Here is a 51,853-nt window from a genome sequence, read left to right as displayed (position 1 = left end):
GGAGGGGGTGTCCCTCTACACCGCTGTGGTTTGGTCAGTCAGCCTCAAGCACCCCATCCGCTTGGCCTATCTGCTCAAGGAGCAAGGCGGGCGACGGAGCTATGTCGTCTTGTTCTCCACGGATATCGACGGTGACCCCCTGGTGATCTATCAAGGCTACGCGGCGCGGTTTCAAATCGAATTTATCTTCCGCGATTGAAGAGTATCTTAGGACTCGCGATAAAGAAATAGGCAGCCAAGCCCCCAAAAAATATTCTTTCACGAAGGAGTACACGATGTCAGATCCGGTTAAAACGAATTTGAATTTAGGCAATCTCAAGTCCGATTTGTTAGATCTTGCATCAAAGTTAAATATAGATGATGGAACAAAAGAAGTTTTTGTTCAGGCAATTATCTTAAAAGTTGCAGGAAATTTAAGTGCAACAAGAGAAAGATTGGCAATTCTTTATGAATATGAAAAGAACTATTTAGAATTAATTCAGGAATACAAAGAAGAAATAAAATTTGCAAATAACTTGCAGGAAGAATTGAGGAAAGAAAGAACCAAGTTTTTTGCTGAATCACTCAAAGAAGTCTCTGAGACGCTATCCTCGACTCAAGTAGATCCTAATGTTGCTTCCATGTGGATCAAGGAGCTTGTAGAAAGCTACACAAAAAGTATTGATATGTCAACGAGTTTGATTGAGGAAAATGTTTTAAGTATGCTGGGCGAAATCAAAAAAGAGGCTAGAAGTGGAATTCAATCCGTAGCGAATTCCTCACAGGAGAGTGATGGATGATTCAAGAAGAAACGCTACTAACTCTCAAATGCCTGAAACAGTGCCGAGAAGCACTTGTTTCATCTTTTTTGCATGAAGACGAAGCCATTTTTGGCCCTATGTTCGAGTTTGAAAATGAAAGCTTTTTGATGGAGTTATCCATTGAGGAATTTTTCATTGATTGGATAAATCAACATTTCCCCTTGTTTCAATCTTTGCATGAGGATTCTTCTGATATCCCAGAAGCTTCTAGAGAGACATTCATAAGTCTAATTCTTACTCTTGTGCAAGATCACATTAAATTCAGCAGCCCGATGCTGACGAGCGAGAGTCGAGATTTTATCCTCAGTATTCTTGAAGACAAAAAAATAGCTTTAACAAGCCTTTTAGATTTGAGTAAAAACTCAGAGAAAAATTATCAAAAATTACTTTACTGGCAGAAAAAAGACAGAGCATTATTTCAACGAAAGATCGCTTCTCTTAAGGCAGGTAGCTAAATGAATATGTTTAAGATGTTTGACAAGCTAGATGATATTGTTTACGCACCAATTAAGCTGGTGACTGACTGGGCTGGCGAACCATTGAAAAAGTCAGCACATCGCAGAGAAATGGAAGCGAGGAAAAAAGAAAATGAGCTTGAGATCAAGAAAGAGACAGAAGTAACAAGAATTTTAATGGAGATTGAACAATATAAAAAAGAAAAAGAAAATGAGCTTGAGATCAAGAAAGAGACAGAAGTAACAAGAATTTTAATGGAGATTGAACAATGCAAAAAAGATAGAGAATTCGCAAGAATGACAGCTGTTTCTGACGCTATTATAAAGTATCAGAAAGAGCTGGCTAACCTGAATGTTCAGGTAATTAACTCTATTAACGATATGCAAATCGATTTTCGACATAGGGCACAAACCCTTGTTTATGAGAGAACTATTAAATATAAGGAGCTTCAAGATAGTGCTCTTAATGATGCTGCTGAAGATCTAAAAAGAATTGAGCGAGATTTCCCTGAAAACTCAAGAGCGAGAGATATTTTAACCAAGGCCGTAGATCAAAGACTTGCGAATATAATCACTACGGCTCATAATTTTCTTCTTGAGTTGAATGCTGATCTTAAGTTACTGAATGAGAATATGACTCTTCTGGCAAATAAAGGACAGTTTTTTATAGAACAGCATCTTGACAAATTTCATGTCATTGATTCCACTATCCAGGAGGCTAGAAGAATTGAAGGCAAGTAATTTCTGGACGTTTTTGAGTTAGCTTCAGAGCTTCCTATGGTTCAACTTCAGCCCAAGCTCCTGACCGTCCGTGACTTCATTGATCACTATGGCGACAACCCCCAATACGAACTCATCGGTGGAGAGCTAACCAACGTAGAACCCACAGGCATCCATGAGCAGGTTGCAGGCTTTGTGGGGCGAAAGCTCAATGTCGCCATTGATCAGCAAAACGCGCCCTACGTGATTCCCTACCGCTGCCTGATTAAACTGCTGGGCACCGAAACTGCCTTTCGGCCCGATGTGGTGGTACTGGATCAGGCCCAGCTCGCCCAGGAACCGCTGTGGCAGCAGGAACCCGTCATTTGTCGGGGGGCATCGATCAAGCTGGTGGTGGAAGTGGTGAGCACCAACTGGCAAAACGACTATGCCCGCAAAACCGAAGACTATGCCCTGCTGGGGGTGCCCGAATACTGGATTGTGGGCTACCTGGGGCTAGGAGGGCGCGACTACATTGGCACCCCCAAACAGCCCACGGTAACGCTGTGTGTGTTGGAGGGTGATCGCTATCAAAAACAGGTGCTCCACGGGGACGATTTGCTGCGATCTCCCACTTTTCCTAGTCTCAGTTTGACGGTTAGACAGATCTGCATGGCTAGCCAATAAAAGCCTATTGATATTGCGTTAATAGAAGAGTTTTGAGCGTACTTAAAGGTAACTTCCCTCGGGAACCTTCGTTTACAAAGGCAAAAACTGTACTCGGTTCAAAAATTCTTCGGTCACGCCCAGTTTTGCGATCAGCTCAAGATCTCTAATACAGGTGCCAATCGAGACTTTTGATTGTCGGGCAAACACAACGCCAGGGAAAGGAATAGCTAACATTTGCCGATGTTTTGCCTCAACCAGCAGGTCATCATCTTGGGAAAACAGCACTCGATGCAACTCAGTTGCTCGATCTAAAACTTCAGGATCAGCAATTCCGCTGCGGTGATCTTCTTGAACCGTTAAAACATCAACTTGCCGCTGGCGCAACCCGTTTGTAATTGCCCCATGAACGTTTTCATCCATGTAGAAAGCCAGACTCATGGCAACAATCCCTGGGCCTTAAGACGAGCAACAAAGGGTGACTCTTCAGCCTGCTGCTCTAGCTGGGCCACATAGGCTTCTCGTCGCTGAATATCGGCATCCAGGGCTTCACGGTGATCCCAATAGTAGGCCAGGGCTGCATAAATTTGCCCCATGTTCAAGTGGCGATGGTTGATTTGAATTTCTTCTGGAGTCCAACCATAGGTTTGTTGAGCTATCACCAGCTCGACCACCTTCATCGTCGTCCCCGCAATCAAAGGGACGTTATCTTGACCGAGGACAATGTGGGGATACTCAGTCGGTATCAGACTTTGAGCATCAATCATGGTAGGAGAGGCGATCACAACTACCTGCTATCGTAACAAGCCTATTTACAAATCTGGGCTTTCATCTCCTTACATAACAAAGAAGCCGGATTTCTCGAAGAAACCCGGCTTCTGGTTTAGCCGCTAGCTTAGACCTTCGCTTCCTCCTTCACCAGCTTCTCCCAGCCCAGATCCTTGAGGCTGTCGTTGCGGCGGAGGGGGCGGGTCACCAGTTCTAGGATGTCGCGGGCGTTGGTGAAGCCGTGGATTTGGGCGAAGGTGAACTCCACCGACCACTTGGTGCTAATGCCGCGAGCTTCTAGGGGGTTGGCATGGGCCATTCCGGTGATGACCAAGTCGGGGCGCAGTTCTTGGATGCGCTGGATTTGGTTGTAGTTATCGGGTTTTTCGGTGATTTTGGGCAGGGGTTGGCCCATGTCGTTGCAGGTTTTTTCGAGCAGGGCGAGTTCGGCGGCTTGGTAGCGTTTATCCATGTAGGGGATGCCGATTTCTTGCACCGTCATGCCGCAGCGGGTGAGGAAGCGGGCCAGGGAGATTTCCAGCAGGTTATCGCCCATGAAGTAGACGGATTTGCCGCGAATGATTTGCAGATAATCTTCGAGGGATTCCCAGATTTTGGCTTCCCGTTCATCGAGGCCTTGGGGTTCGATATTGAAGACGGAGCAGATTTTTTCGACCCAGGCGCGGGTGCCGTCGGGGCCGATGGGGAAGGGGGCACCGATCAGCTTGCACTTGCGGCGGCGCATCAGGGTCGTTGCCGTGCGCGACAGGAAGGGGTTGATGCCTGCCACGTAGTAGCCTTCATCGATGACGGGGAGTTCGGTGTAGCGTTTGGCGGGCAGCCAGCCGGAGACCTTGATGCCTTGGCGCTTCAGTTCCAGGGTCATTTGGGTGACGATGGGGTCGGGCACGGAGCCGAACAGAACTAGGGGCGGGTGGTCGTGGTAGGCGGTGTCGGTCGAGAGGTCTTTGGAATGCTCGTCTTTTTTGGGGTCGTCTTTTTTGCGGCCAAAGCTCAGCAGTTTTTGGATGCTGCTGCGTTCTTCTTTTTCGGCGGGGGTGACTTCCTCGCTGGTGGGGCAGCGTTGGGCCATGGCGGCGAGGACGGTGTCTTCCCCTTGGGTGAAGGCGTAGTCTAGGCCGTTGGCGCGGGCGACCACGATGGGAATGCCGATTTCCGCCTCTAGGCGGGGGGCCAGCCCTTCGAGATCCATTTTGATGATCTCGGTGGTGCAGGTGCCAATCCAGACGATGACGGAGGGGTTGCGGTCGCGCTTGATGCCCTCACAGAGGCGCTTCAGTTCTTCGTAGTCGTTGAGCTGGGCGGAGATGTCGCCTTCTTCCAGTTCGGCCATGGCGTAGCGGGGTTCGGCAAAGATCATCACCCCCATGGCGTTTTGCAGAAAGTAGCCGCAGGTCTTGGTGCCGATTACCAAAAAGAAGCTGTCTTCAATTTTTTGGTACAGCCACGCCACGCAGCTAATGGGGCAAAAGGTGTGGTAATTTCCGGTGTCGCAGTCAAATTCCAGGGCAGACGTATTGGGTTGAGATTGGGCGAGGGTCATGGCTAGGGATCGAGTAGGGGATCGGGGGACGGGCCTACCTGGGTCTGTCGTTTTCCCTCCCACCGGATCCGGTGCAAACCTCGTCATCGTGGGTGGGGGGCGGTGGAGGGGCGGCGTCGATGGTGATGGGGGTGGGTTCTGGGAGAGAAACCTCCTCCACTGGCACCAGGGAAACCTCAGGTTGGGCGCTGGTCGGCAACATGTGCTGTGCCTTCGCCAACGCCTCTAGCTCCTTCACCGGGTTGGTGTTTAGGCCCAGGGCGGCAATAATGCGGTCGGGGCTGCTGCTCAGGCTGACGACCAGGGGCAGCAGATTGTTGAGGTCGGGTTCGAGGGTAGACAACACCCCCAAAATGAAGCCCGATGAGGGTCGCCGTTGGCCGTCGAGAGTCACCCAAATGCCTAATTTGTCGATCCACTCGCGGTTGTCGCGGTAGTAGGAAAGCCACTTGATTTTTAGCGAGCGCCGCAGTTGTTTACTGTTCACAGATCCTCGTGGGCGGGGTTCGCCAATCTCTAGTCCAGAGATGGATTAAACCAGAAAACCGTACCGGGGGTCAGTGATGTAGCCGTGATTGATCCGGGATTAACCAGGGATTGATCAGGAAGACTCGCTATAAATCAGTGCCATCGGACAATAGGGGATGATCCTCGTTGGCGTCGATGGTGGTGGGCTCTTCGCCGTTGTCCAAAATCATCTCTGGGTCAAAGTTCAGACCCAACACCTGCACCAGGGCGTCTTCGTCAGAGTTGAGCTGATAGAAGGGCACCATCAGGTTCGAGAGCTTTGGCTCTAGGGCATTGACCACCCCTAAAATGAGGAAAGAGGACGGTCGTCGGCCCCCATCGGGCGTACGGACAGAGGTTTGCTGCATTTGGATGGTCAACCAGCCGCGATTGGCTTGCACATAGTCCAACCATTTCTGGCGGATGACCTGGGTAAAGTTCTCAAAAAAGGCCATAATCCTGCCTCGTTTGCTAATTTGAATGGCTGCGTACCGATGATAATGCAGCCCTCCCGAATCAGAACTTTATCCGGTGAGATCTTTGCAGCGGGGAGAAGCCCTCGGCCCCGGAAGCCCTCACCCCCAGCCCCTCTCCCATGGGGAGAGGGGAGCCGGAAGGAGGAAAACCGTAGGGTGCATTCGCGAAGCAATGCACCGCCCCAGATATCGCGCGGATGGTGCATTGCTGGCGCGAATGCACCCTACGAGGGGCTGGGGGGTCAAACCATCATCAGATCCATCTCCTCCACGTCCTGTTTGGGGGCATCGGCGGGCGGGTTGAGGTAGAAGTCCGATAGCAGGCTGAATAGGTCGCGGTCGGGAGTTTCGGTGGGTACCACGCCTTCGGGACGGGCCAAAATCTGGTCGGCGATGTTGAGGTAGTACTGGCAGACGGGTTCCAATGAGGGATCGGTTTCCGCCATTTCAAACACCGTCTTGCCCTTGACGCGGGAAATGCGGATGTCCTCAATCAGCGGCAGAATTTCCAGCACGGGCATGGGGACGTGCTCGACGTACTTGTCGATCAAATCGCGCTTGGAGGTACGGTTGCCGATTAGCCCCGCTAGCCGCAGGGGATGGGTACGGGCCTTTTCGCGCACCGAAGCGGCGATGCGATTGGCGGCAAACAGGGCATCAAAGCCGTTGTCGGTGACGATCATGCAGTAGTCGGAGTAATTCAGGGGGGCGGCAAACCCGCCGCAGACCACGTCGCCCAACACGTCAAACAAAATCACGTCAAACTCGTCGAAGGCGTTCAGTTCCTTCAACAGCTTCACGGTTTCGCCCACCACATAGCCGCCGCAGCCCGCCCCCGCCGGAGGGCCACCCGCTTCGACGCAATGCACGCCGCCATAGCCCTTGTAGATCACGTCGTCCGCCCACACGTCTTCGTAGTGGAAAGACTTTTCTTGCAGCGTGTCGATGATGGTGGGAATCAGAAACCCGGTGAGGGTAAAGGTGCTGTCGTGCTTGGGGTCGCAGCCGATTTGCAACACCTTGCGCCCCCGCTTAGCCAGGGCTACCGAAATGTTGCAACTGGTGGTGGACTTGCCAATGCCCCCTTTTCCATAAACAGCGAGCTTGAGTGTCTGGTTGTCCATAGGGATGACGCGATGTAGGTAGGGCAAACGAGAAGTGGGATCCCCCCTGCCCCCCCTTGGGAAGGGGGGAACTGGAGTCAAAGTCCCCCTTCCCAAGGGGGATTTAGGGGGATCAAATCTAGGCAACAGTTCACCCAGGGGCGCTTTGCGGTGTGGGGATAGGCGACCCGCCACGGCAAGGCACCCCCAGGGGATCTGTTTTCAAACTTGGTCTGAGTCAATGGGGTCTGACGCAGCCCAGGGTGTTTCGGCTGTTTGGATTATGTGCACAGCCCCAGAGCCTTGAGAAGGGGTGCTGAGAACAACTAGGGGCGGAAATCAGACCTTAACGGCTTAAATAGCCTTCTATCAGCTTCCAATGATTCAAAATCCTATTCAAAGCTTGATAAACTCTATCAGTTAAATTTGTGTTGTTATTAAAATTAAATTAGAACAATAACAAAATAACGATCCTTAAATCTTTTAGCGCAGAATATTCCCACCTAGACCATGGCCGTCGGGAATTCCTCAGTTCTACGTGGCGGCCTGACAAACCTGGCCAAGATCCAGATCCGTCAAAGAGGCAGGAGGGGCAGAAGGAGGAGGGGCAGAAGACCTGACCCCTACGGTATTTGGGTGCGCGGTGGTCTTACCCAATGCAAAATCTTTGGCCCATCGCGTAGGGTGCATCCGCGAAGCCATGCACTACCTAGAGGTTTCGACCGAGCCATCAGCCTGACAGGCTCGTTGATTAGGTTCTGGGTCTGTGGCGATCCCTGGCCGCGATTCAACGAAATCGAAAATTCTCTATAGATTTGTAAAATTTTTATCTATGCAACGAACTGTTGCCGATTGTGTAGAGATAGTTGCAATGGGCGAGGCTTGTTCACGTCATGAGTTTCGCGCAATGGGTACGTTACGCCTGATATCAGCTCGCCATGCCCCCTAGGTTGACGATAATGCCGAAGGTTGATCAACTCATCGCCGTTTTTGAGGACGCTAGGGCGCTAGTGGCCCATCCCGATAATGACTTTTCGTGGTCGTCGTGGATTGACCAGGACGATGCGCTGGCGGAACTGAATGCCATCATCGCGGCGTTGCGGTCGGGGGGATACCCAAATCTGTCGATGGGTATCCTCTTTGCCCCTACTGGGCCGATGCAGGAGGTGAGCCTCAGCAGTGGGTGGGGGCAGGAGTTTCTGGCGTTGGCCGAGCGGTTTGATGGGGCGATTACCCAAGACGATCCCCTTGGGACTGATTCCTAGGAACAGCCTAGGACTGGATTCCAAGATCGCTTCAGCCAAAGGTCTGCTGGGCCAAAACCTCGGCTAGGATAGGCGCAAGGGTAGGAGGAAGCATGTATATCGTGATCGCTGGCATGGGACGGATGGGCACGGAACTGGCTAAAACGCTGTTGACGATGGGCCATACGATTGCCGTGGTAGATAGTAACCCCTTGGTGTGTCAGCAGGCCCGCGAAAAGATTGGTGTGATGGCCTTTGAGGGCAGCGCTGTGAACACCACCGTGCTCCTAGAAGCTGGGATTCGCAAAGCTGGGGTCGTCATCGGCACCCTCCAGGAAGATGCCCTCAACTTGGCCCTGGTGACCCTGTGCAAGCACTATGGGGTACCGCAGATTATTGTGCGAATGAGTGATCGTGACTTTGCGGAACCCTACCGCCTTGCTGGGGCTACCCACATCATGAGCACCGTTGAGCTGGCCATCAACCGCATGATCAATGCCATCGAATATCCCCAGGTGGATGCCATGATGCACTTCGAGCAGGGCCAAATTGAGGTGCTGAAGCTCTCCATTCCCAACGCCTGCTCCATTGTGGGGCGTAGCGTCGCCGAAATTGCCCAGGATTCCCGTTTCCCGATGGGCACCCTCATCATCGGCTACCAGGCCCACCCCCACGAAGCCCTGAGCATTCCCAACGGCAGTTCCGTCATCGAAAGCGGCTCTACCATCCTAGCGGTGACTAAACCGGAACTGGTGCGGCAGTTGATTGACTTCATGGGCCTAGGTGTCCCCGCTGAGATGCCGTTACCGTTATAGTCCTCTAGCGGGGCGCAGTCTCCTTTGAGGTAAATTGGGGCAACCACTGCTAACCCGATGTGCAACTAATTTCAAAGAGAAGGTTTTGTCTCCCAAGGCTAGAGCTATCAAGGAGTCTAGCGGTTTCATGAAGACAAAACCATGTTCAACATCGACGAGTTTATCATCGCGTCATTAGCCATCAACCACTAGAAAATGGCTATAAGCCCTTCGCTCACCTAGGGATTGATCCATGAGGGGGCAATGGCCAAGTGGGCGGTGGGGTTAAACTCTTCCTCTAGGGCTATCCCCTGGTCGTTTCCCTGGTCGTCATCGTCGTTGACGACCTCGCTGGGGAAGAGGCGTCGTTTCTCTAGATCGTGGAAATTAAACAGGTTGGGGTCGGCCAGTTGGGAGGGGGCGACGTTCTGTAAGCTGCGAAAGAGGCTGTCGGTACGTCCCGGCCATTGTTTCTCCCAGTCTTGGATCATCTGTTTAATCTGTGCTCGTTGCAGGTTGGCCTGGGATCCACAGAGGGTGCAGGGAATGATGGGGAACTGGCGATAGCGGGCATAGCGGGCGATATCTCGTTCTGGGCAGTAGGCGAGGGGTCGAATCACCACATGGCGGCGATCATCGGTGAGCAACTTGGGCGGCATGGCCTTTAGGGTGCCACCGTGGAACATATTGAGGAACAGGGTTTCGATCAGGTCGTCCCGGTGATGGCCGAGGGCAATTTTGGTGGCTCCTTCCTCAGCGGCAACTCGGTAGAGAATGCCCCGTCGCAGTCGAGAGCAGAGCCCACACATGGTTTTGCCCTCAGGGATGACCCGCTTCACGGTGCTGTAGGTGTCTTGCTCCACAATGCGGTAGGGAACGCCAACGGCCTCAAAATACTCTGGCAAGACGTGGGCCGGAAAACCGGGTTGTTTTTGGTCGAGGTTGACGGCGAAAAGCTCAAACTGAATGGGCGCACTGCGCTGGAGGTGGCGCAAAATATCCAGCAACGTGTGGGAATCCTTACCGCCGGAGAGGCACACCATCACCCGGTCGCCCTCCTCAATCATGCGGTAGTCTCGGATGGCCTGCCCCACCCTAGCCCGCAAAAAGCCCTGGAGTTTCTTAAAGCTGTTGGAGGTGGGGTGCTGTACGCCAACCATAGACGATGCCTTATGCCATGCCGCGCCAACCGTGGCCCTGGCCCCATGAGAATGTGCCCATCTATCCTACCAAGATGAACCGCACCATCGGCACTGCGCCATTTTCTTGGTAGCCCACTATCCTAAAGGCAATAGGGTTGTTCCTCACGGGTGGATGCTGTGTTTACCGGGTTGGACTTGGTGGTGATTTTTATGGTGGTGGGGGTGATCATTTATGCGACCCGCGCCGATGGGGGTGGGGGCGAGGTCAAAATTGACGCCCTGACCTGGCTGGTGTTGGTGATTGTGGTAGGGATGATTGTCATTTCGTTGACCTAGGGAATGGGCGGCTGGCGTGGCCCCCTTGAGCCCCTAGTCGGCGATGACAAACGATTGAGAAAGCCAATCAGTGATTAACCAATCCAAGGCTTTCCAGTACAATAGCCACCCAACAGCCACGCGATGAACCCCATGCCGACTCCGGTAAGGGTGCTAGAGCCTCACTCTCCCTGTCGTATCCAGTTAGGACCTGTTCCCCATGACCTCCGTTGTCCCTCGCTCCACGGATGACCCTCGTCTGAGCCAACTGCCCGCATCGGTGCGGGCACACCTGCAAGATCGCTTCAACCTGGTCATTCCTGACTCCTCCGCCCAAGACCTGCCCGCGCCATCCCAGTCGCCTACCCCTGTGACCTCACGCCCTACTACGCCTAAATCCAACGCCCCCTCCCAGTCTGCCACCGCCCAGGGTGACACCAAGGCTCCCGCTGCGGCCATCGTCACCCTCAACCAGGTGGGGAAATTTTACCCCAACGGCAGCACCGCCCTCACCGACGTGAGTCTGACCGTGAACCAGGGCGACTTTTTGTTTGTGACCGGGCCGTCGGGTTCGGGCAAATCCACCCTACTCAAGCTGCTCTACGGCTATGAGCGGCCCACGAGCGGAGACATCCTCGTCGCCAACGAACCCATCGCCAAACTGCGGGGCAACAAACTGGCGATGATGCGCCGTCGTATTGGGGTGGTGTTTCAAGATTACAAACTGATTCCTCGCCGCACCGTGGCTGAAAATGTCGCTTTTGTCCTGTGGGCGCAGGGGTTTACCCGCAAGGAAGTGCATCGCCGCCTGTGGCCTGCCCTAAAAATGGTGGGGCTTCAAAATAAGGCCCAGTGTTTCCCAGACGAACTCTCAGGGGGCGAACAGCAGCGGGTCAGCATTGCCCGTGCCGTGGTCAACACGCCGCCCCTGTTGCTGGCTGATGAACCCACCGGAAATCTGGATGCCGACAACTCCCTCCAGGTAATCAAAATTCTCAAAAAGCTCAACTCCATCGGCATCACCGTCATCGTCACCACCCACGATGAGCAGTTGGTGCGGATCTCCAACCATCCCGTGGTGCAAATCCGAAACGGTCGCCTTCACCACCTAGTGCGTTAACCCAGGAACAGAGAGGATGGCCTATCAGGTTTTCTGTTGCCATGAATCCCGATGCCCCGTCTGAGTTTGAGATGGGTTGCCTACGGATTCCCAGAGCGGATCGGAAAAGGAGCCCGGAGACGGTACAAAAATTCTTCCTTACTATAGAGGTAGCCTAAGCGACCGATCCGGTAATGTCTAAAGGCCAGGTTGGATCCGCACGACAACGCACTCTAGGTAAAACAGCCCACTTGGCAGTATCGGTGACTGGTCTCCGGTCTCCCCCCGATCTACGATGCCCACTCTGGTGCTGACTGGACTTGAGGTGTTGCCTAGGATGGTCGTTGGGCATCACCCTGTTTTGGGCATCAAGCCTGTTTTGGGTATCAAGCCTGTTTTGTTCATCAAGGAAGATGTGCTATGGCACAGTCCCTTTCCCCGTCCCAGCCCCCTTCCCCTCGGCCCAGTGCAGAGGAGTTGGCGTGGCACCATGTGTCAGCCCAGGTCGTAACCCAGCAGTTGGGGGTCCATCCCGATCAGGGTCTTGCAAAGAAGGAAAGCCATGCTCGGTTAGATCGCTACGGCCCCAACGAAATTAAGGGCAAACAGGGCAAGCATCCGATCCTTTTGTTCCTACTCCAGTTCAATCAGCCCTTGCTCTACATTTTGCTGATGGCGGGGTTGATCAAGGCGCTGCTGGGGTCTTGGACGAATGCCGGGGTGATCTGGGGCGTGACGGTGATCAATGCCATCATTGGCTTTGTCCAGGAATCCAAAGCAGAAAGCGCCATTGCGGCCCTGGCGGCGGCGGTGGAAACCGAGGCCATGGTGCGCCGAGATGGCCAGACCCAGCAGGTGTCCTCCCGCGATTTGGTGCCGGGGGATGTGGTGCTGCTGAACTCTGGTGACAAGGTGCCCGCCGATTTGCGGCTGCTGCGGGGGCGCACCCTGCAAATTAACGAATCTGCCCTAACCGGGGAATCCGTTGCCGTGGAAAAGCAGCCGGATCTGGACAGCCTGCCTGCGGATACCAGCCTTGCCGACCGTCACAACATGGCCTATGCGGGGAGCTTTGTCACCTTTGGCCAGGGAGAAGGCATCGTCGTCGCCACCGGGCTGAGTACCGAAACCGGGCGCATCTCCAAGCTGATGCAGGAGAGCACCAACCTGGTCACGCCCCTGACCCGCAAGTTTGACCGCTTCAGCAAAACCCTGCTGTACGTCATTCTCACCGTGGCGGCAGTCACCTTTGCGGTGGGGCTGGGCTGGGGCAATTCGCCGCTAGAGATGTTTGAGGCCGCCGTGGCCCTGGCGGTGAGCGCCATTCCCGAAGGCTTGCCCGCCGTGGTGACGATTACCCTGGCCATTGGGGTGTCGCGCATGGCCAAGCGCAATGCCATTGTGCGCAAGTTGCCCGCCGTGGAAACCCTGGGCAGCGCCACGGTGATCTGTTCCGACAAAACCGGAACCCTGACCGAAAACCAGATGACCGTCCAAACCCTCTACGCGGGTGGTCATCACTACGACATAACAGGCGTGGGCTATGCCCCCCACGGCGAACTGCGCGATGGCGAAGACAACCCCGTGCCGCCGGATGCCTTGTCCCTGCCTCTGCGCCAGTGTTTGCAGGCGGGAATGCTCTGCAATGATTCAGAACTGGAACACAAAGACCACGACTGGAGTGTGGTGGGCGATCCCACCGAGGGAGCCTTGCTGGTGGCGGCACGAAAGGCCGGGTTTGACCGCAAGGAACTCAACGCCAGCTATCCTCGCATTGACAGCATCCCCTTCGAGTCAGAATTTCAGTACATGGCCACCCTGCACCAGCAGGACGGCGAGGGGCAGTGGCTATTGATCAAGGGGTCTGTGGAAGCGGTGGTGGATCGCTGCGATGCGGTGCGGATGGGGGACGGCACCGCCCAGCCGATCAACCGGGATCATGTGTTCCTCCAGGCGGAACGCATGGCCTCACGGGGGCTACGGGTGCTGGCCTTTGGGGGGAAAGCGTTCCACGGTCACCACTTCGACCACGACGACCTCAAAACCGAGATGGTCTTCCTAGGCTTGCAGGGCATGATCGACCCGCCCCGTTCCGAGGCCATCCGCGCCGTGGAAGCCTGTCAAACCGCCGGAATCGAGGTGAAGATGATCACCGGGGATCACAAAGTCACCGCCGCCGCCATTGCCGACCGCATGGGCTTGAGTACCACCGAGGAGGTGATCGCCTACACCGGGAAGGAACTGGCCACGTTTGACGCCACCGAACTGACCAACGCCGTCCAGAATGGCTCCGTGTTTGCGCGAGTAGCCCCAGAGCAGAAATTGCGCCTGGTGGAAGCCCTGCAAGCCAAGGGCCACATCGTCGCGATGACCGGAGATGGGGTGAACGATGCCCCCGCCCTGAAGCAGGCGGACATCGGCATTGCCATGGGCAAGGCGGGCACCGAGGTGGCCAAGGAAGCCGCCGATATGATTCTGACCGACGACAACTTTGCCTCCATCAAAGCAGCGGTGGAGGAAGGACGCAACGTCTTTCGCAACCTGATGAAAGCCATCGCCTTCATCCTGCCCGTCAACGGCGGCGAATCCATGACCATTCTGCTCAGCGTGCTGATTGGCCGGGGCGACGTGCTGCCCATCCTTTCATTGCAAGTGCTGTGGCTAAATATGGTCAACTCCATCGCCATGACCGTGCCCCTTGCCTTCGAGCCTAAGTCCTTTAATTTGATGAACCGTCCCCCCCGCAACCCCAACCAGCCGCTATTGTCTAAACCGTTGCTGCACCGGATCGCCCTGATTTCCGTCTTCAACTGGATTTTGATCTTCGGCATGTTTGAGTGGGTGCGCCGCAACGGGGTTGATCTGGGCTGGATTTCCACCGATCTCAATGGCAATGACGCGGATCAACACCTCTTGGCCCTGGCCCGCACCATGGCCATCCAAGCCCTCGTCGCCGGACGGATTATCTACCTGCTCAGCATGACCCAGTTTTGGGCTTCCCTATCGGCACGACTGCAAGGGATGACAGTGCCCCTAGGAGATGCCACGGCCATCGGCTACGGTATCCTAGTGGCGGTGGTGTTTCAGGTTATCTTTAGCCAAGTTGAATTTATGAATATCCTGTTTAAAACCGCCCCCCTCAACCTCACGCAGGGGCTGATTTGCCTGGGCGTGGCACTGCCGATGCTGGTGGTAGCGCTCATCGCCAACCGCCTCAATCCCCAGAACTGAGGCCCAGTCCTGGCCCATGTCCCTATTGGAGTAGGCGAACAAAAGGACGGGAGGTATAGCCATCGACGGATGGGTGAGTTGGACGACTGGGCCATTACAGGCGACCCGCGAGGTGGGCCAGTTGTTTGGGGGAGGTAAGGGTAAGGACGGCCCGATTGGGATCAGAGATCACCCAACCTTTTTCCGTTAACTTGGCCATAATTTTGTTGGCTTCTTCGGCGGTGATGTCTGACAAATCCGCCAGATCCTGGGGCGTCATGTTCAGGATCTCAACCCCAGCCTCTACGGGTTGGCCATAGGCTTCCTGGAGGGAAACCAGGGTGTTGGCCAATTTCACCGCAGGGGGCTGTTGGCGCAGTTGCAGGCGCAGATTGGTTTGGCGCAGTCGTTGCACCATCAGTTGCAGCAGACGGTGATGCAGTTGGGAGTCTTTAAACAGAGTTTGGATAAAGCGCTGGGCCGAGATGCTCATCAGTGTTACAGCGGTCATGGCGACCACGTCCGTAGAACGGGGGGATTCGTCTAAAATCGCCATTTCCCCAAAGAAATCCCCTTTGCCCAACACCGCCAGGGTAATAAACCGATCATCCACATGGCGACGCACCTTCACCCAGCCCGCCTCGATGAAATAGACGGCATTGCCCCAGGCGTCCTCCATCACCACGGCCCGATTGGCGGGATATTCGTGGTGGGTAGCCACGGAGAGCAGCCATTCCACGGTTTCGGGGCTGGCGGCACTAAAGAGGGGATAAAGCTCGGTGAAAGTATCGGGCTGCATAGCAGACAAGCGTAAAGGAAAGATCATGGGCTGGAATGGGGCAATCCCCATGGGCTATAGCCGAGGCATGGCCCAAGATGCTATCCCTATTGTGCCCTGACAGGTTGCTAATCCGATCCTGCGGTTATCCATTGTTGGGTGGGCAGATCCCGGTGGACAGAACCATCCTAGAGGGTCGCCAATTAGCAGGCGCTAGCATCTCCCAGGGGATCTAGGCGAGCGAAGCAACGGTGGCGGTCACCACCCGCTGAATGGCGGGCCGAAACTGGTCAACATACTGGGGCCAACCCACCACAATGGGCTGACGATGTATCACGGTGTCTGGGTCTACCTGGGGTTCGGTGAAGCCCAGGGGCTTGCCTTCTAGGTCGCAACAAACCAGCCCAGCGGCTTGGGCCAAGGCCAGAGGGCCAACGGTATCCCACAGTTTCACTCGACCATTCAGATAGATATACAGCCCCGCCTGCCCGGTAATCACCTGCAACACCTTAAGGCCGAAACTGCCGAGCCGGACAAAATTCACCCCCGGTAACTGGGCCATCAACGCTGCCCCAAACCGCCGCTCATCCTTATCGCCAATCACCAAATTCCAGCCCTGACCAGGCACAAGGGGCGGATTGACGGGGGGCAAGGACTGTGGCGAACCTTCCCCTTCCTGCCAAAACAACCCCTGCGCTGGATTTCCCCAATAGAGGCGACCATGGGCCGGGGCATAGATCCATCCCGCCTGGGGCTGACCATCCACCAGGTGACCCACCATCACCGCATAGTCGGCCCGCCCGTGGATAAAGTCATCGGTGCCGTCGATGGGGTCGATCAACCATAGCCGCCCCTGGGTCGATTGAAACTGGCGCACCGTCGCCCGATTTTCCTCGGTAATAATGCCATCCTTCGGGAAGAGCGCCCGCAACCCAGTCAGCAGCTTCTGATCCAACGCCCGATCCACCGTGGTCACATAGTCATCAACCCCTTTTTCAAACACCTGAAAGCCGATCTGAGCCTGCTGACGGGCATAGTCACCACACACCGTCATCAGGTGGCGAATGGCGTAACAATCGGAAGGGTTAAGGGTCATGATGGGTCATGATCGTGGAACGAATGGGCAGGTGAGGCATCGGGGGCCTTCAGGCCAGCCCAACTTTCAGAGCAGGAAGCAAGGCTGGCTCGATGCTCAATACCCCAATCTCCCCCCTCAGAGGGCAGACCCGATCCCTAGGGCAGGAATCAAGGTCTATCCTTGGGGTATACAACCGCTGTTATTTAGCGCTTCACCAGTTTCTTCGACACCTTCCGCAGTCGGATGGATTCGGGGGTGATTTCCACCAGTTCCTCAGGGCCAATGTATTCTAGCGCTCGCTCCAGGCTCATGTCGATGGGGCTTTGGAGCTGTACCAGTTCGTCGCCGCTAGCGGCCCGATGGTTGGTGAGCTGTTTGGTTTTGCAGATATTCAGCTCAAGATCCTGGTTGCGGTTGTGCTCGCCCACAATCATACCCTTGTACACCTTAGTGCCGGGGGTAATGAAGAACACGCCACGATCCTCAGCGTTCTTGAGGGCGTAGAAGGTGGCCACGCCTTCCTCAAAGGCGATCAACACCCCGTTGCGGCGGGCCTCGATATCGCCACAGAGGGGCCGATAGTCAAGGAAACTGTGGTTCATAATGCCTTCCCCACGGGTCAGGCGCATAAACTCTCCGCGAAAGCCAACCAGTCCCCGTGCCGGAATCACAAACTCCAGGGTGGCGCGGCCATCGCCCATCACCCGCATGTCCTGCATTTCGGCCCGCCGTTGGCCCAGGCGCTCCATACAGCCGCCCACGCCCTCTTCGGGCACGTCCAAAATCAGCAGTTCGTAGGGTTCGCAGGGTTGACCGTTCACTTCCCGGTAGATCACCTGGGGTTGGGAGACCTGGAACTCGTAGCCTTCCCGGCGCATGGTTTCGATCAAAATGCCCAGGTGCAGTTCCCCCCGACCGGAGACCGCAAAGCGATCCGGAGAGTCGGTGGGTTCCACCCGCAGGGCCACGTTGGTTTCCAGTTCCCGCATCAGGCGATCCCGCAGTTGCCGGGAAGTAACAAAGCTTCCCTCCTGCCCCGCAAAGGGGGAATCGTTGACCACGAAGGTCATTTGCAGGGTGGGTTCGTCTACCTTAATTAGCGGCAGGGCTTGGGGGTTGTTGGGACAGGTAATGGTTTCGCCAATATTGGCATCGGCAAAGCCTGCCAACGCCACGATTTGGCCAGCGGAAGCCTGCTCAATTTCAATCCGGCGCAGTCCTTCAAAACCCAGCAGTTTGGAGATTTTGGACTTCACCATGCTGCCGTCTTCCTTAATCAGCGCCGCCTGCTGTCCGGCGGTAATGGTGCCGTTATGGATTTTCCCAATCACAATGCGGCCCAGGTATTCGGAATAGTCGAGGGTCGTCACCTGGATCTGAAGGGGCTTGTCCACATCGCCCACCGGGGGCGGCACATGATCAAGGATGGAGTTGAACAGGGGCTGCATGTCGACGCTCTCGTCTTCCAGCTTCAGCTTGGCAAAACCTGCCATGCCGGAAGCAAAGAGGTAGGGAAACTCGCACTGGTCGTCGTCGGCTCCTAGCTCTAGGAACAGATCCAGCACCTTATCTACAGCTCCGTGGGGTTCGGCCTGGGGGCGGTCAATTTTGTTGATAACGACGATGGGACGCAGACCCTTTTCCAGGGCTTTTTTCAGCACAAAGCGGGTCTGGGGCATGGGGCCTTCGTTGGCGTCCACAATCAAAATACAGCCGTCAACCATCCCCAAAACGCGCTCTACCTCGCCACCAAAGTCGGCGTGGCCAGGGGTGTCTACGATATTAATTAGGGTGTCTTGGTAGCGAACGGCGGTGTTTTTAGACAGAATCGTGATGCCGCGCTCCCGTTCCAGGTCGTTGGAGTCCATAACGCAGTCTGGAACCTCTTCCCCCTCGCGGAAAATACCAGATTGCTTCAGCAGCGCATCAACCAGGGTGGTTTTACCGTGGTCAACGTGGGCAATGATCGCGACGTTGCGGATAGGAAGAGTCATAGAGGAAATGAAAGGAATAGCTTGGTCAACAACGGGCAACGAAACTCAGCCGGAGCGCCCGCTAACCAGAGGCTCAAGATAAGTTCCGAATATGCAAAAACTCTTAACAATTGTAGCGTAATGCACAGAGCCTCGTCACGATTTCCATCAACAAACGCCGATAAACAGGCTTGGTAGATCGCTAAATTCCCTTGGCCCTCACCCTAAACCCCCCTCCCAAGCTGGGAGAGGGACTTTGAAGAGGTTTTGCTTCCCTCTCCCAGGAAGGAGAGGGGCTGGGGGTGAGGGCTGAGTTAGTCCAATAAAAAAGGGGTGCCGGAGCACCCCAGTGATTCATGGTGAATGGGCCTTAGAAGCTGAGTTCGGCGGCTTGGACGCGCTCGACCTGCTTCTTCTTCAGCACCAGCATGATTTGGGTCAGCATGACGGCGGCCACAAAGGCGATCAAACCTTTAATGCGATTGGGGCTTTGCAGCACAATTTCGGTGTCCATTTGGCCGAAGCCGCCCACGTTGGGGTTGGTGGTCAGGGGCTTGCCAGCTTCCACGGTGTCGCCCTCGGAAACGAGAAGTTCGGGGCCAGCGGGAATGCTGTCTACCACGGTGTCGCCCTCAGCGGTGAGGATGGAGACGGCATAGCCACCGCCAGCCTGGGCTTCAATGGCAGCCACGCTACCGGAGGCAGAGGCGTTAACGGCGTAGTTGTTGCTGTTTTGCCCGGTGGGGTAAACCTGGCCACGGCCACGGTTGCCGCCAACGTGGATTTGGTACTTACCAAAGGACACCGCTTTGTTGGTGGCGGGGTCGGGGGAGAGAATCGGGAAGACAATTTCCTGATACTGCTCACCGGGCAGAGGCCCAACGATGAGAATGTTTTCCTGGGTGTCGCTGTAGGGCATGAAGTAGGTGCTACCCACTTCTTCGGCCAGGTCCTCAGGGATGCGATCCGCTGGGGCAAGCTTAAAGCCCTCGGGCAGCACCACCACGGCACCGACGTTGAGGCCACCCTTGCTGCCATCACCCAGCACCTGCTGAGTATTTAGGTCGTAGGGAATTTCTACCTTGAGGGGAAAAACGGTGTCGGGCAGCACCGCCTGGGGCACTTCTACCTTAGTGGGCTTGGCGGCTAGGTGGCAGTTGGCGCACACGATGCGGCCCGTGGCTTCGCGGGGGTTGGCGTAGTTTTCCTGTGCCCAGAAGGGGTAGGCGGCGGCGGGTTGGGGCTGAACCAGCACCCCGCCCAAGACGAGAAGAACGGTGGCAAAGGCAACGGCAACTGGCCGCCAACGACGCACCGATGAGATGAATGCAGTCATGGGTGTATGTGTCATAGCTATGGAGTGTGTCATGGAGACCGGCTAGGGACGGTTGACCCTAGGCCCACCAGGGACCTTCGCCAGTGCGGAAGTCGGTTTCCGTCCAGTTGGTGAGGGAAACCTTGTCGTCTTCGGTGACATCGGCATGGGCCAAGGCCAGAGACAGGGGCGCAGGGCCGCGCACCACCTTACCCGTGGCATCGTACTGGGAGCCGTGGCAGGGGCACATAAACTTGTTTTCGCTGGCGTTCCAGGGCACCACGCAGCCCAGGTGGGTGCAGATGGAGTTGATGCCGTAGCTTTCTAGGCTGCCATTGTCTTTGACCACCAGGTAGGTGGGGTCGCCCTTCAGCCCTTGTACCAGGACGCGATCACCGGGGTTGTGGGCCGCCAAGAATGAACTGGCGATCACGTCGTTACCCAGTTCGTTTTTGGCCGTGACCCCACCGCCGCCGCCGCCGCTAGAGGGCGGGACAAAATATTTGACCACCGGGTAGAGCATGCCCAGGACAGTTCCCGTAGCCGCCCCGAAGGTCAGCAGGTTCATAAATTGGCGACGCCCCAAATCGGGGACATCGGAGGTTCCAGAAACTTGAGTCATAATTTAAGACTGGTGTACCCGTTCAAATGTATTATCAGCAGCTATCCACGCTCCCTAGGCTGTGCCACCGCCGACCAAAACCGCGCCGTTACAGCGCCATCGCCTGGGCCGACAGAGCGCAAAACCACTCCCACGGAAGCCTAGAACTTAACCAATCGTATTATTGCACCATGATGTTCTCAGATTCGTGGCGTTCAACGATGGCCCGCCGAGGGGGAGAGATTGCCTTCCGCCTTGATGGAAGAAAATTGGATTATGCCATTTATCAGGGCTTAAAATGCGTATCTAGCGGGAAAATGCGGTTTTGAAAGCGTGGTTTATCTGATAAATCCTCGTTTTTAGCCCATTACACCTATTTTTGGCCCCTTAAGATCAAGGTTAATTCCGACACCGTATCGTAAAGAAATGTATCAAGCAGGACGGGCGGCAACCCTAGGAGGCGCGATGACCGGACAGGATTTACACACCCTATTGGTGGACAAGTGGGGCTACTCCTACGACCTTCAACTGCGCCGCACCCAGGGCAAAATCTTCCTCCAGGTGATGTGGCGCTACCTAGAGCAAGCCTCCTTTCCCCTCAGCGAGGAAGACTATTTGGCCCACCTCAACCAGGTGGCGCTGTACCTGAATGAGTGGGGGCAAAGCGCCTACGTGCAAACTTGGATCGCCGAAACCCGTGAAAAGCCACGTTTGGGTAAGGCGGTGAGTATTCCCTTGGCCCTAGGGGATCGGGCGTTGGAATGGTTGGCCGATGAGTTCTAGGGTTTCCCCTCCGGTGCATCGGTTGTAGGGCACGCTCTGGGAGGATGGAAGCCTAGGATTCTGACCATCTGTCAACGGGCGATAACATCCCAAACCGGGATAATCGCTGGCGGACAGGTCATTTTGGCTCCTTGATTGCAAGCTTCTGGGGTCAGGGTTTCACCGCTGGGGCTACCGCTGCCCCGCCCAGGATCACGTAGTTTCCCGATTACATTCGTCCTTGAAATGAGGATAAATGCTCAGAAGGTTTTGATTTGGGAATGTTAGGATTTCCTAGGTGAACATGCTCAGAGGGGCCTGCTGTGATTCGTTCTGCCACCCTACCGGTACAGATGCCGTCGCTTCCCGCCTTTAGCGACAACAATCGTCTAAAGCTCTTTTCCGGTTCCGCCAACGTCGAACTTGCCCGTGAAGTGGCCCGCTATCTCGGTACCGACCTAGGGCCGATGGTGCGTAAGCGGTTCGCCGACGGTGAACTCTACATTCAAATTCAAGAATCCATTCGGGGCTGCGATGTCTACTTAATCCAGCCCACCTGCCATCCGGTGAACGATCACCTGATGGAACTGCTGATTATGGTGGATGCCTGCCGTCGAGCCTCAGCCCGTCAAATTACAGCGGTGGTGCCCTACTACGGTTATGCTAGGGCCGACCGCAAAACCGCCGGACGCGAATCCATCACCGCCAAGCTGGTGGCTAACCTAGTGGCTAAGGCGGGGGCCAGTCGGGTGCTTGCCATTGACCTGCACTCGGCCCAAATTCAGGGCTATTTTGATATTCCCTGCGACCATGTCTACGGCACCCCGGTACTGATTGACTACATCGCCAGCAAAAAGCTAGAGGATTTGGTAGTGGTGTCTCCGGATGTGGGCGGTGTAGCCCGTGCCCGTGCCTTTGCCAAAAAGCTCAACGACGCGCCTCTCGCTATCATCGACAAACGCCGCCAAGCCCACAACGTGGCGGAAGTCATGAACGTGATTGGCGATGTGCATGGCAAAACGGCGGTGCTGGTAGACGACATGATCGACACCGCAGGCACCATCTGCGAAGGGGCCAGACTCTTGAAGAAGGAAGGGGCACGCCAGGTTTATGCCTGCGCCACCCACCCCGTCTTTTCGCCTCCGGCGGTGGAGCGGCTCTCCAGCGGTTTGTTTGAGGAAGTGATTGTCACCAACACCATTCCCATGACCACCGCCCGCCAGTTTGAGCAGCTCACCGTCCTCTCCATGGCCAACCTCCTCGGTGAAGCCATCTGGCGCATCCACGAGGAAAGCTCCGTCAGCAGCATGTTCCGCTAGATGGATCTCCGCTAAATTGCACAGTAGAGGCGAGATTCCCTCGCCCTCCCCAACCAGAGGTCATCCACCAGGATTTAGGGTTCGCTGACCAAAACCAGGAATCCAGCGTCAGAAGACCCGTAGCACTATGGTTGCCGCCTTCAACTACGTTTCCCCAGAAGCCTACCTCGCTGCCGAAGCCGACAGCCCCATCAAGCACGAGTATCGGGATGGGGACGTTTACGCCATGGCCGGGGGCACCGATGCCCATGTCACCCTAGCACTTAACCTGTGGGCACTGTTGCGAGGACATCTGCGCGATCGAGGCTGTCGGGCCTATGCCCTAGATATGAAAGCCCGCATTGAGGAGCGCAATCGCTTCTACTATCCTGATGTGATGGTGACGTGCGACGAGCGAGATACAGCCCTCAGCACCTACAAGCAGCATCCCTGCCTGATTGTAGAAGTCTTGTCTGAGAGTACCGAAGCCTTTGACCGGGGCAACAAGTTTGCTGATTACCGCCATTTGGAGAGCATGGAAGAGTACGTGCTGATTTCCCAAACACGGCAGCAGGTAGAGGTGTTTCGCCGCAATGCCGAGGGGCTGTGGGTGCTGTATCCCTACGGCGAAGGGGATCGAGTTGTTCTGACCAGCGTGAATTGGGACGGGGAGATTGCGGATCTCTATGAGGATGTGACTTTTCCTGAGCCTGAAATTCCTGAGGCTGTGATCTAGCCCACCCTTCGGGAAGCAAGCTACACCCCCAGCCATCTCCTAATGTCGGAGAGGATCTGGGGGTGGGGGCTGCATGGACTTTTCGATCTACTGAGGCTTGCTAGTGGGTAATCTCAAATTCGGGGTAGGCTTCCATGGCGTGTTCGCCCAGGTCGAGGCCCGTTTGTTCCTCGGTGGCGGAGACTCGGATGCCGATGGTGACTTTGATAATGAGCCAGCTTACGAGGCTAAACAGCGCGGTAAACGCGGCAACGGCCACAATGCCCAGCAGTTGGATGAAGATTTGAGTCAGTCCGCCACCCATAAACAGGCCCGTCAGGGGGCTACCGTCGGTGCCGTACCAGGGGTAGATGCCGGGGCCAACACTGAATAGTCCTACGGCTAGGGTACCCCACACGCCGCAAACAAGGTGGACGGAAATTGCCCCTACAGGGTCATCAATTTTGAGGCGGTCAACAAACGTGACTGAAAACACCACTATTACCCCTGCCAACAGGCCAATCAAGGCGGCGCTGCCAACGCTGACATAGGCGCAGGAGGCGGTGATGCCCACCAGCCCCGCCAATACGCCGTTGATAATCATCGAGAGGTCGGGTTTGTCAAGGTAGATCCAGGAGGTGACAGTGGCGGCCAGGGCACCCATGGCTCCAGCGAGGTTGGTGGTAACCACAATGTGGCTGATGGCAAAGGGATCGGCGGCCATGGTGGAACCGGGATTGAACCCAAACCAGCCCAGCCACAGAATCAAACAGCCCAGGGCGGAAAGGCTGAGGTTGTGTCCCGGCATGGCGATGGGCCGCTGTTGGTAACGTCCGATCCGAGGGCCAAGTAGGATCGCCCCAATCAACGCCGCCCAACCGCCGACGGAATGCACTACGGTGGATCCGGCAAAGTCGTAGAATCCCAGTTCCGCTAGGAAGCCGCCACCCCAAATCCAGTGACCCGTAATGGGGTAGGAAATGCCTACCAGCAGCAGGCTAAACACAAAGAAGGCGAGGAACTTAATGCGCTCAGCCACGGCACCAGAGACGATGGTGGCGGCGGTTCCGGCAAAGGCGAGTTGAAAGAAAAACTTGGCCTTCAGAGGGACCCCAGCCCAACTGAGGGAGTCGTAGACTCCTTGGTAGGCGTCTCCGGTGGCGGGGCTGTTGTCGGATCCACTGAGGAAAAAGCCGGAATAGCCAGAAATCCCATTGCCATCGCCAAACATTAGCCCAAAGCCCAGCACCCAAAAGGCCAGGGTGGATAGACCGAAGACAATCAGGTTTTTGGCCAGGAGGTTGACGGCATTTTTGCTGCGGCAGAACCCGGTTTCTAACATGCAGAACCCGGCATTCATGAAAAATACTAAAAATCCCGCCACCAATACCCATAGGGTATCCAACGCCACCTGAAGGGATTCGGGGGTGAGGGCAGTAGTGGTCACCATAACCGGGGATTCTACCTGGGCGAACACCGAGGGACTGAGGGCCAATGCGCCGCCAAACCCTAATCCCAGTGCCCAGGGGAGGGCCATTATCCATCGCTTTCGACGGCTGATAACACTCCTGATAAGAGGACGCGACACACCACTACGCTGCTGTACCATGGGATTTTTTGATCTCCAATGCCAATGCCAAATCCTTAAGGACTATAGCAACTGCGGGAAATTCTGAAGTAGCGGTATATCCCATTACCCACCTGTTTTTTTTGAGCCCCTTTCGCTATTTCCATGTCCAAGGGGCAGTCGGCCATTCAAACAAGCAAGGGAAAGGGTGAATAAGCTCCCTTGTCCTGGCTGACTGTCCACCCCAAGGGTTCCCTGGTGGCGTTGCACAATCGCCTGGGCAATGGCGAGGCCCAGCCCGGTGCCGCCTGTTTTGCGGGAACGATCACTATCTACCCGATAAAAACGTTCAAAAATATGGGCTTGCTCTTGGGCAGGAATGCCAATCCCGGTATCCTTCACCGTAAGGGTGGCTGTGTGGTCGTGGGTAGCAAGCCTCACCACTACTGAGCCTCCGGGCGGCGTGTAGTGAATGGCGTTGACCATCACATTCGACACCAAACGGTACAGTTGCGACTCATCTCCCATGACGTAGATGGGTTCGTCGGGAATCTGGCAACCGAGGTGAATATCCGTCGCACTCGCCAACTCAGCCAGTTCCTCGGTGAGGTCGGCAACGATGTCGTTTAAGCAACAGGGCTGGAGGGTTGGGAGGGTCGTGTTCTGTTCTAGCACCGAGAGCAAGAGCAGATCGGCGATCAGTTGACTGAGACGGCGTCCCTGCCGCTCTACAGTGTGCAGCATGGGAGAAATCTCCTGCGGCTGATCGGGGGGCAACCGTAGAATGGCCTCCACGGTAGCCAACAGACTGGCCAGGGGCGACCGCAGTTCGTGGGCCACATCGGCGGTAAACTGCTGCTGTTGCTGGTAGGCCTGGTACAAAGGCCGCATCGCCAACCCCGCCAGCCCCCAGCTAGACAGGGCAACGACGCCCAAGGCTACGGGCAACCCCACCGCCAAAATCCACCGCAGCCGCTGCACTTCGGTATCAAACGGGGCGAGGGTGCGGCCAATTTGCAGATAGCCCCAGGAACCATGGCTGTGAACTTCGCTGGAGTTTGGGTGGCTGTGGGCGGCGTGCAAAATGGTAGTGAACTGCCGATAACGGGGGCCAGCGTCGGCCTGGAGGGTTTGCCAAGGGGCGGGATTGAGATCTAGGGGCAGCGGTAGGGGATGGTTGGGCGAATAGGCCAACAGGGTGCCGTGGTGGTCGTACAGACGAATGTAGTAGCTGCGGCGGTCGCTAATGCCGATGGTGTGGCGCTGAATTAGGGTTGTTGTTGAGCTACAAACCTGTCCAGCGATGCACAGATCTGGGAAAATTTGCTGCAACAACTCCGTAGGATTTTCCGCAGGCAGCAGCAGCGGTTCTAGGCTGTCGTGAAGGGTGCCCGCAATCGATTCAATTTCCCGCTCTAGAGCCACCCAATTGGCTTGCAGCAACACCCGATAAATGCCAAACCCCGACAGCCCCAAAATCACCGCCATCACCCCGGCATACCACAGGGCCAAACGGGCACGACTCCGACGAAACAATGATTGGCTATCCATAGAGTTACGTTGACGAATTAAACCGATATCCCTGGCCTGGAATGGTTTCAATCGGGCAATCGCAGCCGTAGTTAGCCAGTTTGCGCCGTAAGAGACGAATGTGAGCCGCCACCACATTGCTAACGGGTTCGTCATCCATATCCCACAGTTGGGTACGCAGTTTGCTACCAGGGATAATTCGGTCGCCGTTCTGCATTAGGTAGGCCAACACCTGAAACTCCTTCAGCGTTAGGGGAATGGACTGACTCGGTTGCCCATCCTGCATCACCCAAAGCGTAGAATTGGCGTCATCCAAAGTAAAGCGCCCCACCGCCAAAGTTTGAGGCTGAAGCTGAGGTGACCGCCGCTGCAATGCCCGTAGCCGCGCCAACAATTCCGCCATCACAAAGGGTTTCACCAAATAATCATCTGCCCCCGCATCCAGCCCCGCCACCCGGTTTTCCGGCTGCCCCAAGGCCGTCAGCATCAACACAGGCAAGGGGTTCTGCTGCGCCCGCAACCGCTGACACAATTCCAACCCCGATAGCTTCGGCAACAGCCAGTCAAAAATCGCCACCGTATAGTCAGCCCATTGCTGCTCTAGGCAATACCAGGCTTGATCGCCATCCGTCACCCAATCCACCACATACTTCTCGCCAATGAGGACTTGCTTGATCGCCTGCCCCAGGTCTTCCTCGTCTTCCACCAGCAACACTCGCATTGCGCCCAACCCTCACCACGAGGTTGATTCTACAGAAAGAGCCGCCATTTCACCTGAATTTCATCGACTCCGTAGCGCCTAGAAGCAGCCTACTTCAGCAGGTCAATCAAATCTTCTTTTGAAAGGTCAGCATCTCGCAAGATTTTTAGCAGCAAACCTTTGCCGATATCCTTGCCAGCATGAACGGGAATCGTCACGACTCTGCCGTCCTCATGTTTCATCCGCACATGGCTTCCCTTTTGGCGGATAACCAAAAAGTCTATTTTTTCTAGGGCAGCAATGAGTCCTTGTGCCGTTACACTAGGAAGCTTTGGCATTAGACAATCAGCCTTTGGACGCCGACAAACTCAGTTGTAGTCTCTACTTCTTCTAGTTCTTCTAAGCACATTTCAATGACTTCTCGGATGTTAATCATTAGTTCGTCAATGGTTTCGCCCTGGCTGTAGCAAGCCTTGAGTTGAGGGACTTCCCCAACATAGAGACCATCCTCATCACGTTCAATCACTACATAGAATTCTTTAGGTATCATGTCTTACCCTTCACGAAATGTCTGATCCATACATTTATCAGTAATCGCACTGTCTCAGTCTCGTTGAGCTTGAGAGCGGTTCAGCAAGCGCTGTTTTAAATCGCTGAGATTATTAGCTTGAGTAAGCTGTTGTCTGCGTTGCTGAGCGGCTTTTTGTCGCTGTTCCAGGTAGGCATCTATCTGTTGGGGATGGGATAAATAGTAGGCAATGGCCCCATAGATATCGGCTAGGTTTAGCACCGGATACTGAACAGCAATTTCTTCGGGGGTGAAACCATTGTGATAGGAGGCTAGGAGGCTATCCAACGTCACCCGACTTTGGCCGATGCGAATTCCCCCAACCTCGTCCCAGCGGAAAGGGGGAGCCGTAGTTTGGAACTGAAGTTGTGGACTCATGGCAGGGGGTTGCCCTTTGGCTTGGCTTACGTTCATTGTACGGCGAGGGCTTGAATCAGTCTGTCTTTTTCCCTCCTGGCAATTGCTCCGGCTTTCACGGCACCATTTCACTCGGTTTTCATCTCTCCCATGGCATCCTGTCAGAGCTTTTGTGCAAGTTGCCGTGAGGAGGTCCAATGAAACCCGCTTTATTACTCAGTTCTGCCCTGTTGACTTTGGGAGTGATGCTCCACGCGCCCCATACCGTCGCCCACGTTGGCCACGGCGATGAATTTCAGGCCGAGGGCGGCGTCAACCGAGTGCAGGTCAACGCCGAAACCGACTCTCTGATGGGCATTCAGGTCAACCCCATTGAGGCGGCGGCAGACGGTAGCGGGGCGGTGCTGATTCCCATTACGGCCCTGGTGGATGACAACGGGCGGCAGTTGGTGTTTGTGCAGTACGAGAATTTCTACGAACCCGTGGATGTGACCATTGGCAGCACCCAGGGCGATTTGATTGCCGTCACCGAAGGGCTATCGGTGGGCGAACAGTTGGTGACGCAGGGCAGCCTCACCCTCTATGCAGAGTCGCGCAAAACCCAGGCCGCTGAGGCTGAACCCGCTGCCGAAACGGCCCCCGTGGCAACCGAGGCTCCGGCGACCAGCGAAGCCCCGATGGAAACCAGCGAAACCGCTACTCCGACCAGTGAAGTTGCCCAAGCAGCAGAGACCTCTGGGGGATTTCCGGTGGGGCTATTGGTCGGTTTAGGGGCGGTGGCCGCTGTGGGCACTGGGACGATGGCCGTTTTGAGCAGCCGCAAGAAAAAAAGCCGATTCTCCGAGGGCACTTATTCCGATAAGTAGGGGACATTCGAGCCGTCGGGAAATGTCCTTGGGCCTAGGTTCCTAGCCCTCACCCCCAGCCCCTCTCCCAGGGAGGAGAGGGGAGCCAGAAACTATCTTCAAAGTCCCTCTCCTCAAGGGAGAGGGATTTAGGGTGAGGGCGGCTTGGCATCCAAGCAGTGCGCCCATCCCTACCTCTTTTCAATCGTCAAAATTTCTTTGTAGACCCGACCAAAATGTTGAATTCCCTGCTCAATCAGACGCTCAAAAATTCCATTGCCCAGCGGTGGTTTATTGTGGCGGTGGCCATTGTCGTAACGATCTGGGGCGTGTTCACCGTGTCCCAGATGCCGATGGATGTATTCCCCGAATTTGCGCCGCCCCAGGTGGACATCCACACCGAAGCCCCTGGCCTTGCCCCGGAGGAGGTGGAGACCCAAATCACCGTGCCCATCGAAAGCGTGGTGAATGGTCTGCCGGGAGTGACCACCGTGCGATCTTCCTCCAAGGTGGGGCTGTCGATGGTGAGTGTGGTGTTTGACCAAGAGGCCGACATTGCCCAGGCGCGGCAGTCCGTCACCGAGCGGCTGCAACAGGTGAGTGGCCAGTTGCCAGCGGGTGCCCACCAGCCGGAACTTTCGCCCCTAGCCTCGCCCTTGGGCACGATTTTGATGTACGCCTTCACCCTCGATAGCCAGAGCGGTCAGGGCCAAACCTCGATGATGGATCTGCGTCGTTTGGTGGAGACTACCCTCAGCCAGCAGATTTTGTCGGTGCCGGGGGTGACGCAGGTGACGGTCTACGGCGGCGAGGAGCGGCAGGAGCAGGTGTTGGTTGACCCCGACCAACTGCGGCAGCGCAATGTGGCCCTGAACGAAGTCACCGCTGCGGCCCGTGGGGCGAATGCCAACGCACCGGGGGGCTTTTTGATTGGCGGCGGTCAGGAGTTGCTGATTCGTGGGTTGGGGCAAATCCAGACCATCGAGGATCTTCAGCAGTCGGTGGTGAAGGTCGAGAATGGTGAGCCGATTTTGCTGCAAGAGGTGGCCGAGGTGCAGACCGGAGCGGCCCTGAAGCGAGGCGATGCCAGCTTTAACGGCCAGCCTGCCGTGGTGCTAATGATCACCAAGCAGCCCGATGTGGATACCCCCACCGTCACCCGTGCCGTGGAGGCGGTGATCGCCGATTTGCGGCCCACCTTTCCCGCCGATGTGCAGATGGTTCGCACCTTCCGGCAGGCGAACTTTATCGATTCGGCCATTGGTAACGTCAGCGGTTCGCTCATTCAGGGCATTGTTATCGTCTCCATCATCATGCTGCTGTTTTTGATGAACTGGCGCACCGCCATCATCACCCTCAGCGCCATTCCCCTGTCGCTGCTGATTGGTCTGATGTTCATGAACGCCTTTGGCCTCGGCATCAACACCATGACCCTCGGTGGTTTGGTGGTGGCCATTGGCTCGGTGGTGGACGACTCGATTGTGGACATGGAAAACTGCTATCGGGGGCTACGCGCCAACCAGGCCCAGGGCAACCCAAAGCACCCCTTCCAGGTGGTCTACGACACCTCGGTGGAGGTGCGGCTGGCGGTGATTTTCTCCACGGTGATCATCGTCGTGGTGTTTGCCCCCATCTTTAGCCTCACCGGGGTGGAAGGGCGGATCTTTGCGCCCATGGGTTTGGCCTATCTGCTGTCTATCATGGCTTCCACCCTGGTGGCGATGACCCTCTCCCCGGCCCTGTGCGCGATTCTGCTGGCGAATCAGACCTTGCCCCAGGAAGGTACGTTCGTATCCCGGATGGCAGAACGGCTTTACCGTCCCCTGCTGAACCTAGCCCTTCGGGCACCCCAGGTCATCTTGGCCTTGGCGCTGGCGTTGCTGGTGGGGGCGATGGCGGTGGTGCCCTCCTTGGGACGGGTGTTTTTGCCGGAATTCCAGGAAACCTCCCTGGTCAATTCCATGGTGCTGTTTCCGGGCGTTTCGCTGGATATCACCCAAGGGGCAGGGATCGCGTTGGCCAACTCGCTCCAGGACAATCCCCTCTATAAGTGGGTACAGGTGCGGGCGGGCCGTACCCCTGGCGATGCTGATGGGGCCGGGGTGAACATGGCCCATGTGGATATCGAACTCAGCGACCTAGCCCTCGAAGACCGGGAGGCCAGCATTCAGGAATTACGGCAAGCCTTCTTGGCCCTGCCGGGAGTAGCCCCCAACGTGGGTGGGTTCATCTCCCACCGCATGGATGAGGTGCTGTCGGGGGTGCGCAGCGCCATCGCCATCAAAATCTTTGGCCCCGATTTGGCAGAACTGCGCCGCCTGGGCGAACAGGTGCGCGACACCATCGAACCGATTGCAGGCGTGGTAGACCTTCAGTTAGAGCCGCAACTGCCCATTCGCCAGGTGCAGATTCAGTACGACCGCACCGCCGCCGCCCGCTACGGCCTGAGCATGGCGGCGATTTCTGAGGTGGTAGAAACGGCGCTGAACGGGCGGATTGTCTCCCAAGTGCCGGAAAATCAGCAGCTCGTTAACGTGGTGGTGTCTTTGCCAGAAGCAGCTCGTAATAATCTAGACGCCATTCGCGCCATCCCCATTGCCACCCCCACGGGCGACATGATTTCCCTGGGCGATGTGGCCACGGTCGATTACGGCATGGGGGCCAACGTGGTGAACCGGGAAGACGTATCGCGGCTGATTGTGGTTTCCGCCAACGTGGCCGAGCGCGATTTGGGCAGCGTGGTGGGAGATATTCAGACCCAGATTCGGCAAAACGTGACTCTACCCAGCGGCTACTTCATTCAGTACGGGGGCCAGTTCGAGTCGGAACAACGGGCCAGCCGTAGCCTTTTGGTCTACAGCCTGTTGGCGGCGATTGTGATTACGGTGCTGATGTTCTTCTCCGTGAAATCCCTCCCGGCTACCGTCGCCATTATGATCAACCTGCCCTTGGCCCTGGTGGGGGGCATTGCCTCGATTTTGCTCACCGGGGGCGTGATGTCCATCGCCTCGCTGATTGGCTTCATTACCCTATTCGGCGTGGCGGTACGGAATGGTCTATTACTCGTGGACAACTACAACCACCGCTTTGCCCAGGGAATGCCCCTCAAAACCGTGATCATCGGCGGCTCCCTCGACCGGGTCAACGCCATTCTGATGACCGCCCTCACCTCAGCCCTGGGGATGCTGCCCCTAGCCCTGGCCAGCGGTGCCGGGAATGAAATCCTCCAACCCTTGGCCATCGTCGTGCTGGGTGGCCTGTTCACCTCCACCGCGTTGACCCTGCTGGTGATTCCCGCCCTCTACGCCAAATTTGGCAAATGGCTGATGCCTAAATGGATATCAGGCAAAGCACCCTAAAAAGCTCCGAAATAGGCGGATTTTATCCCCTGAAACGGCTTAATCATCATGCCTTCAGGAAAGGTGGCCCCTTATTTACCCCCAAGATTTCCCGTAGTCCCCCGCATCGCGCATCCGTGCAAACTTGGGGAACCCTTGTATTCTGGTAATAGCGGATTGATGGCAGGTAGCCCCCATGAGTGAATGGCTTGACCACAGCGTAATTGTGGATGTGAATGTTCCGGTAGAGACTTCCTGGGATCTCTGGTGCGATCTCGAACAAATGCCGAAGTGGATGAAATGGATTGATTCTGTCCGCATTCCGCCCGAAGACCCGGAACTGTCGGAATGGAAACTGGCCTCGCGAGGGCTGGAGTTCACCTGGCGTTCCAAAATTACCAACCTCGTCACCCACCAAATTATTCAGTGGGAAGCCATTGACGGTCTGCCCAACAAGGGCGCAATTCGGTTCTACGACCGCAAGGAAGGTCAATCCAGCGTCAAGCTCACGGTGTCCTACGCCATTCCTTCGATTATTAAATGGATGGACGGGCTGTTTTTGGGGCGATTGGTGGAAGCCACCCTTCAGTCTGACCTCAACCGCTTCCGCGACTATGCCCAAACCCACTACCAGCCCCCCGCCGCCTAGGAACGGGTGGAGGGGATGGATGGACTCCAGAAAAGCCTCGACAATCTAGCCCTTGAAACCCTCTTTTTGCAGGATTTGGGCTGGGAGGCTGTCTCTGATGCTTGGCCCGATGCGTCCTCGACGGTAGCGCTGACGTTGGCGCGGCGGGGGACAGCAACGGTCATCTTGGGGATGGCGGATCTTTTGGGGGATGGGGCCGAAAGCCGACGGGGGCTAGCCTCTCGACTGCAACGCCTCACCTCAACAGTGGCGGATCCCCTGGTGGTTGTCAGGGCTACCGATGGTCAGCGTAGCCTGTGGGCTTGGCGCACCCATCCCCAGAGCGACTCACCCTGGCGGTTTCGGGTGGTAATCCGAGGTCAGGGGGATCGGGCTTGGGCCAATCGACTGCGGCGGCTGCACTGGGCGCATCAGGATCGCTTCCCTTACCTAGGATCGGCACTGAATAGCGATGATCTGCCCATCACCGCCGACCGTTACCAGGGGTTTCAGCGAGCTTGGCACAGCCTTACCCAAGCCTTGGCCGACTGGGGTACGGTGGCCGAACGGCAGCGGTTTGCCCTCCTTCTCATGCTGCGGTTGATGGCGGTGGCGTCGCTTCAGCAGCTTGGCTATCTGGGCGGCGATGAATGGTATCTGCACAACCAGTTTGGCCAAAGCCAGCAGCGGGGGGCGGATCGCTTTTTTGTCGATATTCTGCAACCTCTTGCCACCCATGGCTTGGCGCTGCCCAGCGAAGAATGGCCCCCATCGTTGCCTGATCGCCTTGGCCCGCTCCCCTTTTTGCCGCGCCATCCCTTTGGTGCCACGGAACTCGACCAGCGCTGGGGTCAACGGTTCCTAGCCGACGCTGCCTTTGAGCCCGCCCTGGAGTGGTTAGGCGATCTGTTGATGGCCCCCGCCACGGCCCTAGGGGATTGGCTACCGGAAATCCTGGAGATGGCTGTCAACGCCCACGGGGGAGACGCCCTGGCCACCCCAGTTCCCTTGCTGAGGGGGGTGGGAGATCGCACCATCAACGCCCTAGCCCTGGACTTGGCGACCCAAGGGACTGGGCAGCGCTATGGTTCCCTGGCGGATCTGCTGCTGACGGTGCCCGCCGCCGCCGCTAGTACCCTGTTGGAACGATGGGGCCACATCAGTTTACTCGACCCCGCCTGTGGCTCTGGGCGCTATCTGCGGGTGGCCTTGCAGGACTGGCTGTATGTGGCCCAGGGTTTAGCCGCCATTGCCAGCCTCGATGCCAAGGTGGCCCTGCCCGACTGGGTGCCCTCCCCAGAGCCACGCAAGCCAGATCGCCGCGCCCTCAGCCTCTATCGCCGCCTTGCCAGCCACGGCTTGTACGGTGTGGATCACTGGCCTGAGGCCGTAGACATGGCTCGTCTGCAAATGTTGTTGGTGGGCATCCAACACACCCACAGCGCCCAGGAGTTGGCCAGCTTGCCCGACCTCAGCCTTACCTTGGGCGTGGGCAATGCACTGATGGGGCTGGTGTCGGTAGATGCGGAACGGTTTGACCAGTCAGTCATTAAAAGCCGTCGGGGGGCAGCGGGGGAGGGATCTGATGCCGCCGATCTTCCCTTACAGGGCAACCTGTTGCAGCCCTTGATGGCCAACACCTATCAGGCGATTTTGGCCGAACGGCAGGTGCGGGTAGAGCATTACCGCAGCCAGATGGAACTACTGGGGGAAAGCGGTAGCGTGCCCATCTATGCCCAGGCTGACTTTTTGCGCGACCGCCTGGAAGACCTCAACCAAACCACCCAGGACAAACTCACGGAATTATTCTGGCAGGAAGCCTGTCAACAACTGGGAATTCGCGTCCTTCAGTACGATGCCGACGGCCATCGCCACACCCGTCCCCTCACCTTGGCCGACGTGACGGCCACAAACCCGTTCCATTGGGGCTTTTCCTTTGATCGGCTGATTCAAGAACGGGGCGGCTTTGACTTGATTGTGAGCCACTTTCCGGGCGGGGTGGTGCAGCCCACCGAGGCCGACTTTTTAGAGGCCCAAGCCGACCTATTTGAAGCCAAGGGCGTGACGCCATCCACCTTTTTGAACAACCACAAACAGGTGCTTACCATCGATCCCGACCTCACCCAAGCCTGGGCCAACTATCGCGGCCAGTTTGCCCTGCCCAGTCAGTATTTTCGACGATCTGGCCACTATCCCCACAGCACCCAACCCGCACCGGGCCAAACCCAAGCCCGCCTGTACTGGTCGCGCCTGTTTTTAGAACGCAGCCTGCAACTTCTGCGTCCCGGTGGACGGTGTGCGGTGGTGATGGATCCCTTTTGGGCCATGGGCAACAGTGCCCCCCTGCGCCACTGGCTAGAGGCCGAAACCAACCTGGGCGGCGTGGTGGATGTCTCGAACCACAATCACCTTTGGCCAGAATTACCCCCTCGCACCACCATCAGCCTGCTGTGGTTGAAAAAGCAGGGCCGCACCCAAGGCTCCCCCTACAGTGCCTACACCCGCACCAAAGCCCCCACCGCCGAGGGCTTAGCCGCCTTGCTCCAACGCCTGATCCACCTGGCGGAATAGGGTTTCCAAGTCGCCAGAATTATCCAGCACCCTATCGGCTAGGGCAATTTTTTCGGCTAGGGGCATCTGGCTGGCAATTCGGGACTCGGCCTGTGCCACGGTCAAACCATTGCGCTCCATCAACCGCTGGCGCTGCTGGTCATGGATGCAGGCCACGACCCAAATTTCTGTGACTTGATCCGTTAAACCTGCCTCAAACAACAGGGGGATAGCCTGAGCCACAATGGGCGCATCGGCCAAATCCGCCATAGCTGACTGAAAACATTGGCGCACCACAGGATGAATCTGCTGCTCTAGCCACGCTTTTTCCTGGGCATCGTTAAACACCACCTCCCCCAACCTGCCGCGATTCAGAGAGCCATCCGTCTCAAGCATCGCCGCACCGTAGCGAGCCACAATCGCCCCCAACACCGGGGAACCCACCTCCACCGCCTGTCGTGCATAGACATCGGCATCCAGCACCGGGATCTGGTGGGCTTCCTGGAGATACCGAGACACGGTGGATTTGCCCGTGGCGATGCCCCCGGTTAGGCCGATAATCCGCTGGTGGGTCATGGGTTGGTTGATGCTGCGCTGGCCCATGCCACAATCGCCTCCGTTAGGGCATCCAAAGTGTATTCGGCGGGTTCAAGGTCTACTCGGCCCAGTCGATCCCGGCAGGTATCCGAGGTTTTGGGGCCAATGGAGGCCACCGCCATGCCTTCTAAATATTGCCGCCAATCGGGGCCAAGCCCCTGCTCCAAAAGCTGGGCTGTATGCACCACCGTTTTGGAACTGGCGAAGGTAATCACATCAATCTGATGCTGACGAATCGCTTGGATTGCCGCTGCATCCGGCACTAGAGGACAGCCTGATTCGTAGGCCGCTACCTCCACCACCTCGGCCCCAGCGGCGGAAAATTCCTTCACCAGGATCTCGCGCCCGCCGCTCTCCACCCGTGGAAAGAGAATCCGCTGTCCGGCCACGTTCGCAGGGAAATCGCTGACCAAGGAATCCGCCACAAAATCCGGCGGCACAAAGTCGGGCAACAGTCCCCGCTGTTTGAGGACGGCGGCGGTTTTGGTGCCCACCACGGCAATTTTCAGGGCCTTCAGCGCCCGCAGATCTCGCCCCAGTTCCAGCAGTCGATCTAGGAAAAAATTCACCGCATTGGCCGAGGTGAGAATCAGCCAGTTAAAGGTATCTATCTGCTCAATGGACTGATCCACGGCGTCCCAACTCGCCGGAGGCCGAATTTCTAGGGCAGGAAGCTCGATTACCTGGGCACCTTGGGCCGTAAGAAGGTCGGCAAACTGGCTGTTTTGGCCAGCGGCACGGGTGATGAGGATGGTCTTTTGGTGAAGGGAAGATTGAGCGAGGGAGAGAGGGGGGGACGGGGGGATGGGGGAAGTCAGGTAGGGGCGGAGTTTGACCACTTCGCCGAAGACCATCACGCAGGGGGAAAGGGTTTGGCCTCTCACCACCTGGCGAATGCTGAGCAGAGTGCCCTCCCAGACCTGCTGTTGCTCATGGCCGCCCCAGCGAATGATGGCCACGGGCATATCGCCTCGGCAGCCGTTGTTTTGCAGGCGGTGAACAATTTCGTCGAGGTGCTGACTGCCCATCAACACCACCAGGGTATGGAGGGCGGCGAGGGCAGGCCAATCGAGCAGGTCGGGATCGTGGGCGGTGACAACCCCAAAACCGTGGCTCCACACCGGATCGGTCAAGGGAATCCCCGCCAACAGCGGAGCCGCCAAGGCCGAGGAAATACCGGGCACCACCTCAAAGGGACAGCTTGCCTCCCGCAGCGCCTGAATTTCCGAGGTTGTTCGCCCAAAGATAAACGGATCGCCGCTCTTCAGCCGCACCACTTGATGACCCGCCTGACAGAGCCGCACCAAAAGCGCGTCAATGTCGGCCTGGGGGGTGCTGGGTTGGCCGCCCCGCTTACCCACCTCAAGCACCTGGCAATGGGGAGGCAACAGCGTCAGCAGATCGGCATCCACCAAGGCGTCATGCACCAGGCAATCGGCCCGCTGCAACAGGTCGTGCCCCCGCAGGGTGAGGTAATCCATGCGGCCTGGGCCAGCGCCCACAATGTAAACGGTTCCCGGCTGGGTCATCGGTCAAACATTCGTCGTAGGATGGGCTAGGGTAGCCCCCTTCATCCTACCGAGGAACGTTACGTCTACTCGGCAGTTTTGCCGACCGTCCCCCGTCCCCATTACGAGCTGCAACCATGCTGACCTTCTACCACACGCCGCTGTCTGTCAATTCTCGCCGGGTTTGGGTGGCCCTGCTCGAAAAGGGTTTGACCTTTGAGGCGGTGGAGATGAACCTCGGCGGTGACCAATTCAAGCCGGAATTCCTGGCTCTGAACCCCTTTCACCACATCCCGGTGCTGGTGGATGACGGTTTTTCGGTGATTGAATCCTTCGCCATTTTGGACTACCTCGAAGCCAAGTATCCCACCCCGGCCCTGCTGCCCAGCGACCCCATCGCCCTGGCCAACACCCGCATGGTGGAAATGGTGACCCTGAACGAACTCAACCCCGCCATGACGCCCCTGTTTAAGGAAATGATGGGCTTTGGGACGGAATCCCCCGAAGCGGTGGAGCAGGCCAAGCAAAAAATCGACGGCGTCCTCAAGTTCTACGCCGACAAACTGGGCGAGGGCGACTTCTTCGGTGGCGACCAGCTCACCCTGGCCGATATTGTGGCGGGTACCTTCTCCCCCTGGTTCGAGAAAATGGGTCTGCCCATGGCCAACTACCCCACCCTGCAAGCCTGGACGGCCCGCCTCGTCGCCCGCCCCGCATGGCAAGCCACCCAACCCACCGAGGAAATGATCGCCGCCTTCCGGGATCGCATGAAAGCCCGCATGGCCAAGGGTTAGAGGAATCCCACCCTGCGGGAAGCAAGCTACACCCCCAGCCCCTCTCCCAGGGAGGCTACTGCTCATACACACGTCTCTATTCTCTGCTTAGTTCCTAGGGGTGATCCCCCCTAGCCCCCCTTATGAAGGGGGGAACTGGATTCAAAGTCCCCCTTTTTAAGGGGGATTTAGGGGGATCGACCAGGTATGACGATAGTAAAGAGATTGAGGGTAAGAGTATAGGGCTGCTTGGGGCCGAGTACGGTCTCCCTGGGTTGGCAAAGGCACAGTCACACGGGACAATGGGATCATTGTATTTTTTGACATTCGGCTGTGAATAACGCACCTGTACGCACGGTTTCTGACGCCAAGCGGGAGTTCTACGCTCACCACACCCGCCCCATCAACTCCATTTACCGTCGTGTGGTGGACGAGCTTTTGGTGGAAATGCTCCTGCTCTCGGTCAACGCCGATTTCGCCTACGATCCCCTCTACGCCCTGGGTATCGTTACCACCTTTGATCGCTTCATGGAAGGCTACGAACCCGAAAGCGATAAGGCGTCTATTTTTAATGCCCTCTGTCGTTCGGTACAAAGCTCCCCCGAACAGTACCGGGGCGATGCCGAAGCCATGAAAGCCGCCGTAGCGGGGCAATCCCTCGACGACCTCAAAGCCCAGTTTGACAACCTGGCGGAAGCGGCCCACAGCGGCGGACTGCGCGGCACCCTCGGCACCGTGGCCACCAAGGAAAAATTCAAGTACAGCCGTCCCTTTGGCATTGGCCTCTACACCCTAATCGAAGCCGTCGCTGGGGAAGACCTGCTCAAAAACAAGGAATCCTTTGAGGCCCTACTGAGGGATCTTACGGGCAAGCTCAACTTCTCGGCGGATAAGCTCTCCAAGGATTTGGAACTCTACCGCAGCAACATCGAGAAGTTCGCCCAGGCCCAGGAAGTGATGAAGGACATGCTGGCCGCCGAACGCAAAAAGCGCGAAGACCGCCAGAAAGCCGCCGAAGCCGAAGCCGCCGAGGTGGTGGAAGCTGTTCCTACCCCCGCCGAGGGTGGCGAGAACGCAGGTTAGTGCGCCCTTCACGGGTAACCCCAGCCGATTTCCCCGCAAGGAGATCGGCTGAGGTGGAGGTTGACTCTTGATGGATGCCTTCGCTTATTCGGTGTCGTCGTGGGCGTAGCGGTGGTAGAGGAAGTCGAGAGCTTCGTTGCGGAGTTCGTAGAAGCGGGGGTCTTCCATGATGCGGCTGCGGTCGCGGGGGCGGGCGAAGGGCACGGTCATAATTTCGCCAATTTGGGCGGCGGGGCCGTTGGTCATCATCACCACCCGGTCGGCCAAAAACAGGGCTTCATCGATGTCGTGGGTGATCATCAACACAGTGATTTTGTGGTCTTGCCAAATTTTGAGTAGCTCTTCCTGAAGTTCCTCGCGGGTGATGGGGTCGAGGGCACCGAAGGGTTCGTCCAAAATCAGCACCTTGGGCCGCAGGGCCAGGGCACGGGCAATGCAGACCCGCTGCTTCATGCCGCCGGAGAGGGCACCGGGTTTTTTGTGGGCGGCTTCCTCTAGGCCAACCAGGGCCAGATGCTCCATGACGATGCGCTTCTTCACCTTTTCTGGCTTGTTGGGGAAGACGGAATCCACGCCCAGATAAATGTTTTCGTAGGCCGTCAGCCAGGGCAGCAGGGAATAGTTTTGGAATACCACCATGCGGTCGGGGCCGGGTTCTTGGATCGGCTGGGTTTCTAGGCGTACCTGGCCTTCGGTGGGTTGCCGAAAACCCGCCACCATATCCAGCAGGGTAGATTTGCCGCAGCCGGAGTGGCCGATGACGCAGACAAATTCCCCCTCCTGCACCGTTAGGTTGATGCCATCGAGCACCACGTATTCTCCGGTCGGGGTGGGGTAGACCTTCGAGAGGTTGTCAATGACGAGAAACGGTTCCTGGGTGAGGGAATCGGTGGGGGATTGGGTGAGGGAGTTTAGCACTTGCATGGTCAAGAATTGGGGATTAGGGGTTGGGTTGGGGCGCACCGCCGTGCGCCCGTACGGGGGATTTAGATGCCCAAATTATCGGCGGCTTTCCATTGGCATTTCCTCGATGCGGAGGTCGCGTTTGATGGGGAATTGCTTGAGGTAGTCGAGGGGATGGTCGGGGTCGAAGGAGATGCCGTCGAAGAGGGTGATGGCGTGGCGGTCGCGGCCAATATCGAGCAGACCCAGTTCGCGGGCGGCTTGGCCAAAGATGTCGGAGCGCTTCACCCGTTCAGCAATTTCTAGCCAGTTGCGGGGGAAGGGGGTGATGCCCCAGCGGGCCATTTGAGTCATCATCCACACCGCCTCGGTAACATCGGGGAAGTTGGTTTTGCCCGTAAAGAACTGGATGTAGTTGAGGACTTGCTGCGGTTCGCTGCCGTCGCCCCGGTCGTAGGGGTCAACAAAGCCTTGGCGAATCAGGGTTTCATCGGCACCGACGTATTCTGGACGGGCCAGCATTTCGGCGATTTCTTCCCGGTTGCGGCGGTCGTCGCAGTATTCGCAGGCTTCTAGCAGCGCCTTCACTAGGGCAACGTGGGTTTTGGGATATTGGTTAGCCCAGGCTTCCGTGACGCCCAGCACCTTTTCAATATGTCCTGGCCAGATGTCGTTGTCGACGGCCATCACCACGCCTTGGCCCTCAGCCACGGCACGGGCATTCCAGGGTTCGCCCACACAATAGCCGTCGATGGTACCCGACTTCAGGTTCGAGGCCATCTGGGCCGGAGGAATCACCGTCACGCTCACGTCGCGGTCGGGGTCGATGCCGCCAGCCGCCAGCCAGTAGCGCAGCAGCAGGTTGTGCATGGAGGTAGGATGCACCGCCGCCAGGGTGTGGACTTGGTCGGGCCGACGGTCGAGGGCCGCTTTGAAATCGGCCAGGGAACGCACGCCCTGGTCGTAAAGCCGCTTGCTGAAGGTAATGGCATTGCCGTTGCGGCTGAGGGTGAGGGCACTCACCATCGGAGTGGGGCGCTGGTTGCCGTAGCCCAGGGTAATGCCCAGGGGCATCCCGGCCACCATCATCGAGGCATCTAGCCGACCGCTGGTGACGCCATCGGCAATGGCATTCCAGCTTGGCTCCCGGTTGAGGGTCACTTGGCTGAGGCCGTTGGCTTCAAACAGGCCCTTTTCCTTGGCCACAATCAGCGGCGCACAGTCCACCAGGGGGATAAAGCCCAGTTCTAGATTCACCTTCTCTAGGCCGTTGGCTGGAACCGCCACCACGGGCTTGCTCCGTTGCAGCTTGGCCCGCTTTTGTTGGTTCAGGAAGTAAACAATCTCGTTGCGCAGGCTGTAGTAGTTGGGGTGCTTCACTACTTCCATGCGCTCGCGGGGGCGGGGGAAGGGCACATCCACAATCTGGCCGACGTGGGCTTCGGGGCCGTTGGTCATCAGTACAATGCGGTCGCTCAGCAGCAGCGCCTCGTCCACATCGTGGGTTACCATCACACAGGTCACCTCGTGCTCTTGGCAAATCTGCATGAGCTGTTCCTGCAAGCCGCCTCTTGTCAGGGCATCCAGCGCCCCAAAGGGTTCATCCAGCAGCAGCAGCTTAGGCCGAATCGCCAGGGCACGGGCAATGGCCACCCGCTGCTTCATCCCGCCGGAAATTTGCCCCGGTCGCTTCTCTGCCGCCTTTTGCAAACCCACCATCTCAATGTGGTGATCCACCATCCGCTTGCGCACCGCCTTGGGATGGTGCCCCATCACCTGATCCACCGCTAGCTCGATGTTTTGGCGCACCGTTAGCCAGGGCAGGAGAGAGTAATTTTGGAACACCACCATGCGGTCTGGACCAGGTTCCGTCACCTGCCGCCCCTCTAGAACAATGCCGCCAGCACTGGGTTGATCTAAGCCGGACAGAATGTTCAGCAGGGTCGACTTGCCGCAGCCAGAGTGGCCCACCAGGGAAACAAATTCCCCTTTATGAATATGCAGATCAATATTTTTTAGGGCAATATATTCCCCACCATTGGGCAGGTTAAAGACGCGATCAACGTGGTCAACTTCAACAAAAACAGCCATGGTTCTTTAGGAGATTGGGGATTTGGGACTGGGGAGGCAAGATTGAATTGGTGTAGGTTGGGTGGCGCGATGGCAGAATCCAACAAAGCTATGTGGTGTAGCGTAGTTAATTTGGTGGTGCATTGCTTGGCTAATACACCCTGCGAGATGCTCTATTTAAACCAGACTTTAGGGTTCTTGTTTGGATGATTTGTTACCGTCTTGGATTAAGTCAAAGAACCCTAGGATTTCCCTTACAGTTCCCCTCTCCCCATGGGAGAGGGGCTGGGGGTGAGGGCTAGGTGAGGAGGCTATTTCTTCTGTTCTTCAGGTAGAACTAAAGTGCCGATAAAGACAATCAACCGATCCAGCAGCAGACCCACAACACCGACGTAGACAATGGCGATGATAATGTCGCTGATGCGGGAACTGTTCCAGGAATCCCAGATAAAGAAGCCGATGCCGACGCCACCAATCAACATTTCTGCCGCTACGATGGCCAGCCAAGACAGGCCAATCCCGATGCGAAGCCCGGTGAAAATATAGGGCACCGTGGCGGGAAACAGAATCTTGAAGAAGTAGGTGGGCTTGGAGAGTTTTAGAACTTTGGCAACGTTGTTATAGTCCTGGGGAATTTGGCGAACACCTTCGGTGGTGTTGATGATGATGGGCCAAATGGCGGTAATAAAAATCACGAAGATAGAAGCTGGCCCTGCCTGCTGAAGGGCCGCCAAGGAAATGGGCAACCAAGCCAGAGGAGGCACCGTTCTCAAAATTTGGAAAATGGGGTCAAGGGCGCTATACATCAGTGGACTGGTTCCCACCAAAATGCCAAGGGCTACACCCGCTACCGCCGCCAAGGAAAATCCGATGGCTACCCGTTGCAGACTGGTGAACACCTGCCAAAACAAGCCCTTATCGGTGCCGCCATAGTCAAAAAAGGGATTGATAATCAGTTCCCAGGTATCTTGAACTGTGCGGATAGGGGTCGGCAGGGTGGCGCTAGGCCCCATGGTCAGCACTTGCCAAATGGCCAGAAAAATCAAAATGGCCACCGTGGGGGGAATCAGACCCTTTAGCCAATTGAGTGCCTGTTGGCCCAAACGGGCCACATTAAAGCCTGATCGGGTCGGACGAATATCAAGGGGTGCGGTCATCGGTGATCTCCAGTGGCGAGGTTGCGGCTTGATTTGGGTGGGATCCCCCCCAGCCCCCCTTGGGAAGGGGGAGTAGAGGGCGGTCAAAGTCCCCCTTCCTAAGGGGGATTTAGGGGGATCTCCGGGGTGTGGTGGCCAGGTTCAGAACTAGACCTTTTTGATCTTGAGGCTATCGAGGTAAGCTTGGGGATTTTCGGGGTCGAAGGTAACGCCATCGAAGAAGGTTTCTACACCGCGAGAGGTGCTGGCGGGAATGGCCGACTCCTGGCCGATGGCGGTAGCCGCTTCGCGCCAGAGGTCTTCCCTGTTAACGGCATCCACCCAAGCATTGACATCGGTATCCTTGGGCAGCAGACCCCAGCGAATATTTTCGACTAGGAACCAGAGATCGTGGCTCTTGTAGGGGTAGGAGGCGTTGTCGGCCCAGTATTTCTGCATTAGGTCAGGCAGTTCTTCTACCCGGCCATTGCCAAAGTCAAATTTGCCCATAGATCGGTCGATGATGTCTTCAAAGGGCACGTTAAACCAGGCCCGCTCGGAGAGAATGCGGCACATTTCCTCTTTGTTTTCCGGCTGGTCGCACCACATAGCGGCCTCCAAAACGGCCATCAGCAGCGCCTTGGTGGCGTTAGGGTTGGCGTCTACCCACTCGGCCCGCATGGCAAAGGCTTTTTCGGGGTGGTCTTTCCACATTTCCCCGGTGGTGAGGGCGTTGAAGCCAATATCCTGGTTCACGGTTTGTAGGGGCCAGGGTTCGCCCACGCAGAAGGCATCCATATTGCCCACCTTGGCGTTGGCTACCATCTGGGCCGGGGGCACCACAATGGTGGAAATTTCGGTGTCGGGGTCAATGCCACCCGCCGCCAGCCAGTAGCGAATCCACATATCGTGGGTACCGCCGGGGAAGGTCATGGCTGCCTTCAGTTCCTTGCCGCCAGCCTTGAGCCTCGCAAACTCGGCCTTCAGAGGACTGCTATCTACCCCCACATTCAGGCTGGCATACTCATTGGGTAGGGAAATGCCTTGGCCGTTGACGTTCAGCCGAGACAGGATGTACATCGGTACCTTGTTGCCATCGGTAACGATGCCCTGGGAAATCAGGTAGGGCATGGGGGTGAGGATGTGTGCCCCATCAATGCCGCCGCCGCCGGAACCCAGCACGATGTTGTCGCGGGTGGTGCCCCAGGAGGCTTGCTTTTCGACGGACACGTCGGTCATGCCGTACTTGTCGAAAAAGCCCTTCACCTTAGCGATGATTAGCGGCGCAGAATCCGTTAGGGCAATGAAGCCGAGCTTGGCGGTGGTGGTTTCTAGCCCTTCCACAGGCCCAGCGGCGGGAGCAGTTGAGGAACCCGCATCAGCGCCCGCATCGGCGGCGGTGTTGGAACCCCCTTGGCTACAGGCATGAAGGAAAACGGTGCCAGCGGCGGCGGTGCTAGCGGTGAACAAAAACTTACGACGATTGAGACGAGTCATGGTTGATCCTTGAGAAAATCCTAATAACCTGGGGCAAAACCACCCTATCAACGGGGAAAACTGACGTAATTGACAAAAATAAATCGGCAATCGACAACACAACTTCCAGATATCAACCCAGCAGTAGAAGCAAATACAGAGCCCAAAATTAGAATCGACAGATCCGTTTTCAGGCGTTATTTGCACATCCGATGGGTTGATAACTTAGCCTCAAAGAAAAGGCGTGAGCGACTGTAACAATCTATTTCCACTGAACGCAGACAAGCCAATCTGAACTCAATTAAGCGTGACCCTCTCAAACATAAATTGGCTTCTAGCGGCTGAACAAAATCTCGGCAGAATTAGACCTTGAAAAATAGCTTGGTTATGTTTGTTAACAAATTATTCAAACTTCCCTGGGTATTTTGTATGTTTCGTTACGTTTTGCCCTGGGCGATACTTTTCATGCATGATTTGCATGTAGATTTTGCATAATCCGGGGAAAATTCTCTGCCCAACGCAAAGCAGGGGCCTCCTCGGAGACCCCTGCTAGCGGGCTACTTGCGGTGTTTGCCCCAGATCCCAGGGTTCTGGCTGGGGATGCCGCTATTGGTGGGCTACCCATTGAAGAACCCTGGGATCTAATCTCAGCCTAGCCCTGCATCCGGGTGATTAGCACGGGACAAGGGGCGTAGACCCGCACATAGTCGGTCAGCGATTCGCCCAGCACCTTATCCAGGTCGGGCAAGCCCTTGGCGATGGTGGGCCGACGGTCAGGGGAACCGAGAATCAGCAGGTCGATGTTGCGGTCTTCCGCCAATTGGCAGATGCGCTGTCCGGCCTTGCCTTCGGGGGCCGCTAGTTTGTAGGGGACGCCATACTTGCGGGCCTCTTCCGCTGCCGCCAAAAGCACAGGGTCTTCGTTGGCATCAATGGTGGTGATATCAAAGGGTTTGGCCTTCAGGCTAGAAACCGAGTGAACTAGGGTGAGTTCGCCGCCCTTGATGTCGCGTAGCAGGGTGAGGGCGATGTTTAGCCCTTCCTTGGCCGAGTCGGATTTGTCCATGGCCACCAGCACCCGCTTGATGGGGCGAATAGTGTAGAGGTCGTCCTTCACCAGCAGCATGGGCCGGGAGGCCAGTTGAAACACATACTGACTGACGGAATTTTCCAGGATGGCCTTCAGCCCTTGCAGCCCCCGCGATCCCATCACAATCAGGCTGGCGTCGGTTTCGTCGGCCACCTGCACCACGACATCTTTGGGATCGCCTTCCCGCAGCACCGCCGTCACTTTGCCCGGATCGAGGTTGAGGTTCTGAATCGCCGTAGCCAGGGTGCGTCCCCCTTCCTCCCACTTGCTAGCCATGGTTTCGGCAGATACCTGGGAGGGCACTACATGGAGTACCGTCACCGCCGCCCGCTGGATGAGGGGAATATCCATCAGCACCTTCATCATGGCTTCGGTATTCCCGGTGCCAGAGTCGGCCAAAAGAATTTTTTCTATCATGGGATCCTCGTCTCAAACTGCCGAATAAAAGTCGTGATCCGCCAAAACGCGGGTAAACCACCGTAATGGCAGGCAGAATCACGCCTTGCGCGTCCTCTACCTCAACCATCATAGGCATGGGCCTTGAACCTACTCGGCGACCATTCATAATTTGTATTGACGGGCTGATCAACGGGGTCACGGACGGGCCAATGGGTCGTAGATTAATGTAGAGGTCAGGTTTCCTGCCCCTGAGACGGATCTGGGTTCTGGCAAGTTTCGTCCGTCAACCAGCGATTACCCTGATCCCTGCTCTATCCTGTCTCTGTTGGCCTGTTCCAAATAACCTATGACCGATTCGCCTCCCTGGTTTGAGTACCGCGTGGTCGTTCATCCCCATCACACCGACTATGCTGGCATCGTCTGGCACGGCACCTATATCGCGTGGCTAGAGGAGGCGCGGGTGGCCTACCTGCAACAGCACAACCTCACCTTTGCCGACTGGATCAAGGCCGGGGTAGATTTGCCCGTGGTGGATATGGCCCTGCGCTATCGCCAATCCCTGCGGCTGGGGGATGAGGCGCTGATTCAGGCCCGGACGGATCCCTTTAAGGGTGTGCGTCTGGTATGGCAATACGAAGTGCTGAACTCCGTCACCCAAGAACTTTGTCTAGAGGGCACTGTCACCCTAGCCACGGTGGATCTCACCAGTCGGCGGGTACTGCGTCGATTGCCCGATCACCTACAAGCGGCCCTAGGATGATGCTGTGCTCTACTCATAAAAGGAATCCCCAATGGCTGTCACTAACTCCGCAGCGAATCCAGATCCTCAGCGCCCCCCATCAACAGAAACGCAAGGCCAAGCTGGAGGGCAGTCTAGCAAAGAAATTCGCGATCAGGCAGGTGGTAAACAGCAACACTTTAGTCGTATCTGGTCTTATCTTTTTTGTTTTCTCCTCGGATTACTACTAAGTTTTGCCTTCACTCTTTTCTTGACCTATCGAGATGGCAAGCCTATTGTAATCATATATTTTACTGGCTTTTCAGAGAATTTAACTCAAGACATACGGGCTATTATATCAATCCTTATCTTTGGTGCTTTTGGGGGCTTGCTGTACTCCCTCCGGGCACGAAAAATGGAGTTACCCTACATTAGCCAAAACGCAAGTCCAGCAACAACAGGAAAACTTTCTGGTAATCAGCCAGCAGTTTCCACGGGTGAAGGTTTTAAGGGAGAAATCATTAATCTGGGAATGAGCTGAATGGTGCAAGTGATATTTCAGGGAACCAACGTTGATCCGGGGGTAGAAATTTGCCAGGGGAAAGCTAATCTGTGAGCACTTGTGGAGATCGAGGTCATCCCAGAAGGGCGCTAACCCTCGGCGTTTCCACGGTTACCCTAGGAGTCCTCGCGGTTCCGGGCGCGTAGGCTGCGGGTGAGAATGCCTTGGCGAGGGCTGAATAACAAGGCCAAAAGAAACCCTAAAAAAACCGTTAGTCCAATGGCGGGGCCGGAGGGAAGATCTAGGTAGTAGCTAGCGTACAGGCCGATAATTCCAAACAGCACCCCAAACCCCGCGCCCCAAACCATCATCCAGTGCAGTTCCTTCACTAGGAGGTAGGCGGTAGCTGCGGGGCCAACCATCAGCGCTACCACCAAAATCACGCCTACGGTTTTAATTCCGGCAATGATGGCTAGGGTAATCGCCGCCGTTAACCCCAGGTTGATGGCTTGGACGGGCAGCCCTAGCGCTTCGGCCCCCAGGGGATCGAAGGTAAAAAAGAGTAGTTCTTTATAGAAAACCTTCACCCCGGATAGCACGAGTAGGGTAATGATGGCAATTTGGCCCAGATCTTGGCGAGTAATGCTGAGAATATCGCCAAATAGTACGCCCTCTAGACTGATGGGGGTGTTGAGCACCGTCAGCAGCGTAATGCCTAGGGAAAAGAAGGTGGAAAAGGTGATCGCCATGGCGGTGTCGGCCTTAATCCGCGACTGGCTACGAATCCAGGTGATGACCGCTGTACTGCATAGCCCCATAGCAAAAGCCCCCAACAGGGTTGGCAGGCGCAACACTTGGGCCATCGCCAAACCGGGCAACACGCCATGGGCTACCACATCCCCCAACATAGCCATGCGCTGCACAATTAAATACGTCCCCGCCACAGGACACAGAATTCCCACCAGCACACTCGCCACCAGGGCTTGGCGCATAAAGTCGTAACTGAGAGGGGCAAGCAACCCATCCATGGCGCACCGTCGCAAAAGCATCCATCGCTATCTTAGGCGACTATCTTAGGCGACGGATTTCCCCCCCGGCCTAGCGGGCACTGGCCCGTCGCGAGAACCCACAGGCGATCTCAGCCCCCTTCAGCCCAAGGGCATCGGCATAGCGCTGAAGGCAGATTCCCTTGGGTAAGGTCTCCGGTAAGTTCTGGAATTCGCCGCCCTCCATCGCCTGGATCAAACTGGGAGGAAGGGCACTGCGTTGGGCCACATCGGTAATACTTAACCCTTGACCCAACCGAACTTGCTTGAGATAAGCCACCACATTGTACAGGCGATCCTCATAGCCACTACCCTCGCAAACCGTTGGGGTAGCCCCAAAATGCGTCGTAGCGCTCTCCATCGCACCCACTCTTTCTGACATGATCCGGCACCCATGGAACAACCGTAGAAGGAGATCAATATCTCAAAGATCCTAGAATCAAAAAATCTAGAATCCAATGATATTCTCGACCAAACAAGCGTCTGCTAAATTACGACAACCCTATGTTTGCTCCTATCTTCCTTTCAGGATAATCACCCATCTGACTCGATATCAAGGCTGAAAGGTATGACTTTATCCAAGACTTCAATAGGGGCAAAGCTGAAGAAAACGACCCTCTAGTGTCCTGTACATTTCCGATAGAATTAGGCAATACAGGAGGAGAAATATCGTGGAAAAGACCCAGGCTCCCAATCCGGCTAACCACTATTTAGTCGGCCATACGGAGCGTCTTCGCCATAGCTTCCGTCGCCTGCTGGGGGAAGACCTCATCCATCCCGCCCTATCCAAGGTAGTGGCAGCCCAAGCCCTATACGAAGCGCCCTTTGTGCTGGTCTCCCATGGCACCGAGGCCGACCCCATTTTTAACTACGCGAACCTCGCCGCCCAACGCTTGTTTGAGTGGTCTTGGCCAGCCTTCACCACCCTGCCCTCGCGGCTGTCGGCGGAGCCCCCCAACCAGGAAGAACGGGCTAGGCTGTTGGCAGAAGTCGCTCAACAGGGCTACATTAGCGACTATGCCGGGGTACGGATTGCCCAATCTGGGCGACGATTCACCATCCAAAACGCCATCGTTTGGACGGTAAACGATGAGACAGGCACTCCCTACGGCCAAGCCGCCCTGTTTCACCACTGGCAGTATCTCGATGGCGAAAATGAAGCTGGTACGATGCATTAGCCCCAGCGAACGCATCCAAGCCCTGCCAACGGATACGTCGCCTAACGCGAACCCACCATAGCCAGAAAACCCCAAGGGACGGGATGCTAGAGATATCAAATACATCAAGCTTAATTGTTTTAGGGTTCAAAGCCCTAGCCGATCCCCTGCGCCTAGATATCGTGGATCGGCTGCGCAGTCAGGAACTCTGTGTCTGCGATCTATGTGACCAAATGGGGGTCGCCCAGTCCAAGCTGTCGTTTCACCTCAAAGCATTAAAAACAGCCGAGTTAGTCCGCTCTCGCCAGGAAGGTCGCTGGATTTACTACAGCCTCAACTTGCCCCAATTCGTAGCCCTAGAACAGTATCTCGCCGAATTTCGCCGCTTTAGTCCCATGCTGCCCGCCCGCCCCTGCCCACCCAAGGTGGATTGACAAATCAAGAAACTTTGAAATGATGGAGAGGGCTTATCAAGTGTTGTTGTTTCAGGGATGCCCTGTATGGATGCTCAACCCAACCCTAGCCCCAAGGCCGTCCAGGCGGGAGGGAGGCTCAACCGCTTTGAGCGGTACCTCACCCTGTGGGTGTTTCTTTGTATTGTGGCCGGGATTCTTCTGGGGCGGTTGTTTCCTGGGGTCGCGGTGACGTTGGATGCCATGAGTATTTATCAGGTGTCAATTCCCATTGCCATCTGCCTCTTTTTCATGATGTATCCCATCATGGTGAAAATTGACTTTTCCCAAGCCAAAAAAGCCGCCCGTACCCCTAAACCTGTAATGTTAACTCTGGTGGTTAATTGGCTGATCAAGCCCTTTACCATGGTGCTATTTGCGCAGGTTCTTCTGGGAGGATTATTTCGACCTTTTCTTTCAGAAACAGAACTGATTCGCGGCACAGAAATTGCCCTGGCCGATTCCTACATAACCGGATGTATTTTACTCGGCATTGCCCCCTGCACCGCCATGGTGTTGATGTGGGGATATCTGTCCTTTAGCAACCAAGGACACACGCTGGTGATGGTGGCCGTGAACTCCCTGGCCATGCTGTTTCTCTATGCCCCCCTAGGGCGGTGGCTGCTAGCCGCCAATCATCTGGCCGTACCCTGGCAAACCATTGTGCTATCGGTGCTAATTTACGTAGGACTGCCGCTGCTGGCGGGGGCCGTTTCCCGCACCTGGATTTTGCGCCACAAGGGCCAAGCCTATTTTGAAAACGTGTTTCTGAAATATCTCAGCCCAATTTCCGTCATTGCCCTGCTGACTACCCTGATGCTGTTGTTTGCCTTCAAGGGTGATTTGATTGTGCGCAATCCCCTGCACATCCTGATGATTGCGGTACCGCTGTTCATTCAAACCAACGTCATTTTTGGCCTCACCTATGTAGCCGCCCAAAGCCTGGGTATGGTCTACGAAGACGCTGCCCCCGCCGCCTTGATTGGGGCCAGCAACCATTTTGAAGTCGCCATTGCCACCGCCGTCACACTGTTTGGGCTCAGCTCTGGCGCAGCCCTAGCTACGGTGGTCGGCGTGTTAATTGAGGTGCCCGTAATGCTGATGTTGGTGGAATTTTGCAAGAGAACCGCATTCTGGTTCCCCCGCGACCCCGAAAAAGCCAATCTCCGAGATCCCCGCTGTCTTCCCCCAGGCATATAGCGGTTCTCCCATGGATGAGGTGTATCTACAGCCTACGAATAAGGGGCTTAATCCCCTTGCCCGTGTCATATCTTTTAACGGCTGAGATGCGACGATTGCACATTGAAGCATGGTTGCATCGAGCCTAGGAGATTTACATCATTTCGCCACGCTCAAGTTTGTTCGCCATCACACGCAAAGCCAGTGCTTGACAACACTCCGGACAGATTTAGGAGGCTGTGATCCCAGTCTATGCGGCGATAACCCCGTAGTTCAGGAGGGTCTGGTAGTTGGGATGGGATTGAATCAAAGTTGGCTC

The 51,853-nt window shown here is 56.3% G+C and carries 50 protein-coding genes and 1 pseudogene; 24 read left to right on the top strand and 27 right to left on the bottom strand.

Annotated features, from left to right (window positions below; genetic code table 11):
- From H6G62_RS13200 to H6G62_RS13180, 5 genes and pseudogenes are all read left to right on the top strand, one after another.
- A pseudogene (locus tag H6G62_RS13200) lies at positions 1-196 on the top strand (IS4 family transposase); the annotation flags it as partial.
- Between the two features lie 79 nt (positions 197-275).
- Positions 276-779 carry a nickel transporter gene (locus H6G62_RS13195; RefSeq protein ID WP_190495829.1) on the top strand — a complete coding sequence of 168 codons (504 nt, stop codon included), beginning with the start codon at positions 276-278 and terminating at the stop codon, positions 777-779.
- Complete coding sequence (locus H6G62_RS13190; RefSeq protein WP_190495827.1) at positions 776-1,255, top strand: hypothetical protein; 480 nt, start codon at positions 776-778, stop codon at positions 1,253-1,255. The genes H6G62_RS13195 and H6G62_RS13190 overlap by 4 nt, the downstream gene beginning before the upstream one ends.
- Before the next feature lie 15 nt (positions 1,256-1,270).
- Positions 1,271-1,996, top strand: a complete 726-nt coding sequence (locus H6G62_RS13185) for a hypothetical protein (protein ID WP_199324950.1) — start codon at positions 1,271-1,273, stop codon at positions 1,994-1,996.
- 36 nt (positions 1,997-2,032) lie between these two features.
- Positions 2,033-2,641, top strand: a complete 609-nt coding sequence (locus H6G62_RS13180) for a Uma2 family endonuclease (protein WP_190495822.1) — start codon at positions 2,033-2,035, stop codon at positions 2,639-2,641.
- Positions 2,642-2,713: 72 nt separating this feature from the next.
- On the opposite strand, the gene H6G62_RS13175 is transcribed toward H6G62_RS13180, so the two are convergent.
- The 6 genes from H6G62_RS13175 to bchL all read right to left on the bottom strand — a co-directional run bounded on the left by H6G62_RS13175 (position 2,714) and on the right by bchL (position 7,059).
- Complete coding sequence (locus H6G62_RS13175; protein WP_190495820.1) at positions 2,714-3,061, bottom strand: DUF5615 family PIN-like protein; 348 nt, start codon at positions 3,059-3,061, stop codon at positions 2,714-2,716.
- The gene (locus tag H6G62_RS13170; protein ID WP_347239353.1) at positions 3,058-3,405 is read right to left on the bottom strand and encodes a DUF433 domain-containing protein; all 348 of its coding nucleotides are present in this window, start codon (positions 3,403-3,405) and stop codon (positions 3,058-3,060) included. The genes H6G62_RS13175 and H6G62_RS13170 overlap by 4 nt, the downstream gene beginning before the upstream one ends.
- Positions 3,406-3,515: 110 nt before the next feature.
- Positions 3,516-4,952, bottom strand: coding sequence for a ferredoxin:protochlorophyllide reductase (ATP-dependent) subunit N (locus H6G62_RS13165; protein WP_190495818.1), 1,437 nt, complete (start codon positions 4,950-4,952; stop codon positions 3,516-3,518).
- Between the two features lie 34 nt (positions 4,953-4,986).
- Positions 4,987-5,439, bottom strand: a complete 453-nt coding sequence (locus H6G62_RS13160; RefSeq protein ID WP_190495817.1) for a DUF5331 domain-containing protein — start codon at positions 5,437-5,439, stop codon at positions 4,987-4,989.
- Between the two features lie 127 nt (positions 5,440-5,566).
- The gene (locus H6G62_RS13155; RefSeq protein WP_190495814.1) at positions 5,567-5,914 is read right to left on the bottom strand and encodes a DUF5331 domain-containing protein; all 348 of its coding nucleotides are present in this window, start codon (positions 5,912-5,914) and stop codon (positions 5,567-5,569) included.
- Between the two features lie 263 nt (positions 5,915-6,177).
- The gene (bchL, locus tag H6G62_RS13150; protein WP_190495812.1) at positions 6,178-7,059 is read right to left on the bottom strand and encodes a ferredoxin:protochlorophyllide reductase (ATP-dependent) iron-sulfur ATP-binding protein; all 882 of its coding nucleotides are present in this window, start codon (positions 7,057-7,059) and stop codon (positions 6,178-6,180) included.
- A 938-nt stretch (positions 7,060-7,997) separates the two neighbouring features.
- On the opposite strand from bchL, the gene H6G62_RS13145 reads away from it, so the two are divergent.
- On the top strand, positions 7,998-8,303 hold the full coding sequence (locus H6G62_RS13145) for a hypothetical protein (RefSeq protein ID WP_190495810.1): 306 nt from the start codon (positions 7,998-8,000) through the stop codon (positions 8,301-8,303).
- A gap of 92 nt (positions 8,304-8,395) precedes the next feature.
- A complete protein-coding gene (locus H6G62_RS13140) occupies positions 8,396-9,097 on the top strand; it encodes a TrkA family potassium uptake protein (protein ID WP_190495808.1) in 702 nt (233 codons plus the stop codon).
- A 218-nt stretch (positions 9,098-9,315) separates the two neighbouring features.
- Here the strand turns inward: H6G62_RS13140 and ttcA are convergent, their stop codons facing one another.
- Positions 9,316-10,236, bottom strand: coding sequence for a tRNA 2-thiocytidine(32) synthetase TtcA (gene ttcA, locus H6G62_RS13135; protein ID WP_190495806.1), 921 nt, complete (start codon positions 10,234-10,236; stop codon positions 9,316-9,318).
- A gap of 150 nt (positions 10,237-10,386) precedes the next feature.
- On the opposite strand from ttcA, the gene H6G62_RS13130 reads away from it, so the two are divergent.
- From H6G62_RS13130 to H6G62_RS13120, 3 genes are all read left to right on the top strand, one after another.
- Complete coding sequence (locus H6G62_RS13130; RefSeq protein ID WP_190495803.1) at positions 10,387-10,554, top strand: hypothetical protein; 168 nt, start codon at positions 10,387-10,389, stop codon at positions 10,552-10,554.
- A gap of 199 nt (positions 10,555-10,753) precedes the next feature.
- Positions 10,754-11,653: a cell division ATP-binding protein FtsE gene (gene ftsE, locus H6G62_RS13125; protein WP_199324949.1), complete on the top strand. Its 900-nt coding sequence runs from the start codon at positions 10,754-10,756 to the stop codon at positions 11,651-11,653.
- Positions 11,654-12,052: 399 nt separating this feature from the next.
- On the top strand, positions 12,053-14,863 hold the full coding sequence (locus H6G62_RS13120) for an HAD-IC family P-type ATPase (RefSeq protein WP_190495801.1): 2,811 nt from the start codon (positions 12,053-12,055) through the stop codon (positions 14,861-14,863).
- Positions 14,864-14,957: 94 nt separating this feature from the next.
- On the opposite strand, the gene H6G62_RS13115 is transcribed toward H6G62_RS13120, so the two are convergent.
- The 5 genes from H6G62_RS13115 to petC all read right to left on the bottom strand — a co-directional run bounded on the left by H6G62_RS13115 (position 14,958) and on the right by petC (position 20,608).
- Positions 14,958-15,641 (bottom strand): Crp/Fnr family transcriptional regulator, encoded by a 684-nt coding sequence (locus H6G62_RS13115; protein WP_190495797.1) that lies wholly within the window; start codon positions 15,639-15,641, stop codon positions 14,958-14,960.
- A 211-nt stretch (positions 15,642-15,852) separates the two neighbouring features.
- Complete coding sequence (locus H6G62_RS13110) at positions 15,853-16,716, bottom strand: inositol monophosphatase family protein (protein ID WP_190495795.1); 864 nt, start codon at positions 16,714-16,716, stop codon at positions 15,853-15,855.
- 185 nt (positions 16,717-16,901) lie between these two features.
- Positions 16,902-18,692, bottom strand: coding sequence for a translational GTPase TypA (gene typA, locus H6G62_RS13105; RefSeq protein ID WP_190495793.1), 1,791 nt, complete (start codon positions 18,690-18,692; stop codon positions 16,902-16,904).
- Positions 18,693-19,041: 349 nt separating this feature from the next.
- Positions 19,042-20,007 carry a cytochrome f gene (gene petA, locus H6G62_RS13100; RefSeq protein WP_190495791.1) on the bottom strand — a complete coding sequence of 322 codons (966 nt, stop codon included), beginning with the start codon at positions 20,005-20,007 and terminating at the stop codon, positions 19,042-19,044.
- A 58-nt stretch (positions 20,008-20,065) separates the two neighbouring features.
- Complete coding sequence (gene petC, locus H6G62_RS13095) at positions 20,066-20,608, bottom strand: cytochrome b6-f complex iron-sulfur subunit (RefSeq protein ID WP_190495786.1); 543 nt, start codon at positions 20,606-20,608, stop codon at positions 20,066-20,068.
- A 444-nt stretch (positions 20,609-21,052) separates the two neighbouring features.
- Between petC and H6G62_RS13090 the strand changes: the two genes are divergently transcribed.
- From H6G62_RS13090 to H6G62_RS13080, 3 genes are all read left to right on the top strand, one after another.
- Entirely contained in the window at positions 21,053-21,370 is a 318-nt protein-coding gene (locus H6G62_RS13090) for a DUF3067 family protein (protein ID WP_190495835.1), read from the top strand.
- Between the two features lie 332 nt (positions 21,371-21,702).
- Positions 21,703-22,668, top strand: a complete 966-nt coding sequence (locus H6G62_RS13085) for a ribose-phosphate pyrophosphokinase (protein ID WP_190495834.1) — start codon at positions 21,703-21,705, stop codon at positions 22,666-22,668.
- A 127-nt stretch (positions 22,669-22,795) separates the two neighbouring features.
- A complete protein-coding gene (locus tag H6G62_RS13080) occupies positions 22,796-23,383 on the top strand; it encodes a Uma2 family endonuclease (protein ID WP_190495784.1) in 588 nt (195 codons plus the stop codon).
- 100 nt (positions 23,384-23,483) lie between these two features.
- Here H6G62_RS13080 and H6G62_RS13075 read toward each other — a convergent pair whose 3' ends face one another.
- The 6 genes from H6G62_RS13075 to H6G62_RS13050 all read right to left on the bottom strand — a co-directional run bounded on the left by H6G62_RS13075 (position 23,484) and on the right by H6G62_RS13050 (position 28,105).
- Positions 23,484-24,899 carry an ammonium transporter gene (locus H6G62_RS13075; protein WP_242051980.1) on the bottom strand — a complete coding sequence of 472 codons (1,416 nt, stop codon included), beginning with the start codon at positions 24,897-24,899 and terminating at the stop codon, positions 23,484-23,486.
- 156 nt (positions 24,900-25,055) lie between these two features.
- Positions 25,056-26,480 carry a two-component system sensor histidine kinase RppB gene (gene rppB, locus H6G62_RS13070; RefSeq protein ID WP_190495780.1) on the bottom strand — a complete coding sequence of 475 codons (1,425 nt, stop codon included), beginning with the start codon at positions 26,478-26,480 and terminating at the stop codon, positions 25,056-25,058.
- A gap of 4 nt (positions 26,481-26,484) precedes the next feature.
- Entirely contained in the window at positions 26,485-27,180 is a 696-nt protein-coding gene (gene rppA, locus H6G62_RS13065; RefSeq protein ID WP_190495778.1) for a two-component system response regulator RppA, read from the bottom strand.
- An 89-nt stretch (positions 27,181-27,269) separates the two neighbouring features.
- Complete coding sequence (locus H6G62_RS13060; RefSeq protein ID WP_190495776.1) at positions 27,270-27,497, bottom strand: type II toxin-antitoxin system HicA family toxin; 228 nt, start codon at positions 27,495-27,497, stop codon at positions 27,270-27,272.
- Positions 27,497-27,685 (bottom strand): type II toxin-antitoxin system HicB family antitoxin, encoded by a 189-nt coding sequence (locus H6G62_RS13055; RefSeq protein WP_347239352.1) that lies wholly within the window; start codon positions 27,683-27,685, stop codon positions 27,497-27,499. The genes H6G62_RS13060 and H6G62_RS13055 overlap by 1 nt, the downstream gene beginning before the upstream one ends.
- A 78-nt stretch (positions 27,686-27,763) precedes the next feature.
- Positions 27,764-28,105: a DUF433 domain-containing protein gene (locus H6G62_RS13050; RefSeq protein ID WP_190495772.1), complete on the bottom strand. Its 342-nt coding sequence runs from the start codon at positions 28,103-28,105 to the stop codon at positions 27,764-27,766.
- 176 nt (positions 28,106-28,281) lie between these two features.
- Between H6G62_RS13050 and H6G62_RS13045 the strand changes: the two genes are divergently transcribed.
- The 4 genes from H6G62_RS13045 to H6G62_RS13030 all read left to right on the top strand — a co-directional run bounded on the left by H6G62_RS13045 (position 28,282) and on the right by H6G62_RS13030 (position 35,466).
- Complete coding sequence (locus tag H6G62_RS13045; protein WP_190495771.1) at positions 28,282-28,950, top strand: cobalt transporter; 669 nt, start codon at positions 28,282-28,284, stop codon at positions 28,948-28,950.
- A 215-nt stretch (positions 28,951-29,165) separates the two neighbouring features.
- Positions 29,166-32,288, top strand: a complete 3,123-nt coding sequence (locus H6G62_RS13040) for an efflux RND transporter permease subunit (RefSeq protein ID WP_190495769.1) — start codon at positions 29,166-29,168, stop codon at positions 32,286-32,288.
- A gap of 175 nt (positions 32,289-32,463) precedes the next feature.
- Entirely contained in the window at positions 32,464-32,916 is a 453-nt protein-coding gene (locus H6G62_RS13035; RefSeq protein WP_190495767.1) for an SRPBCC family protein, read from the top strand.
- A 15-nt stretch (positions 32,917-32,931) separates the two neighbouring features.
- A complete protein-coding gene (locus H6G62_RS13030) occupies positions 32,932-35,466 on the top strand; it encodes a hypothetical protein (RefSeq protein ID WP_190495765.1) in 2,535 nt (844 codons plus the stop codon).
- Here the strand turns inward: H6G62_RS13030 and coaE are convergent.
- Positions 35,425-36,048: a dephospho-CoA kinase gene (coaE, locus tag H6G62_RS13025; RefSeq protein WP_242051979.1), complete on the bottom strand. Its 624-nt coding sequence runs from the start codon at positions 36,046-36,048 to the stop codon at positions 35,425-35,427. The genes H6G62_RS13030 and coaE overlap by 42 nt on opposite strands.
- A complete protein-coding gene (gene cobA, locus H6G62_RS13020; RefSeq protein WP_190495763.1) occupies positions 36,018-37,571 on the bottom strand; it encodes a uroporphyrinogen-III C-methyltransferase in 1,554 nt (517 codons plus the stop codon). The genes coaE and cobA overlap by 31 nt, the downstream gene beginning before the upstream one ends.
- Before the next feature lie 116 nt (positions 37,572-37,687).
- On the opposite strand from cobA, the gene H6G62_RS13015 reads away from it, so the two are divergent.
- Both H6G62_RS13015 and psb29 read left to right on the top strand, forming a co-directional pair.
- Positions 37,688-38,344 carry a glutathione S-transferase family protein gene (locus tag H6G62_RS13015; RefSeq protein ID WP_190495761.1) on the top strand — a complete coding sequence of 219 codons (657 nt, stop codon included), beginning with the start codon at positions 37,688-37,690 and terminating at the stop codon, positions 38,342-38,344.
- Between the two features lie 312 nt (positions 38,345-38,656).
- Positions 38,657-39,406, top strand: coding sequence for a photosystem II biogenesis protein Psp29 (gene psb29 / locus H6G62_RS13010; protein ID WP_190495759.1), 750 nt, complete (start codon positions 38,657-38,659; stop codon positions 39,404-39,406).
- Positions 39,407-39,490: 84 nt separating this feature from the next.
- Here the strand turns inward: psb29 and H6G62_RS13005 are convergent, their stop codons facing one another.
- From H6G62_RS13005 to H6G62_RS12985, 5 genes are all read right to left on the bottom strand, one after another.
- Positions 39,491-40,330 (bottom strand): nitrate ABC transporter ATP-binding protein, encoded by an 840-nt coding sequence (locus H6G62_RS13005; RefSeq protein ID WP_190495757.1) that lies wholly within the window; start codon positions 40,328-40,330, stop codon positions 39,491-39,493.
- Between the two features lie 75 nt (positions 40,331-40,405).
- Positions 40,406-42,400: a nitrate ABC transporter ATP-binding protein gene (locus H6G62_RS13000; RefSeq protein ID WP_190495755.1), complete on the bottom strand. Its 1,995-nt coding sequence runs from the start codon at positions 42,398-42,400 to the stop codon at positions 40,406-40,408.
- Positions 42,401-42,690: 290 nt separating this feature from the next.
- A complete protein-coding gene (ntrB, locus tag H6G62_RS12995; protein WP_190495753.1) occupies positions 42,691-43,536 on the bottom strand; it encodes a nitrate ABC transporter permease in 846 nt (281 codons plus the stop codon).
- A 147-nt stretch (positions 43,537-43,683) separates the two neighbouring features.
- Entirely contained in the window at positions 43,684-45,012 is a 1,329-nt protein-coding gene (locus tag H6G62_RS12990) for a CmpA/NrtA family ABC transporter substrate-binding protein (RefSeq protein WP_190495751.1), read from the bottom strand.
- A 631-nt stretch (positions 45,013-45,643) separates the two neighbouring features.
- The gene (locus tag H6G62_RS12985) at positions 45,644-46,498 is read right to left on the bottom strand and encodes a universal stress protein (RefSeq protein WP_190495749.1); all 855 of its coding nucleotides are present in this window, start codon (positions 46,496-46,498) and stop codon (positions 45,644-45,646) included.
- Positions 46,499-46,826: 328 nt separating this feature from the next.
- Here H6G62_RS12985 and H6G62_RS12980 point away from each other — a divergent pair, with 328 nt between their 5' ends.
- Together H6G62_RS12980 and H6G62_RS12975 are read left to right on the top strand one after the other, a co-directional pair.
- Complete coding sequence (locus H6G62_RS12980) at positions 46,827-47,240, top strand: thioesterase family protein (RefSeq protein WP_190495746.1); 414 nt, start codon at positions 46,827-46,829, stop codon at positions 47,238-47,240.
- 31 nt (positions 47,241-47,271) lie between these two features.
- The gene (locus tag H6G62_RS12975; protein ID WP_190495744.1) at positions 47,272-47,739 is read left to right on the top strand and encodes a hypothetical protein; all 468 of its coding nucleotides are present in this window, start codon (positions 47,272-47,274) and stop codon (positions 47,737-47,739) included.
- A gap of 137 nt (positions 47,740-47,876) precedes the next feature.
- Here H6G62_RS12975 and H6G62_RS12970 read toward each other — a convergent pair whose 3' ends face one another.
- Positions 47,877-48,749: a metal ABC transporter permease gene (locus tag H6G62_RS12970; protein ID WP_242051978.1), complete on the bottom strand. Its 873-nt coding sequence runs from the start codon at positions 48,747-48,749 to the stop codon at positions 47,877-47,879.
- Between the two features lie 49 nt (positions 48,750-48,798).
- Positions 48,799-49,128, bottom strand: a complete 330-nt coding sequence (locus tag H6G62_RS12965; protein WP_190495742.1) for a helix-turn-helix domain-containing protein — start codon at positions 49,126-49,128, stop codon at positions 48,799-48,801.
- Positions 49,129-49,417: 289 nt separating this feature from the next.
- Here H6G62_RS12965 and H6G62_RS12960 point away from each other — a divergent pair, with 289 nt between their 5' ends.
- From H6G62_RS12960 to arsB, 3 genes are all read left to right on the top strand, one after another.
- A complete protein-coding gene (locus tag H6G62_RS12960) occupies positions 49,418-49,924 on the top strand; it encodes an MEKHLA domain-containing protein (protein ID WP_190495740.1) in 507 nt (168 codons plus the stop codon).
- 83 nt (positions 49,925-50,007) lie between these two features.
- Entirely contained in the window at positions 50,008-50,337 is a 330-nt protein-coding gene (locus H6G62_RS12955) for a metalloregulator ArsR/SmtB family transcription factor (protein WP_190495737.1), read from the top strand.
- A 66-nt stretch (positions 50,338-50,403) separates the two neighbouring features.
- Positions 50,404-51,555 (top strand): ACR3 family arsenite efflux transporter, encoded by a 1,152-nt coding sequence (arsB, locus tag H6G62_RS12950; protein WP_190495735.1) that lies wholly within the window; start codon positions 50,404-50,406, stop codon positions 51,553-51,555.
- The last annotated feature ends 298 nt before the right edge of the window (positions 51,556-51,853 follow it).

The organism is Phormidium sp. FACHB-1136, from assembly GCF_014697375.1.
Taxonomy (GTDB): domain Bacteria; phylum Cyanobacteriota; class Cyanobacteriia; order Phormidesmidales; family Phormidesmidaceae; genus Nodosilinea.
This window is presented reverse-complemented; position numbering and strand designations above follow the sequence as displayed.

Excerpts from the sequence above, each read along its gene's own strand:
- H6G62_RS13195 (WP_190495829.1), top strand. The coding sequence starts at position 276 with ATGTCAGATCCGGTTAAAACGAATTTGAATTTAGGCAATCTCAAGTCC.
- H6G62_RS13190 (WP_190495827.1), top strand. The coding sequence starts at position 776 with ATGATTCAAGAAGAAACGCTACTAACTCTCAAATGCCTGAAACAGTGC.
- H6G62_RS13185 (WP_199324950.1), top strand. The coding sequence starts at position 1,271 with ATGTTTGACAAGCTAGATGATATTGTTTACGCACCAATTAAGCTGGTG.
- H6G62_RS13180 (WP_190495822.1), top strand. The coding sequence starts at position 2,033 with ATGGTTCAACTTCAGCCCAAGCTCCTGACCGTCCGTGACTTCATTGAT.
- H6G62_RS13175 (WP_190495820.1), bottom strand. The coding sequence starts at position 3,061 with ATGAGTCTGGCTTTCTACATGGATGAAAACGTTCATGGGGCAATTACA.
- H6G62_RS13165 (WP_190495818.1), bottom strand. The coding sequence starts at position 4,952 with ATGACCCTCGCCCAATCTCAACCCAATACGTCTGCCCTGGAATTTGAC.
- H6G62_RS13155 (WP_190495814.1), bottom strand. The coding sequence starts at position 5,914 with ATGGCCTTTTTTGAGAACTTTACCCAGGTCATCCGCCAGAAATGGTTG.
- bchL (WP_190495812.1), bottom strand. The coding sequence starts at position 7,059 with ATGGACAACCAGACACTCAAGCTCGCTGTTTATGGAAAAGGGGGCATT.
- H6G62_RS13145 (WP_190495810.1), top strand. The coding sequence starts at position 7,998 with ATGCCGAAGGTTGATCAACTCATCGCCGTTTTTGAGGACGCTAGGGCG.
- H6G62_RS13140 (WP_190495808.1), top strand. The coding sequence starts at position 8,396 with ATGTATATCGTGATCGCTGGCATGGGACGGATGGGCACGGAACTGGCT.
- ttcA (WP_190495806.1), bottom strand. The coding sequence starts at position 10,236 with ATGGTTGGCGTACAGCACCCCACCTCCAACAGCTTTAAGAAACTCCAG.
- ftsE (WP_199324949.1), top strand. The coding sequence starts at position 10,754 with ATGACCTCCGTTGTCCCTCGCTCCACGGATGACCCTCGTCTGAGCCAA.
- H6G62_RS13120 (WP_190495801.1), top strand. The coding sequence starts at position 12,053 with ATGGCACAGTCCCTTTCCCCGTCCCAGCCCCCTTCCCCTCGGCCCAGT.
- H6G62_RS13115 (WP_190495797.1), bottom strand. The coding sequence starts at position 15,641 with ATGCAGCCCGATACTTTCACCGAGCTTTATCCCCTCTTTAGTGCCGCC.
- H6G62_RS13110 (WP_190495795.1), bottom strand. The coding sequence starts at position 16,716 with ATGACCCTTAACCCTTCCGATTGTTACGCCATTCGCCACCTGATGACG.
- typA (WP_190495793.1), bottom strand. The coding sequence starts at position 18,692 with ATGACTCTTCCTATCCGCAACGTCGCGATCATTGCCCACGTTGACCAC.
- petA (WP_190495791.1), bottom strand. The coding sequence starts at position 20,007 with ATGACTGCATTCATCTCATCGGTGCGTCGTTGGCGGCCAGTTGCCGTT.
- petC (WP_190495786.1), bottom strand. The coding sequence starts at position 20,608 with ATGACTCAAGTTTCTGGAACCTCCGATGTCCCCGATTTGGGGCGTCGC.
- H6G62_RS13090 (WP_190495835.1), top strand. The coding sequence starts at position 21,053 with ATGACCGGACAGGATTTACACACCCTATTGGTGGACAAGTGGGGCTAC.
- H6G62_RS13085 (WP_190495834.1), top strand. The coding sequence starts at position 21,703 with ATGCCGTCGCTTCCCGCCTTTAGCGACAACAATCGTCTAAAGCTCTTT.
- H6G62_RS13080 (WP_190495784.1), top strand. The coding sequence starts at position 22,796 with ATGGTTGCCGCCTTCAACTACGTTTCCCCAGAAGCCTACCTCGCTGCC.
- H6G62_RS13075 (WP_242051980.1), bottom strand. The coding sequence starts at position 24,899 with ATGGCCCTCCCCTGGGCACTGGGATTAGGGTTTGGCGGCGCATTGGCC.
- rppB (WP_190495780.1), bottom strand. The coding sequence starts at position 26,480 with ATGGATAGCCAATCATTGTTTCGTCGGAGTCGTGCCCGTTTGGCCCTG.
- rppA (WP_190495778.1), bottom strand. The coding sequence starts at position 27,180 with ATGCGAGTGTTGCTGGTGGAAGACGAGGAAGACCTGGGGCAGGCGATC.
- H6G62_RS13060 (WP_190495776.1), bottom strand. The coding sequence starts at position 27,497 with ATGCCAAAGCTTCCTAGTGTAACGGCACAAGGACTCATTGCTGCCCTA.
- H6G62_RS13050 (WP_190495772.1), bottom strand. The coding sequence starts at position 28,105 with ATGAGTCCACAACTTCAGTTCCAAACTACGGCTCCCCCTTTCCGCTGG.
- H6G62_RS13045 (WP_190495771.1), top strand. The coding sequence starts at position 28,282 with ATGAAACCCGCTTTATTACTCAGTTCTGCCCTGTTGACTTTGGGAGTG.
- H6G62_RS13040 (WP_190495769.1), top strand. The coding sequence starts at position 29,166 with ATGTTGAATTCCCTGCTCAATCAGACGCTCAAAAATTCCATTGCCCAG.
- H6G62_RS13035 (WP_190495767.1), top strand. The coding sequence starts at position 32,464 with ATGAGTGAATGGCTTGACCACAGCGTAATTGTGGATGTGAATGTTCCG.
- H6G62_RS13030 (WP_190495765.1), top strand. The coding sequence starts at position 32,932 with ATGGATGGACTCCAGAAAAGCCTCGACAATCTAGCCCTTGAAACCCTC.
- coaE (WP_242051979.1), bottom strand. The coding sequence starts at position 36,048 with ATGGGCCAGCGCAGCATCAACCAACCCATGACCCACCAGCGGATTATC.
- cobA (WP_190495763.1), bottom strand. The coding sequence starts at position 37,571 with ATGACCCAGCCGGGAACCGTTTACATTGTGGGCGCTGGCCCAGGCCGC.
- H6G62_RS13015 (WP_190495761.1), top strand. The coding sequence starts at position 37,688 with ATGCTGACCTTCTACCACACGCCGCTGTCTGTCAATTCTCGCCGGGTT.
- H6G62_RS13005 (WP_190495757.1), bottom strand. The coding sequence starts at position 40,330 with ATGCAAGTGCTAAACTCCCTCACCCAATCCCCCACCGATTCCCTCACC.
- H6G62_RS13000 (WP_190495755.1), bottom strand. The coding sequence starts at position 42,400 with ATGGCTGTTTTTGTTGAAGTTGACCACGTTGATCGCGTCTTTAACCTG.
- ntrB (WP_190495753.1), bottom strand. The coding sequence starts at position 43,536 with ATGACCGCACCCCTTGATATTCGTCCGACCCGATCAGGCTTTAATGTG.
- H6G62_RS12990 (WP_190495751.1), bottom strand. The coding sequence starts at position 45,012 with ATGACTCGTCTCAATCGTCGTAAGTTTTTGTTCACCGCTAGCACCGCC.
- H6G62_RS12985 (WP_190495749.1), bottom strand. The coding sequence starts at position 46,498 with ATGATAGAAAAAATTCTTTTGGCCGACTCTGGCACCGGGAATACCGAA.
- H6G62_RS12980 (WP_190495746.1), top strand. The coding sequence starts at position 46,827 with ATGACCGATTCGCCTCCCTGGTTTGAGTACCGCGTGGTCGTTCATCCC.
- H6G62_RS12975 (WP_190495744.1), top strand. The coding sequence starts at position 47,272 with ATGGCTGTCACTAACTCCGCAGCGAATCCAGATCCTCAGCGCCCCCCA.
- H6G62_RS12970 (WP_242051978.1), bottom strand. The coding sequence starts at position 48,749 with ATGCTTTTGCGACGGTGCGCCATGGATGGGTTGCTTGCCCCTCTCAGT.
- H6G62_RS12965 (WP_190495742.1), bottom strand. The coding sequence starts at position 49,128 with ATGTCAGAAAGAGTGGGTGCGATGGAGAGCGCTACGACGCATTTTGGG.
- H6G62_RS12955 (WP_190495737.1), top strand. The coding sequence starts at position 50,008 with ATGCTAGAGATATCAAATACATCAAGCTTAATTGTTTTAGGGTTCAAA.
- arsB (WP_190495735.1), top strand. The coding sequence starts at position 50,404 with ATGGATGCTCAACCCAACCCTAGCCCCAAGGCCGTCCAGGCGGGAGGG.